This window comes from Pedobacter ginsenosidimutans (assembly GCF_001442625.1).
Taxonomy (GTDB): Bacteria; Bacteroidota; Bacteroidia; order Sphingobacteriales; family Sphingobacteriaceae; genus Pedobacter; species Pedobacter ginsenosidimutans.
Window position 1 is genome coordinate 115,343 of the sequence record NZ_LMZQ01000010.1, and the last position, 47,279, is coordinate 162,621.

General features: G+C 38.7%; 24 protein-coding genes. 11 read left to right on the plus strand and 13 right to left on the minus strand.

What is annotated here, in order from left to right; genetic code table 11:
- Positions 1-64: 64 nt before the first annotated feature.
- The 4 genes from ASU31_RS15065 to ASU31_RS15080 all read right to left on the minus strand — a co-directional run bounded on the left by ASU31_RS15065 (position 65) and on the right by ASU31_RS15080 (position 7,780).
- Positions 65-1,774 carry a DUF885 family protein gene (locus ASU31_RS15065; RefSeq protein WP_083505375.1) on the minus strand — a complete coding sequence of 570 codons (1,710 nt, stop codon included), beginning with the start codon at positions 1,772-1,774 and terminating at the stop codon, positions 65-67.
- 118 nt (positions 1,775-1,892) lie between these two features.
- Complete coding sequence (locus ASU31_RS15070) at positions 1,893-4,229, minus strand: GAF domain-containing protein (RefSeq protein WP_057933116.1); 2,337 nt, start codon at positions 4,227-4,229, stop codon at positions 1,893-1,895.
- 82 nt (positions 4,230-4,311) lie between these two features.
- Positions 4,312-6,033 carry a gamma-glutamyltransferase gene (ggt, locus tag ASU31_RS15075; RefSeq protein WP_057933117.1) on the minus strand — a complete coding sequence of 574 codons (1,722 nt, stop codon included), beginning with the start codon at positions 6,031-6,033 and terminating at the stop codon, positions 4,312-4,314.
- Positions 6,005-7,780, minus strand: a complete 1,776-nt coding sequence (locus tag ASU31_RS15080) for an AMP-dependent synthetase/ligase (protein WP_057933118.1) — start codon at positions 7,778-7,780, stop codon at positions 6,005-6,007. The genes ggt and ASU31_RS15080 overlap by 29 nt, the downstream gene beginning before the upstream one ends.
- Before the next feature lie 253 nt (positions 7,781-8,033).
- Between ASU31_RS15080 and ASU31_RS15085 the strand changes: the two genes are divergently transcribed.
- The gene (locus ASU31_RS15085; protein ID WP_057933119.1) at positions 8,034-8,498 is read left to right on the plus strand and encodes a hypothetical protein; all 465 of its coding nucleotides are present in this window, start codon (positions 8,034-8,036) and stop codon (positions 8,496-8,498) included.
- A 115-nt stretch (positions 8,499-8,613) separates the two neighbouring features.
- On the opposite strand, the gene ASU31_RS15090 is transcribed toward ASU31_RS15085, so the two are convergent.
- Both ASU31_RS15090 and ASU31_RS15095 read right to left on the minus strand, forming a co-directional pair.
- Positions 8,614-9,051: an energy transducer TonB gene (locus ASU31_RS15090; protein WP_057933120.1), complete on the minus strand. Its 438-nt coding sequence runs from the start codon at positions 9,049-9,051 to the stop codon at positions 8,614-8,616.
- 120 nt (positions 9,052-9,171) lie between these two features.
- The gene (locus ASU31_RS15095) at positions 9,172-11,106 is read right to left on the minus strand and encodes a M61 family metallopeptidase (protein ID WP_342438158.1); all 1,935 of its coding nucleotides are present in this window, start codon (positions 11,104-11,106) and stop codon (positions 9,172-9,174) included.
- 270 nt (positions 11,107-11,376) lie between these two features.
- On the opposite strand from ASU31_RS15095, the gene ASU31_RS15100 reads away from it, so the two are divergent.
- The 7 genes from ASU31_RS15100 to htpG all read left to right on the plus strand — a co-directional run bounded on the left by ASU31_RS15100 (position 11,377) and on the right by htpG (position 21,217).
- Positions 11,377-12,474 carry an efflux RND transporter periplasmic adaptor subunit gene (locus tag ASU31_RS15100; RefSeq protein WP_057933121.1) on the plus strand — a complete coding sequence of 366 codons (1,098 nt, stop codon included), beginning with the start codon at positions 11,377-11,379 and terminating at the stop codon, positions 12,472-12,474.
- A gap of 2 nt (positions 12,475-12,476) precedes the next feature.
- The gene (locus ASU31_RS15105; protein ID WP_057933122.1) at positions 12,477-15,587 is read left to right on the plus strand and encodes an efflux RND transporter permease subunit; all 3,111 of its coding nucleotides are present in this window, start codon (positions 12,477-12,479) and stop codon (positions 15,585-15,587) included.
- A 1-nt stretch (position 15,588) separates the two neighbouring features.
- Positions 15,589-16,899 carry a TolC family protein gene (locus ASU31_RS15110; RefSeq protein ID WP_057933123.1) on the plus strand — a complete coding sequence of 437 codons (1,311 nt, stop codon included), beginning with the start codon at positions 15,589-15,591 and terminating at the stop codon, positions 16,897-16,899.
- A 17-nt stretch (positions 16,900-16,916) separates the two neighbouring features.
- Complete coding sequence (locus tag ASU31_RS15115; RefSeq protein WP_057933124.1) at positions 16,917-17,780, plus strand: hypothetical protein; 864 nt, start codon at positions 16,917-16,919, stop codon at positions 17,778-17,780.
- 116 nt (positions 17,781-17,896) lie between these two features.
- Complete coding sequence (locus tag ASU31_RS15120) at positions 17,897-18,289, plus strand: response regulator (RefSeq protein WP_051691826.1); 393 nt, start codon at positions 17,897-17,899, stop codon at positions 18,287-18,289.
- Between the two features lie 105 nt (positions 18,290-18,394).
- Positions 18,395-19,132, plus strand: a complete 738-nt coding sequence (locus tag ASU31_RS15125; RefSeq protein WP_057933125.1) for a DUF4241 domain-containing protein — start codon at positions 18,395-18,397, stop codon at positions 19,130-19,132.
- Between the two features lie 198 nt (positions 19,133-19,330).
- Positions 19,331-21,217: a molecular chaperone HtpG gene (gene htpG / locus ASU31_RS15130; protein ID WP_209434997.1), complete on the plus strand. Its 1,887-nt coding sequence runs from the start codon at positions 19,331-19,333 to the stop codon at positions 21,215-21,217.
- 148 nt (positions 21,218-21,365) lie between these two features.
- Here the strand turns inward: htpG and ASU31_RS15135 are convergent, their stop codons facing one another.
- Positions 21,366-21,860, minus strand: a complete 495-nt coding sequence (locus tag ASU31_RS15135) for a type I restriction enzyme HsdR N-terminal domain-containing protein (protein ID WP_057933126.1) — start codon at positions 21,858-21,860, stop codon at positions 21,366-21,368.
- A gap of 22 nt (positions 21,861-21,882) precedes the next feature.
- Positions 21,883-22,257 (minus strand): hypothetical protein, encoded by a 375-nt coding sequence (locus ASU31_RS15140; protein ID WP_057933127.1) that lies wholly within the window; start codon positions 22,255-22,257, stop codon positions 21,883-21,885.
- Between the two features lie 379 nt (positions 22,258-22,636).
- Between ASU31_RS15140 and ASU31_RS15145 the strand changes: the two genes are divergently transcribed.
- The gene (locus ASU31_RS15145; RefSeq protein ID WP_057933128.1) at positions 22,637-23,380 is read left to right on the plus strand and encodes a LytR/AlgR family response regulator transcription factor; all 744 of its coding nucleotides are present in this window, start codon (positions 22,637-22,639) and stop codon (positions 23,378-23,380) included.
- Positions 23,381-23,395: 15 nt separating this feature from the next.
- Here the strand turns inward: ASU31_RS15145 and ASU31_RS27525 are convergent, their stop codons facing one another.
- Entirely contained in the window at positions 23,396-23,542 is a 147-nt protein-coding gene (locus tag ASU31_RS27525; protein ID WP_157258030.1) for a hypothetical protein, read from the minus strand.
- 144 nt (positions 23,543-23,686) lie between these two features.
- On the opposite strand from ASU31_RS27525, the gene ASU31_RS15150 reads away from it, so the two are divergent.
- Entirely contained in the window at positions 23,687-24,802 is a 1,116-nt protein-coding gene (locus ASU31_RS15150; protein WP_057933129.1) for a sensor histidine kinase, read from the plus strand.
- Here the strand turns inward: ASU31_RS15150 and ASU31_RS15155 are convergent.
- The 4 genes from ASU31_RS15155 to ASU31_RS15170 form a co-directional block, all read right to left on the minus strand.
- Complete coding sequence (locus ASU31_RS15155; RefSeq protein WP_057933130.1) at positions 24,799-27,597, minus strand: lantibiotic dehydratase; 2,799 nt, start codon at positions 27,595-27,597, stop codon at positions 24,799-24,801. The genes ASU31_RS15150 and ASU31_RS15155 overlap by 4 nt on opposite strands.
- A 214-nt stretch (positions 27,598-27,811) precedes the next feature.
- Positions 27,812-29,812, minus strand: coding sequence for an OmpA family protein (locus tag ASU31_RS15160; protein ID WP_057933131.1), 2,001 nt, complete (start codon positions 29,810-29,812; stop codon positions 27,812-27,814).
- A gap of 8 nt (positions 29,813-29,820) precedes the next feature.
- Positions 29,821-30,822, minus strand: coding sequence for a PorP/SprF family type IX secretion system membrane protein (locus ASU31_RS15165; protein ID WP_057933132.1), 1,002 nt, complete (start codon positions 30,820-30,822; stop codon positions 29,821-29,823).
- Positions 30,823-30,859: 37 nt separating this feature from the next.
- Positions 30,860-44,326, minus strand: coding sequence for an Ig-like domain-containing protein (locus tag ASU31_RS15170; protein WP_083505376.1), 13,467 nt, complete (start codon positions 44,324-44,326; stop codon positions 30,860-30,862).
- Between the two features lie 241 nt (positions 44,327-44,567).
- On the opposite strand from ASU31_RS15170, the gene ASU31_RS15175 reads away from it, so the two are divergent.
- The gene (locus tag ASU31_RS15175) at positions 44,568-47,159 is read left to right on the plus strand and encodes a hypothetical protein (protein WP_057933134.1); all 2,592 of its coding nucleotides are present in this window, start codon (positions 44,568-44,570) and stop codon (positions 47,157-47,159) included.
- The last annotated feature ends 120 nt before the right edge of the window (positions 47,160-47,279 follow it).

The window sequence follows — 47,279 nt, forward strand, 5'->3', positions numbered from 1 at the left end:
TTCACCCCTTTTTTCAATCATCTATTGCCACATGTTGCAAGCACATCCGCCAAAATATTGTACACTATTTGATATCGCCAGCAAATTTCCATCGGGTACTGAAATTTTCGGGCAGTTGCTGGTTGGTTAACAAGGCCCTTACCATTTCTACAGGCATATTATTTTCGCGGAGAATGCGATTATGAAACTCGATATTGGTCATTTTACCACTTTGCACCAGCTCTTTGTGTAATGCCCTGAACTGTAATCCACCTAACATGTACCCAATTTGATATAAGGGGCCATAGCCTCCGGTAAACGATCTACGTACTTCTGCTGCTGCATTGGCACGTTCAAAACCCACCCGATCTACCAAAAAGTCGATACACTGCTGAGGTGTCCATTTGCCTAAATGGTAGTTCATCGAAAAAATAATACGCGCACAACGGTGCATGCGCCAAAAAAGCATCCCAATTTTATCCTCTGGAGACTTTGCAAAGTTCTGGTCCCACAATAACATCTCCCAATACAGCGACCAACCTTCCGTCCAGAAAGGTGTACCAAATACCTTGCGGTAAGGTTTGTAGCGGCTTTGCATAAAATACTGAAGGTTGTGCCCGGGAATAAGCTCATGAAAAACTACAGCTCTAGAAAAATGCCTGTTATTGCCACGCAAAGTCATCATTTTGGCATCCTCGGTCATGTCTTCTGTTGGATAGGCAATTAATACCGATTCGCCACCCAGAAAAAACGGGGCAAACAATTGTTCCTTCGGACTTAGCATGCGCATGCGCCAGCCTTCTTTGGCCAAAGCTGGAATGGCAATGAGTTTATTTTTCTCTACAAAGTCTATGGCTTCGTTAGCCAGTTCATAAACCAGTTCGGGCTGTTTCCCTAATTCAGGATAATCGGTTTTTACTTTTTCCAGTGCTTTTTTCCAGTCATTACCAAAGCCCATTTGTTGCGAGGCTTTAAGCATTTCGGCATCACACCAGGCAAATTCCCTCATGGCAATGGCCTCAATCTGCTCAGGGGTATAGGCAATCATCTCATCTTTTAAACTGCTTAATAAAGCTGTTCTTCCTATCGGATTGCCAATAATGCCACTTCCATCGTCTTTGGCATCTGAAGGTTTTGCTATTTTACCCAATACAGCTGCATAATCCTTTAATGCATCTACTACATCAGGATAAACTGCTTTGGTGGCTTTGGTAAATTGCGGATCGTAACCATCATAAAATTTATAGGCTTCGGTAAATACAGCCAGGTATTGATTAACAGTTTCCTGTGCCCAGGAAGCCTGTAGTGGCGTAACCGCCAAGTCCTTGTTTTCTACAGCTCTTGTGGTTTTCTGAATAGCCTCTTTCAGTTGTTCGAATTGTTCTTTGGTAATTTTACCATCTTGTTGCTGACCAATCCTTCGCTTTGCTTCAAAATCCAATAATATTTTGGCAAAAGGCAAAGTGAAAATGCTGCTTCTAAATTCGGCGTTGTTCTGTTGCAAACTTGCAGAATCTGATCGGATATCGCGTTTAAGCAAAATATAATCTACCCTTTCATTTACAGTTAGCTTGTTAAAAGGCAATGCCTTTAATTGTTTTTGCCATTCAATATAAAAGCGCTCCATCCGCTTAAAGTATTCCTCCGATCGCTTGAGCGTATATTTACGGTTAAGCATGGTCTCGTCTGATTGATATTGATTAATCAGCGGACTCACCAGGCTGGCTTCATTAGTTTGAGCGTGTAATTGTAGGGTAACTGTTAGAAACAAAAACAACGGAAATAGTTTATGCATAGCGATTGGGGGCATGTTTGATTAGCTGACGCAATATAGCTAAACCGCTAAGTATTTGCGGCAGGGTGCCCGTGTAACTTATTGAAGATATTAGACTAAGGAAGTCCAAATTAAATGTTTAAAAGATGGTTAAGCGCAATGCCTTTAATCCACTTAGTCCTTGTAAATCTTCCAAATCAAGATCTTCAGTCTCGGGTTTCAATACACCAGTTTCCTGCAGATATTTCACAAATGGCAGGTAATCATCAATATCTCTTTTATTGAAATAGATCAATGCCAGTTTATCGGGCTGGGTAAGGCGCTCCTGCGAATTGCGAACAAGTATTTTATCAATCCTTTTTTTGATCATCTGATACCTGATATTATATGCGCCTTCTACATCGAACTTCCGCTCGTCGATCCTAAAGCTAATGTCTATTGGATGGTTATGGATAAAGATAAGTTGTGTGGTGGCCAGCTTAACGGCCAACTCGGGCTGGAGCTGCTGAACCATTTTGGCAATCTCAGCCATTGATGATAGTTGCCATAACCGTATATTTTTAAGATGGAAGTGATTAAAAATCCGATCAGGTGCGATAGACTGCCCGATATAGATATCGTATTCAACACCATCTGTTCTGAATTTTTCGAAATAACAGGGATAAGAATCTTGCAGTTTTTCGCGTTCACTTTCAAAATAATTGTTAATGGCTGTATTAATCAGCTGCATAGATGTTTCCAGAGCATGCCGATGTTTATACACCTCGCCATGAGGTGCCGAAATGCGATCAAGATATTTACCGATTACTTGTTGGGTATTAGGATGCGATTGGGAAATGAGCTTTAGGTAATCGCTGGTTTCTTCTTTAAGAAAAATATTGAGACTGTTTTCATCAGTTGTATTCAGCTCATCGCCCTGCAAAATATCACTCCATTTATTGCAGTTAAAGATAATTTCTACCAGCAAAGCATCACTATAAGTTTTGCTCAGCTCTTCCAGCGTTTCACGAAACAGGCTCAGGTGCAGGCTCAGATCGGCCTTACTGGCTGTATTACGTTCAGTAGTAGAATTTCTAATATCTATTGCACCATAAAAAGGGTAAACGTCTGCAAAACTAATATCCTCGTTATGCTGTGGCAGATTCCTTTTCTTATTGTAAAGGTGATGCCATGCTGCTTCGTTAAACTTCCACTGTACAGCAGGCTGGATAGAGGTGTATTTTTCTTTGATGATGTTTTCAATCTCGAGGTTAAATTCGTCGATATAGACCTGTAAGAGTTGAGCAATAGGTGCTAATACGGGCTCCAATAAAGTAATTTTCTTTTCATCGAAAGTTTCGCCAACCCAGGTATGCATCCCCAGTACACCTACCAAAATCTGGTTATGAAATACGGGTATTAGCGCCATCGATTTTACATTCAATTCCCTAAACCTGTCTAACCAGGGAAACATCTCTTTGCTTTCGGCCCAGATATCGGGTGAGTAAAACGAATTCGGATTTGCAGCATAACCTTCGGCAATCTGCCGAAAAGCTTCAGGACTTAAAGTTTCTTCGCCCCACACCGAAAACAACAGGCCACTCCCTCCTTTTACATACCCATAAACCATTTTGTTGTTTACCCTTACGAAAGGGAAAAGATCGAATTGGATATTGGCATTTTGCACCAACACTTTAAGCGATTGTATCACTTCTCCATAAGCAACCCCCTCGCTGCCCGGCACGCGGCTCAACCTCACACTTTTAATATTTTCTACAGCCTGTTTGGCGGTAACATCAGTAATGGTAAGCACCGAAACACCTCTAAGCTCAAAAAGAGTTAGTGGCAATACCTGTTGTAGTTTATCCAATCCAGATTCTTCGCTCAAATATTGCTGTAACTCACGGTAACTAAGCTCGGGCAATGGCTGCTTAGCCTTAACTTCGATAAAACTGGCATTTATACCGATATGGAAGTAACCTGGCAAGCCAGTATCAGCATTGATGCCTGAATGGTATTTTTCTTTTAAAGGCACATGAAATGCATATAATTCGTTAAGAATGAAGGAGTAGATAAAATGCAGGTGATCATGCTGATGTTGTTCAAGCGTTTTTGAGCCGACAAAACTATTTTGATCTTTCTCTTCATGTTCGAGTAATTCGTACATCAGCTCGGTTCCATAAAAAGTAATGGGCTGCATTGGTGCACAGAGCCCCCAAGCCTGATGATCTTCTGTTAAAAGTGCTGGGGAAAGACAGGCATACATATGTTCCAGCAGTAATTCGTGCTGATAAATATCTTCAATAGCGATAACCTGTTCATCAATTCCCTGTTTTTTAAATTCTTTTAAGGCATTGCTATAAAGAATAGATTTTACGGTCCGTTCTTCTTTAATTTTTCGTTGCAGGTATTTGATAAAAGCACCAAAAGAGATAGCCGAATCTACTTGAGGTAAATCTGGGTAATTTCGGGCATGATTAAATAAACGCTTCTTCATCTCTTTAAACTTTAAACCATACAATTAATTGAACTGCAAAAGATTGGCTAGTACTAAGATAAAAAATAGATGTGAGAAATTGCTACCAGCCAATGGCCTTATCATCTCCCCTCGGGTCGGCACCGCCCTGATAATTTCCCCATTTAGTTTTTAAGATGGCATCAACCCTGCCGATTGGGCCTCTAGGCAAAATTTTATAGCCTTTTGCTTTTAATTTTTCTATTGATAAGCTATCGATAGCATCTTTTTCTATATACACCTCATCTGGTAACCATTGGTGATGAAATTTTTTAGCAGCTACCGCCGATTGCATCGACATGTCAAAATCGATTACATTTATAATGGTTTGAAATACGGATGTTATAATGGTTGAACCACCTGGAGTACCCACCACCATAAATAATTTCCCATCTTTCTCTACAATACTCGGTGTCATAGAACTTAACATTCGTTTATTGGGTGCAATTGCATTGGCTTCGCCACCAACTAAACCGTACATATTCGGTGCGCCAGGTTTAACGGAGAAGTCATCCATTTCGTTATTTAGCAGAAATCCTGCTCCTTTTACAGCAACTAACGATCCGTAAGAACCATTTAAGGTAGTGGTAATCGAAACGGCGTTTCCATCGCGGTCTACAATAGAGAAATGTGTGGTCTCTTCGTGTTCTGCTCCTTTTATTTCGCCGGCCAAAACAGCGCTGCTTGGTGTTGCTGCTGCCCAGTTAAAGTTTGACATGCGTTTTTTATTATAATCGGCGCTCAACATTTGCTGTTGTGGAACAGCGTAAAAATCAGGATCGCCTAAATGTGTTGCCCGATCGGCATACACTCTTCTTTCGGCTTCTACAATTACCTGAACTGTAGAATCTGCATTATGCCCCCACCTTTTTAATGGAAAATTTTCTACACTTTGCAGCAATTGAATCAAGGCAATGCCTCCACTCGAAGTTGGCGGCATGGTGATAACCTTATAGCCTCTATAGTTACCCGTTATGGGTTTACGCCAGGTAGCGTGATAATTTTGTAAATCTTCTTTTGTAATAAGTCCTTGGCCTCGTTGCATTTCTGCCACAAGTGAATCGGCTACAGCGCCTTCATAAAAACCTGCTCTACCTTTTTCCTGGATCAGTTTTAGCGTATTACCGAGTTCTTTTTGAACCAAAAGGTCATTTTCTTGCCAGGTACCCTCTAAATTTACGAAGGCCGTTCCATCTGGATTAAAATCCATAAACTTTCTATGCAAACCATTCAATTCACTTGCTTGCCGCTTAGTAATTTTGAAGCCATCTTGCGCCAAATTTATTGCCGGTTGCAATACCTGTGCCCAAGAAAGTTTCCCATATTTTTTGTGTGCCTCTACCATACCATCTACTGATCCTGGTACGCCCGCAGCTAAGTGCCCGTATAAACTTTTATCTACAATTGGATTGCCAGCAGAATCGAGATACATATCTCTACTGGCTGCCGCAGCTGCTTTTTCTCTAAAATCTAAAGCATTTATTTCGCCATTTGCACCGCGGTATACCATAAAACCGCCCCCGCCAATGTTCCCTGCATTTGGATAAACCACAGCAAGAGCAAACTGAACAGCAACAGCTGCATCAACCGCATTCCCACCCTTTTTTAAAATATCTATTCCTACTTGCGATGCTTCTGGATGGGCAGAAACCACCATCCCATTTTTATATTCACCGCTGTTGTTTTTACCCAATTGCCCGGTTACGCAACCAGCCAATAACAGCACAACACTTAGGTATATTAACGATTTTTTAATACTATTGAGGGGCCTTATAGTTTTCTGCATCTTTATATATTTTTTCGATTACTTCGTTGTTTTTTTCGGTAATCACTTTTCTTTTCAAACTTAATTTTGGGGTAAGCTCGCCGCCATCTATGCTCCACTCTTTAGGTAACAAGGCAAACCTTTTTACCTGCTCCCATTTACCAAAACCTACATTTGCCGCTTCGATAACCTCGTTATATTTAGTGAGTACCTGTTCGTTTTTAATAATCTCTTCGTTCGAGGTAAAAGTAATACCTTTTCTTCCTGCCCAGGTTTTTAAGGTTTCGAAATTTGGAACAATCAGTGCAGAAGGGAATTTTCTATTTTCGCCCAAAACCATAATCTGTTCTATAAAAATCGATTCTTTATATTTATTCTCCAGCATTTGTGGGGCAACATATTTACCGCCTGCTGTTTTAAACATTTCTTTTTTACGGTCGGTAATTTTTAAAAAGCGACCATCAACCAGTTCTCCAATATCTCCAGTATGGAACCATCCCTCTTTATCCACTGCCTCATCGGTTAAATCAGGTCGGTTGTAATAACCTTTCATTACCTGGTGCCCTCTGGTTAAAACTTCGCCATCCTGCGCTATTTTAACTTCCACACCTTTAATTACCTCACCAACGGTGCCAAACATGGTTCCGCCGAAATGATTAACCGTAATTACAGGTGAAGTTTCGGTTAGTCCGTATCCTTCAAAAACAGGCATACCAGCGGCCCAGAAAATTCTGGCCAAACGCGGATTTAGCGCCGCTCCACCCGATACAATCACTACAATTTCGCCACCTAAAGCTTCCTGCCATTTTTTAAAAACCAGTTTACGGGCAATTCCAAGTTTAAAGTTATACCAGGCCCCTGCATCAATTGTATATTTTTCAGCCAAAGCTACCGACCAGAAGAAAATCCCTTTTTTAATCCCTGTTAATGCTTTTCCTTTCTCCATTATCTTATCGTACACTTTTTCGAGAAGCCTTGGAACGGTAGAGAACACATTGGGTTTTACATGCTGAATATCGGCTACAATGGTTTCCATACTTTCGGCATAATAAATTCCTGTATAATTAAACAGATATAAATAAATGATCATCCGCTCAAAAATGTGCGAAAGTGGCAAAAAGCTTAACCCTTTTTTAACGCCTTCGGGTATCACCACAGCCGAGTTAACAAAATTTGCAACCAGGTTATGATGCGTTAGCATTACACCTTTTGGTGTACCCGTGGTGCCAGATGTATAAATTAGGGTCAATACATCTTCAGGGGCAACTTTAGCGCGATATTCTTCTAAATCAATATCTGTACTTGCTTTGCCCAATTCAATTAATGTATTCCAGTTTTCGGTTTCTGTAATTTCATTAAAACTATAAATCTTAATTGCTGGGTTAATTGCATCAGCACAAGGCTTAATTTTCTTATACAAATCTTCATCGGCTACAAAAATAATGGCAATATCTGCATCCTTTAAGATAAACTGGATATCATGCTCGGCCAGGGTTGGATATAATGGAATCTGATAGGCACCGATCTGGTTGGCTGCGAAATCGGCAATATTCCACTCCGGTCTATTGTGCGACATTACAGCAACCCTACCTCCTTTTCCTATACCTTGTTTAATTAATCCGCGGCTTAGGTTATCTACGGCAGTACAAAAATCGGCTGTACTATAATTTATCCATTTTCCGTTAATTTTTCCGCTGATGAATTCTTGCTTTGGATTTTCGAGGCTATATTTCAAAAGATCAAAAACCCGTTTAATTTCTGCCGCCATATGAATTGTATATTATTTGGTTAAGTTAAAAAATCAAACATAAAGATTAACATCTATATGCCTTTTTAATGAAAATAATACCTCGTAGTTAATAAAACGCTGTATTTACTTTTCGTAAAAAAAATTTAAATAAACTTAGCGATTACAAAATTACTATGCAAGCATTGTTTTTTATCCTTATGGATTTTTACCAAAAAAACAGAAACGGCATTAAAGTTGTTAGGCTGATAATTATTTACAAAACATTTAAATTATGAAAAAGTTATTTACAATTTTAGGATGCATTGCATTGTTTGCCCTTACTACAACAAACGTTAAAGCTCAAAACTATAAAACCGGACTAGGTTTAGGTATTGACTTTGGTGATGGTGCTACATTGGTTGGTCCTTCAGTTAGGCATCACTTTAGCCCTAAAGCTGCACTTCAAGGTGAAGTTTTATTTGGTGGAAACTCTACTATTATCCAGGGATTTCTTCAATACAATTCATCTATCCCAGGTGCAAAAGGTTTAGACTGGTATTTAGGTGGTGGTCCATCAATTCAATTGTATGATGGTGGTTCTAGCTTTTACCTAGTTCCGATGGTTGGTTTAGATTATAAATTCTCTGGCGCACCATTGGCATTAGCATTAGACTGGAGACCAAGACTTTACATTGGCGACAACGATAGCGATTTTAACGCTGGAAGATTCGGTTTAGGCTTTAGATATACTTTCTAGGCGAGCGCATGGCGCTGAGCGCTAAGCGTAAATTAAACGACATAAAAAATCCCGTAAGAAATTAATCTTACGGGATTTTTTTTTTATAAACAGGTTCTAATTATGATTTAATATTTTAATTAGTATAACACAAGGTAACCCGTGTTCGATAGCTCATTGCTACTTTTTTATTGTTACACTGTGCGGGTTTCCATTTCGGACAGGCCTGTAATAATTTTATCATGTTACGATCCAATTGCGTATAATCTTTAGCCTCTTTCTGATAAATGCCTACGTTTTTAACATGGCCAGAAGCATCAATTACAAAAGTTGGAAAAACAACTGATTGCAAGGACTCTTTATCTGCTCCTTTTAGTGGTACGTTAGAGATAAACCTATAAAATTTAGCAATTCCTCCAGGAAATTCGGGCATTTCATCAACATCTGTATACACGAATAGGTGCAATTCTTTATCGTAATAGCCCTTACAAGAAGTTTGCTGTACAAAACCCTGCTTATCCTTTAAAAAAGAAAAGCTTAAAAGACACAATATAAATCCTAAATGTTTTATCATATACTGGTTTGTAACTGAACAAATATCTGAAATGAAAAATCCCTTAAGAAATTAATCTTACGGGATTTTTTATGGAGTTTAAAATTAACCGAAAATTGAAAACTTTCAACTGCGAACTGCCTATACGCCTGTCCATTTTTTTAACACTGCTTTTTGAGCTGGTGTTGCATTTTCGTTTACGGTTGCTTTTAAGCGTACACTTGGATTTTCTTTCAAGCTTAAAGAAATTTCTTTTTCAAGTCCATCGCGGATTACTTTAACCGTTAGCTGATCGCCGATTTTTTTATCCGTAATGGCAGGTAAAATATCCAATGAAAATTTCGGTTCTTTTAGTTTCACATTTTTCAGCACATCACTCAATGATGAGCCATCAATCAGAACAATTACATCGTTAACATTTAAACCACTTATCCAAGCTGCTGAGTTTCTGGTAACCGAAGTCACTTCTAAACCTCTAGTACCCAATTGAACTGCTGCACCAGTAACTGGTTTACCGGGCGTTGCATTTTCTGTAGATACATCAACACCAGCATATGCAAAATATTTTACATAGTCTACATCATCTACACCGTTCACATACTTGGTCCAAAAGTTAGTAAAGCTAATTCCTGATATCTTTTCAACCATTGCTTTAAATTCTGCATCGGTATAACCACGTTTTAAGGTTTTGCACTGCAAATACATGGCTTTCATTACATCATCTAAACTTTTAGCGCCTTTGGTGGCGTTGATGATTTCGAGATCCATTAAAATACCGATCACTTCTCCTTTATTATAGTAAGAGATGGAATTGTTTTTTGAATTTTCATTCGGGCGGTAGCCAATAATCCATGCATCATAACTAGATGAAGCAGCTGACTGATATTTAGCTCCAGGGGTATTTAAAACCGTACCTACACCACCAGCAAGATCTTTCAAAAATTCATTTACATCAGTAAAGCCTGCTCTGTGCAAGTATTTATTTTCGTAATACGATGTAAATCCTTCAGCTACCCAAAGGTTGGTCGTGTAATTTTCGTTGTCATAATCAAAAGGGCCTAATGCTACCGGACGTAGACGCTTAACATTCCAAAGGTGGTGATACTCGTGTGCAACTAAGCCTAAAAAGCCTTTATAACCTTCTGCAGTATTGTAAGCATTTCTTGTAGCGCCTAAAGTTGTAGAATTTAAGTGCTCTAAACCTCCTCCACCTTTTAAGAAATTATGAACAATGAAGAGGTAATATTTATTAGGATTTTCGCCATAAACTGCAGTTTCTTTTTCTACAATTTTAGCCATATCTACCTTTAGTTTCTCTTTATCGTAATTACCACCGCCGTACATGGCTACTTCATGGCGAACACCAGAAGCTGTGAATTCGAAAATATCCTGATTACCCACTTCAATAGGGCTATCGTAAAGAATATCAAAATCGGTAGCTTTATAGGTGAATTGCTCACCAGCAACAGGCGTTAAACCGGTAGAAACTTTACTCCAGGTATTAAAAGGAATAATTTTTACAGTGCTTGGCGATTTGATCATGCCATCAGGATGCATAAAAATCCCTGTTGGAGACAAGAATGCATGAGATTCGTCGATAAAAGGTGTACGCACCGAGATTTCGAATGCATAAACACGGTAATTGATCTGGATATTGGCAGCCTTGGCTGAAAAAACTCTCCAGGTATTTTTCCTCACTTTTTCAACTTTTACGGCTTTACCTGCTGCAGTAGCCTTAAACTCTTCTACACTTTTTTCAAACTCACGAACCAAATAAGAACCTGGTGTCCAAACAGGCATTTTTACGTCGACATAATCTTTTGCCAAGCCAGAAATATTCATCTGAACTTCTGCATAGTGTGCCTGCGGCTCTTTAAAAGAAACCTCAAAGCCTATTTTTACCTGCGCCTTCGCTGCCATAATACACGTTAGTAGTAAAACTAAACTTAAAATTGATTTTTTGTTAAACATATTGATATTGACTGTGTTTTGCTGCAAATTTAGATTTATTGGCGGGGTTTTGAAAGAAAAAGCCAGTTGCGGTGTAAAATAGTTGTTTCCGTCAGATTGGTTCATGATTGATGGTTGATGTTTTTTAGCCAGCCTAAGCCTAAAAATCAATTGACTTTCTCATCTCTAACTTAGTTATGGGGGATATAAAGGCTAATTATATTATATTCTCGGGCTGATTCATTCCAAACTGAAAACTGCCAACTCCAAACTGAAAAGCTGTAACATCCTTAATACAACAAATTTAGGACTAAACTATTTGAATATTTTTACGCTCTAATTCTAGAATATTAATCTTATTTTAATGTTCGGAATACGCACGACACAAAAAGAAACATGAAGAAAAGGTATATTATCTATGCTGTTTTAGCTATAGGCTTGGCTTATTTGGTCTATTACAGAATTAACGCAAATAAAAAACTCGAAGGGAAAGGCGGAGCATCTGCCGGGGCAGGAAAAGGTAAAACTGGTGGTAAAGGAGGCGCTTCTGCACCATTGGTAGTTGACGGAATCATCGTAAAACCGGTATCATTTGATAATGATCTGGAGGTAACTGGTGCTATTGATGCAAACGAATCTGTTGTATTAAAAAGTGAAGTATCTGGATTGGTTACCGGTATCTATTTTAAAGAAGGCACAACGGTATCAAAAGGAAGTGTACTGGTTAAAGTAAACGACAGAGATATACAGGCGCAATTGCAGGATGCACTAACCAAGCAAAAACTCTCGGGAACAAACGAAAACCGGGCAAAACAGCTTTTGGCCAAAGGTGCAATCAGTCAGGAAGAATATGATACAGCGCTAGCCGATTTAAAATCGCTACAGGCACAGGCACAATTAATCAGGGCACAACTGGCTAAAACGACTATCCGTGCACCTTTTACCGGCAGAGTGGGTTTACGTAGTATTTCTGCAGGAACATATTTAACACCAGCCACCGTAATTGCCAATTTGGTGAGCACCAACCCGGTTAAAATTACATTTTCTGTTCCTGAAAAATATGCCGGGCAGATTAAACTGAATTCGGAAATTACCTTTACCACTGATGGTTCTTCCAAAGAGAATAAAGGAAAGGTTTATGCCATTGAACCTGGAATTAACGCTGCAACCAGAACATTACAGATCAGAGCGCTGGCTCCAAATGCCGATAATCTTTTATTACCTGGCTCGTTCGCCAAAATTAAACTGGCTTTAAATACCCTTCAAAATGCTATTCTTATTCCTAACGAAGCAGTTATTCCTGTTTTAAAAGGTAAGATTGTTTATATCCAAAAAGGTGGAAAAGCACAGGAGGTTAAAGTAGAAGCCGGTACACGTACCGATGAAAATATTGTAATTACGTCAGGATTAAAAGTTGGCGATACGGTGTTAACTACCGGATCGATGGCCTTAAAAAAAGATGCTCCAGTAAAAGTTCATTTGGTTAAACAATAATTATGAGTATCTCCACCACGAGTATAAAAAGGCCGGTTTTGGCCATTGTGATGAACTTATTGATTGTCCTTTTCGGGATAATCGGCTATACCTTTTTAGGTGTGCGCGAGTACCCATCTATCGACCCAACGGTGGTTTCGGTAAGGACTTCCTATCCTGGTGCCAACTCAGATATTATCGAATCACAAATTACCGAACCTTTAGAAAAATCGATCAATTCAATTGATGGTATCCGAAATATTTCTTCATCAAGCAACCAGGGAACAAGCAATATCACCATAGAGTTTAACCTCGATAAAAATATAGAAGAGGCCGCGAATGATGTACGTGACAAAGTATCGCAGGCAGCCCGTACCTTACCAAAAGATATTGACGGTTTACCGGTAGTAAGTAAGGCCGATGCAAACTCTGACCCGATTTTATCGATGACGATCCAGAGCGATAAACGCAATACACTGGAATTAAGTGATTTCGCTGAAAACGTAATTGCCGACCGTATCCAAACCATTCCTGGTGTAAGCAGCGTTCAAATCCAGGGGCAACGAAAATATGCCATGCGTATCTGGATGGACCCGAATAAACTAAGTGCTTATGGCTTAACTTCGCAGGATATTGTTACCGCTTTAGATAATGAAAACGTAGAGCTTCCATCAGGAAAAATCACCGGAGCTACTACCGAACTAACGGTTAAAACTTTAGGAAAACTGACCAACGAAAGCGAGTTTAACAACCTGATCCTGAAAACAGATAGCAACCAGGTAATCAAATTAAAAGATGTAGGTTATGCGGTTTTAGGACCAGAAAATGAGGAAACCATTTTACGCGAATCAGGCAGACCGATGGTGGCCATCGCCATTATCCCTCAGCCTGGAGCCAATTACCTCGATATCAGTAAAGAGTTTTACAAGCGTTTTGATAAGCTAAAAGCCGATATCCCCCAAGACATTAAACTGAAAGTTGCATTAGATAATACACTATTTATCAAACGCTCGGTAACCGAAGTTGCCGAGACCATTGGTTTATCATTGGTACTGGTAATTTTGATCATTTACCTTTTCTTTAGAGATTGGGCTATTGCCTTCAGGCCATTGATCGATATTCCGGTATCGTTGATTTTCACTTTCTTTATTATGTACGCCTTTGGGTTCTCAATTAATGTTTTGAGTCTGTTAGCCATCGTACTGGCAACAGGTCTGGTGGTAGATGATGGTATTGTGGTTACCGAAAATATCTTTAAAAAGGTAGAAGAAGGGATGTCGCCTTTCGAAGCAGCCATAAAAGGATCGAACGAAATCTTTTTTGCTGTAATTTCGATCTCCATTACCCTTGCAGCCGTATTCTTACCGGTAATTTTCTTGCAAGGATTTGTTGGCCGCTTATTTAGAGAGTTCGGGGTAGTAATCGGTGCAGCAGTACTGGTCTCGGCCTTTGTATCGCTTACTTTAACACCAATGTTAAATGCCTACCTGATGAAAAAAGGTGGACATAAACCATCCAGGTTTTACAATTGGACCGAACCCTATTTTGTAAAGTTAAACGATGCCTACGAATCGAACCTGAATAAATTTTTGAATAAAAGATGGCTATCCATTCCGATCATTTTGGTTTGTATGGGCCTAATTTTCTTATTCTGGAAGATTTTACCAAAAGAAACCGCTCCTTATGATGATAGAAGTGCGATAAACATTAATGCAACTACTCCTGAGGGTGCATCTTTTACCTATACCGATCAGTTTATTATGAAATTGAACCAATTGGTTCTGGATTCTGTTCCCGAAAAAAATGTGAACATTACCATTACCTCGCCAGGTTTTGGTGGCTCAGGCTCGGTAAACTCTGGTTTTGTAAGGATGGGTTTAACTGATCCTGAAGACCGTGAGCGTTCGCAAAAAGACATTGCCGATATGCTTACCCGCATTACAAAGAAATATACCGAGGGGAAAACCATTGTAAATCAACAACCAACCATCTCAGTTGGCCGTCGTGGAGGTTTACCGATCAGTTATATCATTCAGGCACAAAATTTTGAAAAATTAAGGGAGAAAATTCCTTTGTTTATGGATGCAGTATCGAAAGATCCAACATTCACCGTTTCGGATGTGAACCTGAAATTTAACAAGCCTGAAATTAATTTAACCATCGACAGGGATAAAGCCAAAAATTTAGGCGTTTCCATATCTGCTATTGCCCAAACCTTAAATTTAGGTTTAAGTGGTCAAAGGTTTTCGTATTTCTTCATGAATGGAAAACAATACCAGGTAATTGGCCAGTTCGATCGTGGAGACCGGAAAGATCCATTAGATTTGAGCTCGGTTTACGTACGTAATGATAAGGGCGAATTGGTTCAGCTCGACAATGTGGTTACTGCTAAAGAAGAGAGTAGTCCACCACAACTGTACAGGAACAACCGTTTTATTGCAGCAACTGTTTCGGCAGGGTTAGCACCAGGAAAAAGTATTGGTGAAGGTATAGATGCCATGGACGCCATTTCTAAAAAAGTATTGGATGAAACTTTCTCTACTGATTTAAGCGGAGAATCTCGGGATTTTAAAGAAAGTTCTTCAAATACCTTCTTTGCATTTGGTTTGGCCCTCCTACTTGTTTATTTAATTCTTTCGGCACAGTTTGAGAGCTTCAAAGATCCGATTATCATTATTTTAACCGTACCCATGGCTGTTGCCGGTGCATTTTTATCGCTATGGTTATGTGGCCAAAGCTGGAATATCTTCAGCCAGATCGGTACCATTATGCTTATTGGTCTGGTAACTAAAAATGGTATTTTAATTGTTGAGTTTGCCAACCAGTTAAAAGAAAAAGGCATTCCAATCCCTGAAGCCATACGTGAAGCTGCTGTTTCGCGTTTGCGTCCAATTTTAATGACCAGTTTGGCCATTGCCATTGGTGCACTACCTATTGCATTGGCTTTAGGAGCGGCTGCAAAAAGTAGAATGAGTATGGGAACCGTAATTGTTGGTGGCACCTTATTCTCTTTGGTTTTAACCTTATTTGTAATCCCTGCTATTTACTCTTACTGGGCTAAACCATACAAACCGAATAAAGAATTGAAAGAAGCCCATCGTTTTGAACAAGAAGCTTTACACACAGAAGAATAAGATGAGCAAGAAATTAAAAATATTTATCCTACTGCTAAGCTTATCCCTTTCGGGCTTTGCACAAGAACAGCTGAGCTTGCAGGAGGCCATTACCATTGCTTTACAGAATAATTACGACATTAAAATCAGTAAAAACCAGATCGATATGGCAAAGAATAATGCCAATATTGGCAATGCTGGTATGTTGCCTAATTTAACAGGAAGTTATACCAATGGTGGAAGTATCCAAAACACCCGGCAAACCCCTGCAACTGGTCCTGATCGGGTTATTACAGGAGCAAAAAGTACCAATAACAGTTATGGAGCCGATTTAAACTGGACCATTTTTGATGGTTTTAGCATGTTCGCCAATTACGACCGCTTAAAAGAACTGCAAAAACAGGGCGAATTAAATGCACGTTTGACCATTTTAACCACTGTAGCCGATGTAATTACGGCCTATTATGATATTGTAAGACAGCAGCAATTGGTTATAGCAGCTGATAGTGCTATGGATGTTTCGGTACTGCGTACCAGTATTGCCAAAACAAAACTGCAGCTTGGCCGCGGTTCTAAACTGGATGTATTAACCGCGCAGGTTGATTATAATACCGATACTTCAAATTACCTGCAGACCAAAAATGCCTTACAGGTAGCCAAAATTCGTTTGAATCAATTAATGGTGAGAGATATTGGCACTTCCTTCTCTGTTGTTAATAACATTGACGTAGATAAAGGTATCCTCTTTAGCAAAATGGCCGAAATGGCCGAGCAACAGAACCCTAATGTACAGAATGCCTTCATCAATCAGCGGATAGCTTCCCTGACCTTAAAATCTGTACGCGGTGCAAGATATCCATCTATCAGTTTAAACTCTGGATACAGCAGGGCAAACAGTACCAGCCCCACGGGCTTTAACCAAAAATTTGCAGCAAATGGATTTACCTACGGCGTTACCGCAAGTATAAATTTATTTAATGGTTTTTTACAGCGCCAGCAAGAGCGCAATGCAAAGATAGAGATCGACAACTCTACCCTTACTTTAAACAAAACCAAACTTGATGTAAACTCACAGTTGCTTACTGCTTATCAAAATTATAGCACCTACCTGGATCTGATTAAATTAGAACAACGGAATGTAGATATTGCAAAAGAAAACCTAGATATAACCTTAGCAAAATACCGTTTGGGTAGTATTGCCCCTTTAGAGTTAAGAGAAGCCCAGCGAAATGCAATAGACGCACAGAACCGTTTCATCGAAATGCAATATCAGGCCAAAATTGCCGAAACAACACTGAAAGAAATCAGTGGAAATATAAATTTATCTAATTAATTTTTATATTTAGTCCCATGATACTTGTTGCAGATAGTGGCTCATCAAAAACCGATTGGATGGGCTATCACAATGGCGAAACCATTAAATTTAGCACTCCTGGAATAAACCCTTATTTCTTAAGTGAGCAGGAAATTACCAAGCTGATTTCTAAAAATGAACCCTTATTACAATATGCTGATGAGGTAAAAGAAATCTACTTTTTTGGAGCCGGTTGTTCTTCACCAGACAAACATGAAGTAGTCTCAAATGGCCTGTCGGCCGTTTTTGGTAATGCTTTTATTTCAGTAGATCACGATCTTCTGGGCTCGGTATATGCTACCTGCGGAAATGCTGAAGGCTTAAACTGTATTTTAGGCACCGGATCGAATATCTGTTATTTCGATGGAAAAAAAATCCACGATGGCCACCATGGCTTAGGTTATGTACTTGGCGATGAAGGCTCTGGCACTTTCTTTGGGAAAAAAGTTCTTTTAAGCTATATGTACAATAAAATGCCATCAAACTTAGCGGCAGAGTTTAAAAAATCTTTCCCTGCAGAAAAGGAACAAATTATTACTAATGTATATCAAAAACCTTTCCCAAATATCTATTTAGCAGGTTTTAGCCGTTTCATGGCCAGCCACAAAGACCATCCATTTATTCAGGATATTTTAAGAACTGGCTTTCAGGAATTTGTAGATACGAATGTTAAAGATTATCCTAAACATAAAAACGTTCCATGCCATTTTGTAGGCTCTATAGCTTATTATTATCAGGAAACATTAATTTCGGTGTTATTAGAAAATGGCATTGAGCCTGGGAAAATACTACAGAAACCTATCGAAGAGTTATTTAATTTTATCTTAAATAAAGAAGGCATCGTACAACAAGCGAGTTAAAATCGAAGTCTAATTTTTATCTACTATAAATTTATTGTTAAAATATCCTTAAGATTGTAAACATAACAACATAAACTTTTGTTATATTTTTTAACGGCATATAAATGCTAACACATATGAAGAGAATACTGGTAGTAGACGATGATATTGAGGTTTTAGAAACCATACAATTAATACTGGAAATCGGAGGATTTAAAGTTTCGGCACTAAATGATGGTGAAGAAATTTTTAACAGAATTGAAAAATTTAGTCCTGATTTAATCTTACTGGATATTTCTCTTGGGCATATCGACGGGCGTGTGCTGTGCGAACAGTTAAAATCAATTGAAAGTACTTCTAAAATTCCAATATTATTGATTTCTGGTTTATACGATCCAAAAGATTTTACAACCTTAAACTACGGTCAGGACGATTTCTTATCAAAACCATTCCAAATGGATGTATTGCTTAAAAAGATCACTAAAATTCTTTCACTTGAAGAAGATAAACCAAGTTTTCTTTTAAATTAAGTTCATCCAACATTAAAATATTTAGCCAGGCGGATTTTTAAATCTTCTTGGCTTTTTTATTTAAAAAAATAAAATTTATCTTCCTATCGAACAAATTTAATTACCATGATACCAAGCAACGAATGGTTAAAAATCTGGAACGAGAAACGTAATTTATTAGCCTGCCCCAATAATTTGAATGATTATTTTGAGGAAACTTCAGTAGCTGGTAAAAAAATAGATCACCTAGAACTGGGAAGTGTTTCTATTCCAACAGGAGAAATTCTGGTCAGGGACCCACTTGTATATGTCCAAAAAGATGCTGAACCGTATTTAATTAAAGTCCCTAGAGGCGAATTTCCGGTAACTGCAGCCGTAGTTGTTCCCGACGGTGAAGATTGTGCCAGATATGCTGCCGTTAAAGTGCAATTTACAGCTTATGATGCAATACACTTTGAAGAAGCACTAATAGGCACAGAAGACCTTGTTGATTTTAATGAAGGAGAATTTTTTGGTTTTAATGTAGATGCAGGCCTGGCTTGTGTACTGGATAAAGAAACGTTAAAGCATTTCTGTTCATTTCAAGACAAGTTTAATAAAGAGAATCCCGGCAAAAACCTGTACGATGATTACTTCGCGGCACTTTTTGCAAGTAATTATGCTGAAAACCCAGATTACCAACGCGAAGGTGGCGATTGGATCAACTGGAAAATCCCCGGAACCGATTACCATATTCCATTTTTTCAAAGTGGCTTTGGTGATGGTACCTACCCTGTTTATTATGGTTTTGACATTGATGGCAATATTTGTGCGCTGGTTATTCAGTTTATTGATATTGAACTGGCTTACGGAGAAGAGGAGTAACTTTTCAATAAATAATACTGAGGCTTTGCTTTCCAAATCATGATTTAAGCTGTATAATAATAAAAGCAACTAGTGGTCTGTGAGACACAGACCATGGAACCAGCAATAACGGATTTATGGATGCTGTCATTTTGGCAAACAAATTCTTTTGGAACAACCCTTGTTATGCAGGATGTAGATTAAACAATTTATTTACATATGAGCATACAGGAAAAAGGAAATATCTCCATACATACCGAGAATATTTTCCCGATAATTAAGAAGTTTTTATACTCTGATAACGAAATTTTTCTTCGTGAGTTGGTTTCTAACGCAGTAGATGCAGTCCAGAAAATTAAAAGACTAGGTTCATTAGGTCAGTTTAATGGCGAAGTTGGTCAACCATTGGTACAAGTTGCGGTTGATAAGGATGCAAAAACCATTACCATTAGCGATAATGGTTTGGGGATGACAGCCGAAGAGATTAAAAAATACATTAACCAGGTTGCATTTTCTGGCGCAAGTGAGTTTGTAGAGAAATTTAAAGATGCTAAAGATGCCAATGAAATCATTGGTAAATTCGGTCTAGGTTTCTACTCGGCATTTATGGTTGCAGATTTAGTTGAGATTCAAACTTTATCATACCAGGATGGCGCTGAACCTGCACGTTGGGTTTGCGATGGCAGTACAGAATTTGAAATTACTGAAGGCACTAAAACTACACGTGGTACTGATATTATCCTCCATGTAAACAAAGATTCGGAAGAGTTTTTAGAAGAAAGTAAACTGCAGGAAATTCTTGATAAATACGCTAAGTTTTTACCGGTTCCAATTAAGTTTGGTACTAAAACAGAATCTGTTGAAGATGGCGTAGATGAAGAAGGTAAAGCGAAGTATAACGATGTTGAGGTTGATAACATTATCAACACCACCAACCCGATCTGGACAAAAGCTCCTGCAGATTTGTCAGACGAGGATTATTTAAACTTTTACCGCGAATTATATCCATTTAGTGAAGAACCATTATTCTGGATCCACTTAAATGTTGATTATCCTTTTAATTTAACAGGCGTACTGTATTTCCCTAAATTGAAAAACGATTTCGAAATGCAGCGCAACAAAATTAAATTGTACTCTCGCCAGGTATTTATTACCGATGAGGTTAAAGATATTGTTCCTGAGTTTTTGATGTTATTGCACGGTGTAATCGACTCTCCGGATATTCCTTTAAATGTATCTCGTAGTTTCTTACAGGCCGACAGCAACGTTAAAAAGATCAACAACTACATTACTAAAAAGGTTGCTGATAAATTAGGTGAGTTATTTGCTAAAGACCGTAAAGCTTACGAAGATAAATGGAAAGATATTGGCCTTTTTGTAAAATACGGGATGATCAGTGAAGAGAAGTTTTATGATAAAGCCAAAGATTTCGCTTTAGTTGGAAACACTAAAAATGAGCTTTTCACGCTTCCTGAGTATAAAGAGAAGGTAACAGCATTACAAACCGATAAGAACGGCACGGTTGTTTATTTATATACCAATGATGCCGCTAAGCAAGATGCGTTTATCCAATCGGCCAATAAAAAAGATTACGATGTTTTAGTATTGGATTCGCCAATCGACAATCACTTTATTAATCAATTGGAGCAAAAACTAGAGAAAACATCAATCAAACGTGTTGACTCAAGTGTTGCAGATAAATTAATTGAGAAAGATGAGCAGAACGAGCACGTTTTAACTGAAGATCAGGTAAAAGAAGTAACTGCAATTTTTGAAAAAGCCATTACCAAACCAGGTATGCATGTAGAAATTGTGGCTTTACACCCTGAAGAATTACCCGTTACCATTACCATGGATGAATTTATGCGCCGGATGAAAGATATGGCTGCAATGGGTGGCGGAATGGGCTTTTATGGCCAGATGCCAGACAACTACAAGGTTGCCATTAATGGAAACCATAAATTGGTTAGTAAAATTTTAAAAACTGAAGGAGAAGAGCAGCGCAACCTGGCTAAACAAGCGGTAGATTTAGCACTTTTAGCGCAGGGTATGTTAACTGGCGCAGAATTAACAGCTTTTGTAAGCAGAAGTGTAGAGCTGATTTAATCTGCAATACTTAAATTATATATTAAAGGGCGGAATCTGATCGATTTCGCCCTTTTGTTTTTAGGCTAAACTCACAAAAAAAGTCCCGATTAGGTCGGAACTTTTAGGTAAGAATTTTCGGGAACTCTTAGATTAAAATTAATATTGTTTAGCTTGCTATTGGCGCCTGCTTTTGATCTACATTGAAGTAGTCTTTATGGTCTTCGATCATTTTGGCAATCGTAGCCGCTTTAGTATCGGTTATTTTAAATTCGAACAATGGCTCTTGATTTTTCTTCGATCTCACCATTTTCTCTGTATAAAAGCGGTATACCAAACCATTGGTTAATAAACCATATTTGGCTTTTGTTTTACGGAAATACTTAGATAAGCGTGAATCATGGATATCTAAATTTTCAGCATGGTGTTTACATTCCACCAAAATTGTTGGTTCGCCATCTTTCATAATGGTGTAATCAACTTTTTTACTTTTTTTAACCCCGAAGTCTAGAACAGCTTCAGATTGAACCTCAGAAGGATCAAATCCTAAGATTTGGATAAAAGGCATAACTAACGCATTCCTTGTTAAATCTTCAGATTGAACTTGTGGAAGCATTTTCTTAATTCTTACGGCAAACTGCCCGATTTCGTCTTTCAATTCCATGATGTTATCTATTATTAGGTAGTTAATTTTTTAAATTGTATTGGTTAAATACCGAATTTGCAGTGATAATAATTTGATCTAAACTTTGTTTATCAAAAAAATTTCTGTTCAACATATCAATCATATAAGTCAATTTATTGATATCAGTTGCTCGCATGGTAAACTGAAAACTTTTCATACCATCTTTTATCGCCTGCTGAACGTAGTTACGAACAACCAGGAAAGATTTTCTGAATGCGTATTCGCCATCTAATTGGCCCTTAGCAAGGTTTTGTCCATCAAGATTGCTATATTCATTTTGCATTCTCTGGTACATATCTGCGTTGATTCCTTGATTTTTTAGAATCCCCTTGTAGTAGATTTTATTAAGTAAATACTCGTATTCGTTGTGTTTCATGTGGAGGCTTGGTAGATGTAGGGGAATGTTTCTTTGCTTTTCGGTATTTTTTGTTTTTTGGTTTTAATAAATCTTTAACCCAGTATTGTATGGCCTGTTTTTAATTTTATTATCTACAGGCTACACAAGATTGGGCAGGTAGATGTTTTTCACAATTAGTAGTTTTCACTGCTAATTATTTTGTTTTTGGCAAACAGTATAAAGATTATAAAAAGAAGGGGGCTGGATAATTTTTTTACATCAACTACCCAGAATATTACACGAAACCTGTGTTTTTTTTAGACGAAACCTGGGATAAGTTTTTTTGGCGCATTTGTTAATTCAATTCATTTTTATTTAACTTGCATTCAAATCAAATAAAACAAACATATTTATACTCATGAATCTAAAATGCGTTGTTATAGACGACGAGCAACATGCAATTGAAGTGTTAACTGACCACATTGCAGAAATGCCTGGTTTAACCGTTTTTAAAACTTTTACCAGCCCTGTCCAAGCACTTACTGAAATCAGTATTGAGGACGAAATTGATTTATTGTTTATGGATATTGATATGCCAGGAATCAATGGATTGGAACTGGCTAAAAATATCAGAGAAAAAGCAAAATATTTGATTTTTACTACTGCGCATCCGGATTATGCCTTGCAAGCATTTGATGTACAATCAGACCAGTACTTATTAAAACCTATTTCCTTTGCAAAATTTGCACTAGGTATTGACAGGATTTTAAAAAAGGAAGCAAATAATACCAAAGTGAGCACGAAAGAAGCTGATCAGGTAGCGGCACTTTATATTAAAGGCGACCATAAATATGCTTTTTCTAACATCGCTATTGATGAAATACTTTACATCAAAGCGCTACAGAATTATATACAGATTATTACTAAATCTGAAACCCACACTACCTACCTTACACTTAAGGAAATTGAAAAGGCCTTAGAAAACCACGCATTTATCCGTGTTAATAAATCGAACATTGTTGCTAAAGCGGCAATTAAAAAAGTAGATGGAAATATAATCCGTTTGGTAAATAACGAGATGATCCAAATTGGCGAAGGTTATAAAGAAGCTTTCTTCGCCTATGTACAGAGCAGTTTGTTAAAATCCAACAGAAACCAGTAGGATAGTAATATTAAATTAAAGTCCGAATATCCAGGTAGCATTTGTTACTACAGTTTGGCTTTGATCACCAGTTGGATGTGTTGAAAAATTGTTTTCAGCTTTGATATTTTTATAAACGAAAACAGTTTTTTTAGCAAGTTTAGTTGTGTGTTGAGCTTTCATGATATAATATTTAATGTGTGATTATTTATTGTTGTTATTAATTTCTGTAAAGGTGCAACTCAAAACACAACACAACTAGTTTTTTACACAAAACCCCATTTTTAGAAGATAAAAACCCGATTTTAATAGATAAAAAGCAATAAAATGATCTTTTTCAACCTCAAAAAATTCCTCCATAATTACAAACTTCATCTTTTTATTTGGGGTATTTACATCATTTATGAGGTATTTATACTTGGTTTAGTATCGAGGTCTTTCAGGCCAACTGGTGTTTACATTCTTATTTATCTTAGCAACATTACTGTATTTTATGTCCATGCTTTTTTTCTCAACAAACTCTTAAGTAATAAAAATTTAAAGTTAAAACCGGTAAAAATTTCGTTACTTATCATTCTCAATATTTGTGCGTATACTTTATTTAACTACTATTCTGGATTAGTATTTATAAAACTAGGTTTTATCAGGGTAAGCGGGCCAGTTCCATTCGACCGTGAATTTATTCTTCCCTGTACTTATCGCTCTCTATACTATATCGGCTTTGCAACGGGTTATGTTTATCTAATCAAATCATTTCAGGATCAGAAGAAAGTAGAAGCATTAGAGCGTCAGAACCTCGTTACGCAAATAGAGAAACAGGCTTTAGAGAACGACCTGGTACAATCGCAGAATAATTATCTGCGGAGTCAGATCAATCCACACTTTCTATTTAATACTTTAAACTTTATTTATAACGACGCCCGCAAAAAGGCACCTATGGCAGCAGATGCAATTATGAATCTGGCCGAAATGATGCGTTATGCCCTAAAACGTCCTGAAGCATCAGAAATGGTTCCACTAAGTGAAGAAATTGAGCAAATTGAGCACCTGATTAATCTGCATAAACTCCGAACGGCGAACACAATTAATCTGGAACTTGAGGTAACGGGCGATATGTTCGGATTAAGATTTCCACCGCTTATCTTATTAACTTTGGTTGAAAACATATTTAAGCATGGAAATGTTTCGCACTCAACTCAACAGGCCCTTATTAAAATTGCTTACCAAAAGGATAATCTTAGTATCACTACCATAAACATGATTAATGATAATAAGGGCAAACAGACAGAAAGCCATCATGTAGGGATTGACAATATTGGCAAGCGCCTTAGTAATTTTTACGGCAATGATTATTCATTCAAGTATTACAAAGACCCGCTTAACCGGTATATTACTGAAATAAATGTAACTGTTGTTAATCCTTTGGCCAGGTTAAACCGTTAAGCTTTCATTGCATTTTGACGCTGGATATCTTTTAGCAGAAAATAATACATAACCATTTCGTGGGTCCGCTGATCTTTGCTGAAAAGTCTATTTACGTGCATATGCATTAAATCGGTTAATAGCTTTAGTGCGTTTTCGGGAGCACATTGTTTAAGAATTTTGGTAAACGAATCCGAAAACTCATTGAACTCCCGCTCCTGATCTGTTGTTAACGCCGTCCATTCTGTTTTACGGAACTCCTGATAGTGGTTGTTTAATTGTTTAAAATCAGCAGCATCCAATCGATGTTCTTCATTAAAGGTATCAGACATTAACTTCACTATTTTATGGATAGCCAGCTTATCCAGAATGTTGGATTCGATAATCTTTGAGACCAAAAGGCTACACCCTTTATATTTGTTAAAATCATCAGCCTGGGTTGCTAAAAGTGATAATACAAATTCGCTGTCCAGCTCAAAATGCTGCTCAACATCTTCGATCATGTTACTTCCATAACGCTCTAACTCTCGCTTATAGGTTTTAATCTGTACATCAGACACCAAACCTGAATTTAAAAATAATTCCAGATCATCCATGAGTTTTGATGTTAACAGCTGCCCATCCCTTGGATTGTTTAGCTGAATCCTAAACCTGATGTGGTTTCCATTTTCATTGTAGCGGATAAAAAACCACGATTTGACCTGATCAGCATGCGTGGATATGAAGGGTGCGATTACTTCTGTCAGAATCTGATCGCTGCGTTGCTGATGGCAATAAATTTCGAAATACAGCCATTCTTTACCCGGCAGGAAAAATCGTGTTACCTCAGCATTTGCAGATGTTTTAGCCAAACCACGATAAATCTGTTCGCCATGACTTATACTTAAAACAAACTGAGCTAAATAGGGTTTAGTGGCTTCATCAACCACAATACTGTTTTGAGGCAGTAACACTTCTTCGATGTATGTACTTCCATGTTTTTGCAGGTATTGCAGAAAAGCATTTATATCATCGTCGTTTTGTAGGGCAAAGCATAATGTCTGATCGGATATACCTGCTTTAAAATATTCGCTAACGCCTAAATTGCTCAGATATGACCTACAGTTGGCGACAGAAAGCGACTTTTGACCGGCACCTAAAAGGGCTTCTTTTTTAACTCTCCATTTATTACTACTTAAAACTATATTTTGATACTGTAACCTTGGATAATAATCCAAATCAGGGAAAATAGTATCAAGTGGAAAGGAAAGATTTGTTTGTAAGCCTTGATGTTGCAAATCGCACAGTAACCTAAATACAGAAAGATCTGAACGGATGTAGTTGTACGCAGAAGCCATTCTTGGTACGAGCCGTTTATTTAAATGTTTAGAGCGAAGAATAATCTCTGTGCCCCGAATTGAAATCTGTATATCATTTAAGGCAAGTGGCGATGCTGAGGTATCAAAATTTAAGATTGATAATTGATGCCCATAAATCAGTTTTCGCCTGTTTACATTATCTACATTGGCCTCTACCATATAGGCCACATCAAAAAACAAAACCTCGGGGTTTGCTTGTTGTTCTGCGCCCGCTATGTCTTTAGCATATTGTGCTACATCATCGGCTGCCATTGTAAATCTTCCGCTTAATGCATTTGATGTTGCTCCACCTATCTGTTCGACAAAAATCAAATCGTCATGAACAGACATTACCATGCTAAATGAATTGGGTAAGGCTGCTAATTTCTGATTCGGCGTCAAGGTAAGTTTGTTCAGATAAACAGTTTTACCTTTTTCGAAGTTTTGTTCCGTCAGGAATGTTTTTAATGCTGTTTTAATATTTTCTGACCCCGCTTTTTTCAGCGGCTTAGTATTAAAGCGTGTGATAAACTCGCTGTTTTGACCAGCTTGCTCCAGCTCATCGTAGCCTACACCCATTTCTGGATCTAGTGCCAATAATAGTGGCACTTCCTGATCTTCGAATTTCTTTTTAAACCTGATCTGAAACTGGCTAAGGGCATCACGATCTTTTGCGGGCATTACACCATGGAGCATATTGATCAAACCTGGAATAGCCTGAAGCAAACGTTCATTAATACCACCAGATAATGCTGTGCGTTGCGCAATAAGATATTTTGGCAACTCAGCGGTAGCAGTGAGCCCTAAACGTTCAAAATAATCATCTCCTATAATATTAGGATCGTAATTAGTAAAAACAAGCTGTAAATCGTGCATATCCTGCAGCAAAGCAAACAGGTTTTCGGTTTCAGCATCATTTAAATTTAATTGTTTTACCAGATCGTTAAGCCTAATCGGCGTTAAGCAAGCAGACAATATTTGCTTTACAAAGTCGTCTTGATCTAACTCAGCAAGTTCAAAAACACCTTCGGTACAGGCTATATACCGGATACTGTTGGGCGTTAAATAATAACTAGTGTTACTAAATATTAGGCAGTTCTTTCGCAGCACTTCTGCCAATGGCAATTGAATATTATTCTTATAAGGCCAATCAACCAGTTCGCGTACCTTTTGGGCTTCTTCAACTATTATTCTGCTTTCTGATGATTTAATGGCATCGCTTAACAAACTAAAACCAGCAAAAGTGCCATAAGGGGTTGACCGGAATTTCGCACGGTTAAAATATTTCCAGATGGTAAAATAAATTTTAGGTGGAAGATCTTTAAGTTCGTTTGCCTTTACTTCTTTTATGGTTTCGTAAAATGTTGCAGAAGATATTGCTATTGCCGCTTTTAATTCCTCCCAGCAATCTACCAGTTCAGATTGATATGAAAATTTAGGTGTTCTAAAAATTACGGTTGGTTGAATATTAAGCTTCATTGAATTTAAATAGTGTGCGAAAATTACAAAGATTAATTTAGAAAGTTATCAATTGACAGCTTTCAGTTTGCAGTTCCATACGCACAATCCTTTAATAGTGCATTAAAAATTCAGGGGCGCATAGGTCCAGATTACAAATCCCCAACCAATTTAATATAAACTAAAAAGCCATCTTCCTTTTAGGAAGATGGCTTACCGGGATGTTAATTGAATTTTATTTTTTGGTTACTTTAAATTCTGTTCTTCTGTTTTTTGCTCTTCCTACGGGATTATCTTTTTTCTTGCGTTTCACTACGATTTCGTTTGGTGCAATCGGCATTGATTCTCCATAACCTTTAGAAGTCATTCTGGCAGCGGCAATTCCTTTACTTTCTAAATAGTCTGTACAAGATTTTGCTCTTCTGTTCGATAGATCTAAGTTGTACTCATCAGTTCCAATATTATCGGTATGAGAACCCAACTCGATTTCCATTTCAGGATTATCTTCCATAATCGGGATCAGGAAGTCTAATACTTTTTTAGAAGGCTCGGTAAGCTCGGCACTGTTAAATTCGTAATAAACGTTATCCAAAGCCATTGGGATACCTAATTTGAAAGGACTTAAGCAATAATCTTTATAAATCAAGGTATCTGCTTTTGCCAATTCTTCATAAGGATAGTTTTTAGTAATTGCGAAATAATTATCTTTCGCAAAAAGCAATTTGATTGGTCTTTTCGAATCTACCTTAAACCTATAAATACCGTCGGTACCAGTTGTAATTTTCTGAGCACCTTCTGCATTGGTAAGGGTTACATTTGCACCTGCTAAAGGCAATTTAGTTTTACAGTCAGTTAAAATACCTGCAATTGAGAAGTATTCTTTTTTCACTTCAAATACCTCTAGGCAGCATGATGATTCGCGATCAGAACTAATATATCCTTTTGTTCCCTTATCATCTGTTGCAGTGAAGTAAAGATCATCTTTTGATGAGTTAAATGGATAACCAGCATTCTTTGGCTTGGTCCAATCTACAAGATCACCTTCTGACTCAAAGAAATCGAGACCACCAAAACCTATTCTACCATCGGTACTGAACAATAACTTTTTGGTTAACGGATTATAGTATGGTGCACGTTCATCATCTTCAGTATTAATGGTTGGGCCAAAATTTACTGCCTGACCTAAAGATCCATCTTCGCGAACGGTACAATACCAAAGATCGTACTTACCATAACCACCGCTTCTATCAGACGAGAAAAGCAGGAATTTACCATCGCTGGTTACAAATGGTTGAGTTGAATTAAAATCTTTACTATTTACCTGTAAACCAACTGGTAGTGGATCGCCCCATTTATCACCTGTTTTTTTAGAAGAATAAATGGCATATTTTTCTTTATCCTTCCAAGCGGTAAAGTATACTGTATTTCCATCAGGAGTAAAAGTAGCAGCAGCAACTTCCATGTTTTTAGGGAGACTGATATCGATTTTTCTCACTGCAATATCAGCTGAAGTTAATTCGCCTTTGGCTGCATAAATATTATTAAGGAATGGATTGGTTTTAGTTGATACCTGAACTTCTCCAGCATCTGTTTTAACCATGTCTTTTTTACTACCTACAGCAACCGGACGGGATGAAGTAAAATACAACTCGTTGTTGATTTTAACAGGAGCATAATTAGAGCCCAAACCATTTACATTACCCGGCACTTTTTTAACCTGGACCATGCGTGGAAAACGCATTTCTTCGATTGCAAACTTACATGATTCGATTTCCTTTTGGGCATCTTTTACCAAAGCATCACCAGGATTTTTTTGGATAAACTGTTGAAAAGCATCGATAGCCAGGTTAAATTTTTTATTTGCCCTTAAGCTTTCTGCATAATAAAATAGCGCCTTTCTAAAACGCGTATTGGTAAAGGTGATCGCTATGGCATAATATTTTTCAGCCTCGTTAAATTCCCTATACAGCCTACTAGATTCTGCAAGGTTATAAATCGATCCTTCATAATCGTCTATCACTTTATCATCAGTCGCTGATTTCCTTTCCATACCGTAAGGTAAAATGGCCTGGGTACTATCTCCAGTAATTTTTAAGGCTTTTTTATAAAAAGTAGATGCTGCATAATAATCCTTATTTTCGAAATAAGTATCTGCAACCTTTTTATAATTCACCACATACTGTGCGTTTGCAAAACCGCCAAATGCCACTAACAAAAAGAGTAATATTTTTTTCATTTGATTAATTATAAACGTGGACAAAAGAAGTTTGGACCAATAAGACCGTTACGGCCAATTAAGGAAATCGAAAGCTCTAAACCACCGTTACTGTTAGAAGCGCGGTTGAAAGTAGAGGTATTAATATCGTAACTTAACCCGAAAACCATATTCTTTAACTGTAGGCCAACAAAGGCAATTGCAGCATCTTTATTACGGTAGTTACCACCAAACAAAATGTTTGCTGATGGATTAACGTTAAGCTGTGCATAAGCACCTAACGATACCTCGTTTGTGTTACCCTGGTACATAAACAATGCATTGGGCACAATATCCAATAACTCTGAAGCCTTAATCCGCGCACCACCATGTGCAGTAAATCGAACAGGAATACGTGAATTTGAACCAGAGAAACGATCCATGGGACGGGTTAAATGTGCTGCACTTGCGCCTAAGAAAACGTTTACACTTTTGTTGGGGTTACCATCAAAATACATGATACCTGCATTTACATCAGGAACCAAAGAGGATTGAGATGAAAGTGTTTCGCCGCTCATCATACCACCATCATAACCTGAAATTGGATTAAACTGGTTACCAAACCTGGCCTGAGAGAAATCGAAACTGCGGTTAATTACACCGGCTTGTAATCCAAAACTCACCATCTGTAAACCTTCGGCACCAAACCTTAAACGGTACGAACCGGATACCAGGGCAGACAGGTAGTTAAAATCTAACTCCCCTGCCCTTTGGTTTAAAATGGTTGCACCAAATGCAAAGTTCTTTTTCGGGGCCATATCGAACGATGCTCCACCTGTTAAGAAAGAACTGTTTAGTGCACTCCATTGTTGTTTAAAGTTTACAGTTGCACGATAATCGCCGTCTATTACCCCGGTTAAGGCCGGGTTAAGATATAACGGATTTGCATAATATTGTGAAAAATGCGGATCAGTTTGTGCAAAGGACTTAGCTGTACACAGCAGCAATCCTAGCACTGCAACATATATTTTTAAAGCCGATAGTATTTTCATGGTCTTTGATTTTATCTGTTTATTATTAATCCTCTTCTTATCTAATCAGCGTTACTGTACCTTTTCTTAATGATGTTGTTCCATTGGTGAACGTAATGTCAACCATGTACACATAAACTCCAATCGGTTGATTTACCCCTTTGAAAGTTCCATCCCATCCATTTGCAACATTATCTGATTGGAATATCAATTGACCCCATTGTGTGAAAATGCTCATTCTGGCGCTTGATATGGTGTTACCGTAAATTAAGAATGTATCGTTTTTACCGTCGTTATTTGGTGTAAATGCATTTGGTATGTAAACCTGATCGCCAAAAGGATTAGCTGCTTTACCAGTTACCGGAGTAGAATTTGCACTGGTTTGGCACTCAATCTGACCTCTGGCACGTACAATAATGGTAACACTTTGATCTGGTTTCAAGCCTGCTACTAAATAAGTTGTTCCGGTTGATCCGCCTGTTGGGTTTACCCATGTTAAGCCATTATCTTGAGAAACTTCGTAAGCGGTAGCACCTGCAACAGCAGCCCATGCAAAGGTTACACTGTTTGGTGTTGTACTTTGTACCACTACTACTGGTTTTCCTAATACTGGCAGTACATTAACCGTAACACCTGTTCTTGTTGGACTAGCACAACCACCTACTGCTATTGCCTCTACATAATAGATTGTGGTAGCAGTTAAGTTTGGTGTAGTAAAGGTTATACCTTCTGCCAATACAGCCCCACCAGAGCTTGCAGCATACCATCTGTAAACTAATCCTGTTACCGGATTATTAACCGTTAATATGGTTGAGCTACCTGCGCAAAGTGTTCCATTTGCTGCTGTTACCGATGCTGGTGCAACTGGTACTGGTAGTGCAATTACATTTACCGGTGTTCTAGATGAAGAGATACAGGTTCCATTTGCTCCTTCAACATAGTAAGTGATGTTTGCATTAATTGCTGGAGTAGTAAAGTTTACTCCTGTTCCAGCCAATGTTCCGCCCACAGCTGCAGTGTACCAATTGTACGTTACACCTGTTTGAGGACTTGTTACCGTTAATACAGCTGGGCTTCCGGTACAAACACTAACCGATGTTGAAGCTACCGTTGGTACTGTTGGTTTTGCGTTAACAGTAACCGTTACTTTAACACGGCCACCATTGTTGTTACAACCTCCTGTTCCGATTGCTAAAATATAGTAATCTGTCGTTGCAGCTAAGGCTGTTACATTGAATGTTGTGCCAGTGAATAATAAATTACCGCCAACCGCAGCAGTGTACCATTCGTAAGTAACACCTGCCTGTGCATTGGTTACTGTTAGGGTGGCTCCGTCACCTGCGCATATACCTCCATTTGGAACAGATACCACTGGGTTGTTTGGTGATGCATTTACTGTAATGGCTACTGCCCTTGCTGTTGCTGCAGTATTTTCGCATTTATTATCGCCTTTAACCGTTACATAATAAGTTGTACTTGCTGTTAATACTGGTGTAGTAAACACTGGACCAGTAAATACTACTGTATTTAAAGCAGCATCACTATACCAGGTAAATATTGGGTTGGTAACCGTTGTGCTTGTTGCTGCTAATGTTGCCGCTGTACTTGCACACACTGAAGTTGATCCATTTACTGTGATATCTGTTGCTACTGCGTTCGGACTAACTGTAACAGTTACTGTTTTCGCATTTGCTGCTGTATTTTCACATCTATTGGCACCCTTAACGGTTACATAATAAGTTTTAGTGGCAGTTAATACCGGAGTGGTAAAGATTGGTCCGGTAAAGGCCACACTTGTTAATGAAGCATCGTTGTACCAGGTAAATACCGGGCTGGTAACCGTTGCAGAACTTGCATTGATAACTGCTGTTCCAGAACCACATATTCTAGCTGGGGTTGATAATGTGATATCGGCAGCTGTTGCACCTGCATTTACATTAACGGTAACTACTTTCGCATTTGCAGCAGAACTTTCACATCTGTTATCACCTTTTACAGTTAGGTAATATTTAGTTGTTGCAGTTAATGCTGGTGTGCTAAAGGTTGCTCCTGTAAATACTGGTGTTGTTAAAGCAGCATCGCTGTACCAGGTAAATATCGGATTGGTTACTGTTGTGGTACTGGCAACTAAGCTGGCTGACGATCCTGCACAAATGGTGGCATCTGTTGCAGTAACATCAGTTGCCGAAGCTACTGAGTTAACAACAATGTTAACAGATTTAGCTGTGGCAGCACTGCTTTCGCACTTGTTATCACCTTTTACAGTTACGTAATATGTAGTGTTCGTAGTTAATGTTGGTGTGGTAAATACTGCACCAACAAAAGCTACATCAGTTAACGTTGCATTGGTATACCAGGTAAATACCGGGTTAGTAACTGTTGTGCTACTTGCCGTTAACACTGCTTTAGATCCTCCGCAAATATTTGTTGATCCATTTACAACGATATCACTTGCAACTGCTATCGGGTTAACCTTAATAGTTACAGCTGCTGCATTTGCTGCAGTGTTTTCACATCTGTTAGCACCTTTTACGGTTACATAATAAGTAGTAGTGGTTGTTAATACCGGTGTGGTAAATATTGGTCCGGTAAAGGCAACACTTGTTAATGAAGCATCATTGTACCAGGTAAATATTGGACTGGTTACTGTTGTTGAGCTCGCATTGATTACTGCTGTGCCCGATCCACATACCAATGTAGGTGTTGATAAGGTAATATCTGCAGCTGTTGCACCCTGATTAACATTTACAGTTACCACTTTTGCAGTGATACCTGAGTTTTCACATTTGTTATCACCTTTAACCGTAACATAGTATTTAGTTGTTGCCGTTAATACCGGGGTAACGAATGATGTACCTACATAAGCTACTGAAGTTAAAGCAGCGTCGTTGTACCATGTAAATGTTGGGTTGGTAACGGTTGTCGTACTTGCCACCAAGGTAGTACCAGATCCTGAGCAGATTGTTGCATCAGTAGCAGTTATATCGGCAGCGGTAGAAACCGGACTAACTGTTATTGTAATTACCCTTGCTGTACCAGGTGCATTCTCACATTTATTATCACCTTTTACAGTTACATAATAAGTAGTGGTGCTGGTTAAGGCCGGTGTGGTATATGTTGCGCCAATGAAACTTACATTGGTTAATGCCGCATCACTGTACCAGGTAAATACTGGGTTGGTTACTGTTGGAGATGTTGCAGTTAATACTGCCGATGATCCTGCGCAAGCCACTGTGCTTCCGCTGAGAATAATATCGGTGGTAGTTGCCAAAGGATTAACAGTTATTGTTACCGCTTTGGCATCTGCGGCACTGTTTTCACATTTATTGGCACCTTTAACACTTACATAATAAGTAGTGGTTGCAGTTAAACCAGTTACTGTGAAAGTTGGCCCTGTAAATACTACACTTGTTAATGATGCATCACTATACCAGGTAAATACCGGTTGAGTAACCGTAGTACTAGAAGCCATTAACATTACGGTAGAACCTGAACAGATTTGAGCATTGCTTACCGCAATATCCGCAGATGTTGCAAACTCTTTAACTGTCACGGTAACAACCTTAGCATTTGCAGCTAAATTCTCACATTTATTATCACCTTTTACGGTTACATAATAAGTGGTGGTTGCAGTAAGTGCAGGTGTAGTAAAGCTAGCGCCTACATGAGCCACTGTAGTTAAAGTAGCATCGCTATACCAGGTAAATACAGGATTGATTACTGTTGTTGTTGAAGCAGACAGTGCAGCTGTAGATCCTTTACAGATTGATGCAATTCCGTTAATGGCGAGGTCTGAATCAGTAGCTGCAGGATTAACCGTAATGGTAATCGATTTTGCAGTAGCTGCTGTATTCTCACATTTATTATCGCCTTTAACCGTTACATAATAAGTAGTGGTTGCAGTAAGTACCGGAGTAACGAAGTTAGCACCAGTAAATGCTACTGTAGTTAAAGCCGCATCACTGTACCAGGTAAATACCGGGTTGGTTACGGTTGTACTTGTTGCATTTAAAGTAACTGAAGAGCCACCGCAAACGGTACTTGTTCCAGCTAGGTTAATATCAGCTGGGGTAGCAACAGGATTTACCGTTACAGTAACTTCTTTTGCATTACCTGCTGTGTTTGCACATTTATTTGTTCCGCTAACGGTAACATAGTATTTGGTAGTTGTGGTAATGGCTGGCGTATTAAATACTGCACCAACAAAAGCAACCTGTGTTAAAGCAGCATCAGTGTACCAGGTAAATACCGGACTGGTTACAGTTGTACTGGCTGCTGTAAGCACCGCTGTACCAGAAGCACATAATGATGTTGTTCCGGTTACAGTTAAATCGGCAGCAACTGCTGATGGATTAACAGTGATAGAAACCTTAGTCCGTGTTGAGTTTGAACAACCTGTTCCACTTACCGCTTCAACATAATAATCGTATGTTCCTGCTGCAAGTGATGCAGATGTAGTAAAGCTACTGTTATTGGTTACCAACATGTTTCCGGCTGTAGCCGCATCGTACCAGTTATAGGTTACTCCTGCAACGGCCTGTACACTTAAAGTAGCAGGTGAGCCGATACAAGTTGTAGCCGGATTGGTAGTTGATGGAATTGGTGCTACTGGTGGAGCTAAAATAGTTACCGTTACTTTGGTTCCTACAGTCTCACAACCGTTAGCCGTAGCTGTTACCGAATAAGTATAAGTTCCAGCAGTTAAAGTTGGATCTGTTGTGAAAGTTGCTCCATCTTTTCCTGCTTGATAAGTTGTGCCTAAGTACCATTTGTACACTACACCAGCTTGTGGGTTCTGAACACTTAAGGTTGCAGATGATCCTTGACAAGCGCTTGCTGTAGCTGCTGTAACTGTTGGTGTAGTGATTACCCTTTGTGCATAATCTAAATTAACAGATGTTAATGCCCCAAGGAGACCTGAGCTTAATCTCAATTCTGCTCCATCAAATTTACTGGTTGGTACGAAAGTTAATATAGCAGATGTATTGCCTGTTAATAGTTTTAAGCTAATTAATGGGTTAGAAATAGAAACCGCATCGTTATTGCTGGTTGTACCTTGGAAAGTTGTTACCGTTAAGTTATTTAATACTCCTACCGAAAGCAATGTACCTGGAGTGGTAATTTTCACTCTTAAGGTATCGCCTACATTTGATAAGCCTGTAAAACCAACATGGTGATAAACAGATGCGCCAAGTAATCCCACTGGAATAACCAAGCTAGATCCTGTGTTGATGTCGTTATCAACCGCAAAAGTTGGATTGTAAACTCCAGCCAATACAGCTACACCTGTTACACCGCTAGCAACTGTTGTTGTAGCCGCTCCACAAGGAGTAGTTACCGGGTTACCGTTAGGAATAACAGTAACAGTTACAGTTGCTCTGCTTGTTGCAGTACAGCCGCCTAGAATAGTAGCTTCTACATAATATGTAGCGGTTGCACTTAATTGCGGTGTTACATAAGTTTCGCCAGTAAATACTGGAACTACACCATTTGCAGTAGTATACCAGTTAATGGTTGCTCCCGCTGTACTCGACGTTGCTTTTAATACCGCAACAGAACCTTCGCTAATAGTAATTGATGGTGGTGTAATTACCGGAACATCGATAGTTCCCAATATAATTTTAGCCTCAGTTCTTGTTGATGAGCTACCACAGCCATTTACTGCTGCTACAAAGTAACTTCTATCAGCATTGATTAATGGTGTTGTAAAGTTATCACCGGTAAATAATACCGTTGTAGATGTTGCTGTATCGTACCAGTTATAGGTTGTGCCTACAATTGGGTTTTTAACCTGGAAAGTAACTGACGTATTAGGGCAGGTATTTACAGATGCTGAAAGTAGCTCTGGTGTTACCGGAGCTGGGTTTGTAGTTACATTTACTACTGTTTTATAACTCACACAACCAGTTGCAGAAACTGCTGCAACGTAGAATTTAGTGTCGCCTGTTAAAACTGGTGTAGTAAATATGATACCGTCTTTACCGGTTAGGTAAGTACCTGTAGCATCGTACCATCTGTAGGTTAAGCTTGCCGATGGGTTGCTTACTTCAAGCTGTGCAGTTTGGCCAACACAAGCCGTAACATTTGCTGATGCTACGGTAGGTGCAACCAAAATGCGCTGTGCGTAATTTAAATTAATTGATGTTAAAGCACCTAGTAAACCTGAGTTTAACCTAACTTCTACTCCGTCGAAAACATTCGTTGGAACAAAAGTGATTAACGCCTGGGTATTACCGCTTAACAATTGAATATTGATTAAGTTATCATTTAACAACCTCGAATCACCATTACTGTTGGTTCCAACATAAGTAGTAATTGCAGCGTTTCCTAATAACGAAAGTGATAATAGTTTTCCTGGAGATGATACTAAAACACGTACCGTATCACCTACTTTAGATAATGATCCAAAACCAACTCTTTGATAAACTGATGCACCAAGCGCTCCTACTGGCATTACCAATGAAGATGCGGTTTGGGTATCATTATCAATCGCTAATGCTGGGTTAAATACACCCGATAATAAAGCTACACCGTTAACACCGTTAACCTGTGTGGTTGCCGCCTCGCAAGGAACCGGATTTGGAGATCCATTACCATCAACTGTAATGGTAACCTGAACGCGGCTTGCTGATGTACAACCATTGGTAGAAACCGATTCTACGTAATAGGTTGTAGTAGCTAATAACGGTGGTGTAACATAAGTTGCACCTACATAAACTGGTGTAGTTGAAGTGTTAGAAGTGTACCAGTTGAAAGTATTGGTTGCATCTGCAGAACTAGCAGTTAAAATTGCCGTTTGACCTGCGCTTACTGTTGATGAACTTGCCGTTACTACTGGTAAAGCCGGACGAGGATTTACTGATACTGCTGCTGCTGCACGTGTAGTGCTTGTACAGTTGCCTTGAGATGCTTCTACATAATAGGTAGTTGCCGCTGTTAATGCCGGTGTTGGGAATACCGCGCCAGTGAATACTAAGTTTCCACCTACCGCAGCATCGTACCATTTGTAAGTTATAGCAGCATCTGGATTGGCAACCGATAAAGTTGCTGATGATCCTTCACACACATTAGCTATTGTTGCCAATACTGGTGCTGGTAATGCTGGTGTAACCGTTACAGTTACCGGAACTCTTGTTGTGTTCGGACAACCGCCTTTGCTTACCTGAATATAATAAGTAGTTGTAGCAGATAAAGCTGGTGTAGTGAATGTTTCACCAGTAGCCAATTGTGTACCACCAGTTGCAGCATCGTACCAGGCTAATGTTGTTCCATCGTTTGCAGTTGCAGTTAATGTTGCTGTACTTCCTGCACAAATGGTTTGTGCACCAGCAGTTATTGTTGGGCTAGGATAAATTACGGTTGCACCATAAACATCTAAGCTGGTGAGTACCGATGCTAATGCACCAAAGCTTACTTGTACCCTATCATAAGCACCTCCTGCCAATATAGTTGCAGCAAAACGGTTACCTGATAAAAGTCTAAGATTTAATAGCCCACCATTTAATTGTACTGTTTTTACAACCGTGGCACCATTTAATATGGTAACGGTTACGTTGTTTAATAAACCAACATCGGCTAAACCGGTCGGCAAAGCTAAATCTAAACGAAGACTATCAGTAGCTGTTCCAACTGTTGGGAAAATTAATTGTTGATAACCTGATGCACCAACACCTACAGAAAGTGATATTCTGGTAAAGTTAGAAGGATCAGCATCAGTAGAATTTCCAGCGCCGTTTATTCCACATAATAAACAAATTCCGGTTATACCTGTGTTTTGCGAATTGGCAGCATTACAAGCAGTACCTCCACCATTGTTTAATACGGTAACAGTTACCGGAACGCGGGTTGCACTTTTACAACCACTGGCATTTGTTGTTTCTACATAATAAGTTGTAGTTGCCGATAATACCGGAGTAACAAATGAAGTACCTGTTCCTACCTGTGTTCCAGCTGTTGCAGCATCGTACCATTGAATGGTATTACCAGCATCAGCCGTTGCTAACAATGTAGTAGACTGACCAGCATTAATTACCTGGTTGTTCGTGGTTACTGTTGCAGCAGTTGCTGGTGGGTTAACTGAAACATTAACAGCAGTTCTCGAACTTACTGCAGTTCCAGATACCGCTTCTACATAAAATACTGTTGGAGCGGTTACTGTTGGTGTTACAAAAACACCTGTGTTATTGGTAACCAATGGTGTACTTCCAGTAGAAGCATACCAGTTATAAGTTACGCCAGCTTGCAAATTGCTAACGCTTAATGTCGCTGGGCTTCCAGAACAAACAGTTGCTGCAGCAACTACCGGAGCATTAACCGTTACGGTTAAGCTATAAGCTGTTGTTGCTTTGTTTCCGTTTGCATCTGTTGCAGTTAAAGAAATTGTGAAGGTTCCACCTAAAGTTGGTGTTCCTGTAATTTCTCTTGTTGCAGTATTAAAACTTAATCCCGGAGGAAGGTTTGTTGCTAAATAAGTATATGGGGCTGTTCCGCCTGTTACCGCTGGTAAAGTTTGTGTTGGGTAAGGTGTACCTACAATACCGTTTGGTAAAGTTGCACCTGGTAATGATAAAACACCAATTACTTTAAGTGCATAAGTATTACTTGCGGTTCTGCCTTCACTATCTGTAGCGGTAACACTAATCGAATAATTTCCGGCCTGTGTAGGTGTTCCTGAAACTTCTCTTGTTGCTGGATTAAAAGTTAATCCGGCTGGAAGGTTGCTTGCTACATAAGTATAAGGACCAACACCACCAGTTGCCGATGGTAAGGTTTGTGTAGCGTAAACTGTTCCTTCTGTTCCATCAGGCAAGGTTGCTGCTGGTAACAATAAAGGATCAACCACTACGATTGTATAGTTATTGGTTGCTGTTTTTCCATCAGCATCGGTAACCGTTACCGGTACTGTGAAAGTTCCAGATTGTGTAGGTGTTCCTGTAATTTCTCTTGTTGCCGGATCAAAGGTTAATCCCGGAGGAAGACCAGTTGCCGCATAAGTATAAGGTGTTGATCCGCCTGTTGCAGATGGAATAGTTTGTGTTGGATAAACTGTTCCTGTTGTTCCGTTAGCTAAAGTTGCTGCCGGTAAAACCAGTGGATCAGTTACTTTAAGTGTATAGTTAGCAGTAATGGTATTGCCATTAGCATCTGTTACTGTAACCGGAATGGTAAAGGTTCCAATTTGAGTTGGTGTACCTGTAATTTCTCTTGTTGCCGGATTAAAGGTTAATCCCGGAGGAACGCCAGTTGCTGAATAAGTATATGGTCCGGTTCCGCCTGTTGCAACTGGAATTCCATTTGTAGTATAGGCTGTACCTGTTACACCGTTAGGCAATGCTCCAGGAGCCAGAGCCAATGCTGGTGTTACTGTTAAAGTAAAGGTCGAAGTTGTGCTACAACCTTTTGTATCGGTTGCTACAACGTCGAAGGTTGGGTTACCTGCTGCTGTTGGTGTTCCACTTACCAAACCACTTGGCGATAAAGTTAAACCAGCTGGCAAAGTACTACCTGCAGCTAAAGTATAAGTATAACCAGGTGTACCACCAGTAGCAACCGGAAGTTGTTTACTGTAAGGAGATGCAATGGTTGCATTGGTTAAAGTTGCACCAGCAAATACAATTGCAGGATTAACAGTAATGGTTACCGGAACTCTTGTTGTGTTTGAACAAGTTCCTTTGCTTACCTGAACGTAATAAGTAGTCGTTGCTGTTAAAGCAGGAGTTGTAAAGTTTGCACCCGTACCTACTTGGTTTCCGCCTGTTGGTGCATCGAACCAGGCTAAAGTTGTGCCACCATTTGCAGTTGCACTTAATGTTGCAGTACTACCTGAACAGATAGATTGTGCACCTGCTATAAATGTTGGGTTAGGGTAAACAACTGTTGCACCATAAATATCTAAACTTGTTAATGCCGAAACTAAGGCACCAAAGCTTACCTGTACTCTATCGTAAGCACCGCCAGCCAAAACTGTCGCTGCAAAACGGTTACCAGATAAAAGTTGAAGATTTAGCAATGCAGCATTTACCTGTACTGTTCTTACAACTGTAGTACCATTTAATACGGTAATGGTTATATTATTTAAGAGACCAACATCAGCTAAACCACCTGGTAAAGCTAAATCTAAGCGGATACTATCTGTAGCTACCCCTGTTGATGGGAAAATTAATTGTTGGTAACCAGTTGCAGCAACTCCAACTGCTAATGATATTCTGGTAAAGTTGGTCGCATCAGCATCTGTAGAGTTTCCAGCCCCACTTATACCGCACAATAAACAAATTCCGTTTATTCCTGTGTTTTGGCTGTTTGCAGCATTACAAGCTGTTGCTCCACCACCGTTAATTACGGTTACAGTTACTGGCACACGGCTTGCGCTTTTACAGCCATTGCTGCTTGTGGTTTCAATGTAATAAATTTTGGTTGCTGTTAAAGCTGGTGTAGTAAATGATGTTCCTGTTCCAACTTGTGTTCCTGCTGTTGCGGCATCAAACCAGGCGATGGTATTTCCAGCATCAGCGGTTGCAGTTAATGTTGTAGTTTGTCCGGAGTTGATTACCTGGTTATTGGTTGTAACCGTAGCTAAAGTCGCAGGTGGGTTAACTGAAACCGTAACCGATGTTCTCGAACTGATTGCTGTTCCAGAAACGGCTTCTACATAAAATACAGTTGCTGAGCTTATTGCAGGTGTTACAAAAGTTCCGTTATTGCCAGTTACCAATGGAGTGCTTCCTGTTGATGCGTACCAGTTATAAGTTACACCAGCCTGAAGGTTGCTTACTGTTAAAGTAGCAGTGCTTCCGGTACATACTGTAGCAGAAGCCACAACCGGAGCATTAACTGTTACAGTTATTGTGTAAGTGGTAGTTGCTTTATTATTGTTAGCATCTGTAGCGGTTAAAGAAACATTATAGGTACCACCTTGTGTTGGTGTTCCGGTAATTTCTCTTGTGGTTGGGTTGAACGATAATCCCGGAGGAAGGTTCGTAGCTACATAAGTATATGGCGAAGTACCACCTGTTACTGCAGGTAATGTTTGTGGCAAATATGAAGTACCTACAATTCCGTTAGGTAAAGTTTTTGTTGGCAAGGTTAACGTACCAATTACTTTAATTGGATAAGTGTTGCTTGCTGTTTTACCTTGACTATCGGTAACCGTAACATTTATTGCATAATTACCTGCCTGAGTTGGTGTACCAGTAACTTCTCTTGTTGTTGGATTAAATGTTAATCCTGCAGGAAGATCAGTGGCTACATAAGTATATGGTCCAACACCACCTGTTGCAGCTGGCAGAACTTGTGTAGCATAAACCACACCCTCTGTTCCATCTGGCAAGGTTGCCGCTGGCAATGCCAATGGACTATTTACAGTAATGCTATAATTTGTAGTTGCCGTTTTTCCATCAGCATCGGTTACTGTAACTGGTACGGTATAAGTTCCCGGTGTTGTTGGTATACCAGTTATGGCCCTGGTTGACGGATTAAAAGTTAAACCTGGGGGAAGGCCTGTTGCCGAATAAGTGTAAGGCGTTGTTCCACCAGTTGCACTTGGAATAATCTGCGTAGGATAAGCTGTTCCTGTAGTACCATCAGCTAAAGTTGCTGTAGGTAACAATAAAGGATCAGTAATTTTTACAGTATAATTCGAAGTAATGGTATTACCGTTCGCATCAACAACTGTAACTGGTATCGTATATATTCCAGGTTGAGTTGGTGTTCCGGTAATTTCTCTTGTTGTAGGATTAAAAGTTAAGCCTGGAGGAACACCGGTTGCAGTATAGGTATATGGCCCTGTTCCACCAGTTGCAGCTGGAATAGTCTGCGTTGGATAAACCGTTCCTGTTAAGCCATCAGGCAATGCACCTGGAGTAAGTACCAATGCTGCCGTAACAGTTAAATTATAAGTTGCAGTTGCGGTACAACCTTTGGCATCAGTTGCGACAACTGAAAAAGTATAAGCATTGGCTACGGTTGGTGTTCCGGTAATTGCACCAGTTGATGATAAAGTTAAACCAGCTGGCAATGTACTTCCTGCGGCTAAAGCATAAGTATAACCTGCTGTTCCGCCTGTAGCTACATCCAATTGTTTAGAATAAGCAAAACCTGGTGTGGCATTGGCTAATGTTGCGCCGTTAAAAATAATTTGTGGGTTAACTGTAATTACAACAGGAACCCTTGCCGATTCTGCTGTACAGCCTAATCTTCTCGCAGAAACATAATAAGTTTTAGATGCGGTTAATGCAGGCGTAGTATAAGTACCGTTGTAGGCAACCGTTTGTAATGCTGTTCCACCTTCTACTGCATCGTACCAAATTAGTTCGTTGGTATTTGGGGTGGTAGCATTTAAAGCTACAGTACTATTATAACAAGCGGCAATTGCATTGCTTGCTGGTGAAGTAAAAGTTGGCCTGCCGGCTGAGCGGGTTACACCATAAACATTAATGGTTTGTGTGAGGTTTAGGGTAAGTAACGAACCGAGGGTAACCTTAACACGATCGAAAGGTACACCCGGAGAAAATGGTATCGATGCGGCTTGTCCACTATTTAATAAGCCGAGTAAATCTACATTTAATAAGTTTGATACAGATGAGGTGTAAACCTGGGTACCGCCGTTATAAGCTGTTACCGAAATATTTTGTAAAACACCTGCAGTTAAAAGCGCTGGAGTAGAGCTCAATCTTAGGTTAAAATCATCACCGGCATTTGATGGTGTTGTAAAATAAAAATTTTGGCTAATAGACGAAGCCACGCCAAGTACGCCTAAGCTTAGTTGAGAATAATTATTTGGATCTGCATCAATAGCCCTTTCACTATTGGTTACACCAGAACTACCCAATTGTAAGGCATCAAGTGTAATACCTGTTCCTTCATATCCTGTAGTAAATGCTTGTGCACAAGGATCAGTCCCTGAAGTATAAAATGAATAATAAACCTTTGTACTATTAGCAACAGAAAGCAAAAGCGCATTGGTTACATCCTTAATAAATACCCTATCGTAAGCCTGTGTAGGGGTTATTGCAATATAAAAGAAACCATTTGCATCTTTTACCAGTCGTAAATTATCTGCAGAAAACCCGTCTACACTATTCCCTCCTGTTGGGGGTACTGCTGTAGTACCATTTCTGGCACCTACCTGAAATGAATGGTTTCCAAGAACTACTGTGCCACCTACATTAGCCAATAAAGTACCTAAACTACCGCCTAGTAACCTGTTCAGGATATCACCATCAAAATCTATTCTGATATAGGATGTAACTCCCGCAGCAACCGAAGCCGGATATTTTAATTCCAGCTCGCCACTAAAAGACCCTATACCAACAGCAATGCCACCGTATGAATTAACTGTAGCAAAGTTGTTGTTGTTTAATGTTGCATTTGTTGCATTATCAACATGATCCGATTTAGTAACGGCATTTGCAAAAATTTTAGTTTGCGCATACGATTTAGCGGAGAAGAGCGTTAATAGAATGATGATTGCAATACAAGTATTGCGAAATATCCCTGTTTGGGAAGAGAAAGTATGAGTTTTCATCATGTCAGGCGTTATTTAGGAGACTTACTATGTGCTATGCGACTGTTTGGTAAAATATTCTGCAGGGCATTATATAATTATGACAAATCTAAATCTAGAATAGCATCCTATCCTATCCATTGCTATTCATTTTTATGCAATCCATTTCATTCATTTTATTCATACAAGGCATTCTTAGTGAATAGATTTCCTCAATTGTGAAATTATGATGACATTAGCGGTAGTCATCCCCATCTGTTAATTAATGAATGCTAACGATCTCCTTATCGAACTCAGGAAGTTTGTCCTTATAAAATCTGGTTTGAGAAATATCGACCCAGCTCATTGTAAGATTATTTCTGAGTATGTATTTCAAGAAACCAAAAACTACGTAAGTGAAACAACTATTAAGCGATTCTTTGGCTTTGCGAACACCTTACATAAATTCTCTTTATTTACTTTAAATAGCTTATCACAATATATAGGTTATAACGATTGGGACTCATTTTGCAAAGACAAGGAAAATCAAACTACCTCTGTTCAAAGTATCTGGCAGGATTTAAAGCTAAAAGCACATGCCATTACAGAAATATCGTTAATTGCCAATAAAAATAATTCGGGCGTTCCATTTAATGCTACCGCCAACAGAAGTTTTTTTTACCCTGATTTTGATTATTTCTTAAAAAACAACTATCAGTTTACAACCATAAGTGCTCAACCCGGTCAGGGAAAATCGATATTGCTTGCGCACATGGTAGAGTATTTTTTCTTATCAGAAAATGCCCTCTATAAAAACGATATCGTATTACTGGTTAACTCTAGCAGTATTAATACCATTATCCAAAATGGGGAAACTTTAAAAGACTGGTTTTTAAAAGAATTTAAATTCGGGAGTCTTACCGAGTTAATCAGTTTTTTCAAAAAAAATCCCGAAAAGAGGGAAGGCCGTTTCATTATTATTGTTGATGGTATTGATGAACATTTAGCAAGAAGTAATTATTTTAAAGTATTTATCGACTTTTTATACAGCATTGAAGAAAACAACTTTGTTAAACTCGCATTTGGCCTGCGAACGAATAGTTGGATTAATCTTCAGCCCGCTATTTACGGTTCTGCATCTTTAACTAAAGCCTGGTATACGGGCTTATTTTATGATGAGGAGACCCTAAGTAATGTACCATCGTTAAATGTTGATGAGGTACTCTACACCCTAAGCAATATAGAAAACAAAATTATCAACCGGGCAGATGTAAGTTTTCCGCTCTTAAATCAGTTTAAAACACCATTCTGGTTACAGGTTTATTTCAAGCTTAAAGATGAGAACCACCATCTTGAGCTGAATAATCCTTTATTACGTTACGAATTAATTAACTATTTCCTAGAGAAACGCGTATTTCTGGCAAAAAAAAGCACCGAAAAAGTATTTCTCCTTAAAAAAATAAGCGATAGCATTTCAGAAGGAAATAAGAAATTAAGAGTGTCTAAAGAAAAAATCCTGAGTTATATCAACTGTTATCCCGATGCATATGAAGAACTTTTACATGCTGGGATCATCATCGAAGAAAAAAGGTTAAGTACAGCCATACCTACAGAAATTGTCCGCTTTTTAAACGACGACATTTATACCTATTTCCTATTTATACAGCTCACTGATAAGTTTGAATACAGGCCTTGTAAATCATTTTTCGAGCATATATTAAACAGTTTCCCTGGCCGAACCTCCCTGAGAGACTATATACTTAACTGGGCTATTAGGTTCTGTATCACCAGAAATGAGATTGCGGCCTTAAAAAACATTTTCAGGCTGCCATTTACCAACAGTGAAAAAAACAGTGCTTTCGATTTTATCTGTTATGTGTCTAAATACGAACTTGGCAAACCCAATTCTAACTTCAATAAGTTAAGCATTGGTGTCGATTTTATCGACATTATGGCTACTGGGCGAACCATGAGCAACCTGTACAAGGAAACCATCAAAACCATATCAGAGAATGTACTCAATGAAGATATTCAGATTATGCTGCATGTAATAGAATGCAATGTTAATCTGATTGATGTGGATAAAGTAGCTTTAGCCAATACCATGCAACTGCTAAAGCGAAACTACAAAAGGCTAAATGAACTTTTTCCAATTAATCCTTATGATTTAATTCTTTATTTCTACAATAACCTGGTTAATAAACCTAACGAGAGTAAAACCCTAGAAGATAAAATAATAAAACTTTGCCAGGAGATAGATCAGAGTAAACCACAGAAAAATGAAGAAATCACTTCTGCCGAAATACTCTCTTACCGATTGGTATTGATTACCTTATTTTCTCAAAAAAGCTATGCAGAATGCCACCGCTTTATCATGGCTATTTTGAGTAAGTATCCCAATATTTTCTATGTAAGATATTCCGTTTTCTCTCCTTTTTTATTGCTTCATTTAGGTCAAACCTATATCAAGCTCAACTATTTTAAAAAAGCGCAGCGCATTATACAGTTCGTTGATAAAATCATCAGCAGTGATTACACCTATTATACCAATTTTATACTGGCCAGCTTTAGTGTGTTCAAAGCCAACTTTTACAATGCTACACATAATTACGAACAAGCACTTGTAGAAACTAATATCGGTTTGGGTATTACAGGAAAGAATGATTTTAAAATGTTCGAAATTGCCCTGTTATTAAGTAAGATCGACACCTTAAAACATACTGAAGAATCAGAAGAAGTATCGAACGTAATTAAAGAACTGCTAAACTTTTTAACGGTACATAAACTCTCTATGCCCGATTATTCTAACCTAAGTAGTCATGAGTTCGAGCATACCTTTAAGATTTTAAAATCTTACCGCCGGCACCAAAACCTATAAAAAAGCCCTGTAACTATTGCAAGGCTTTTTCCAACTGCAGGCCATTCATTCCCTAAGTCTAAAATACTTTTGTATGGAGCGTAAGGCCAGTGCAAAACATTAAGCTTCTTCCCGTTTTAC

Bases quoted from the DNA above. Each gene is read 5' to 3' on its own strand.
- ASU31_RS27525 (WP_157258030.1), bottom strand. From the start codon at position 23,542: ATGAAAGCTCAACACACAACTAAACTTGCTAAAAAAACTGTTTTCGTT.
- ASU31_RS15065 (WP_083505375.1), bottom strand. From the start codon at position 1,774: ATGCATAAACTATTTCCGTTGTTTTTGTTTCTAACAGTTACCCTACAA.
- ASU31_RS15135 (WP_057933126.1), bottom strand. From the start codon at position 21,860: ATGGAATTGAAAGACGAAATCGGGCAGTTTGCCGTAAGAATTAAGAAA.
- htpG (WP_209434997.1), top strand. From the start codon at position 19,331: ATGAGCATACAGGAAAAAGGAAATATCTCCATACATACCGAGAATATT.
- ggt (WP_057933117.1), bottom strand. From the start codon at position 6,033: ATGCAGAAAACTATAAGGCCCCTCAATAGTATTAAAAAATCGTTAATA.
- ASU31_RS15155 (WP_057933130.1), bottom strand. From the start codon at position 27,597: ATGAAGCTTAATATTCAACCAACCGTAATTTTTAGAACACCTAAATTT.
- ASU31_RS15115 (WP_057933124.1), top strand. From the start codon at position 16,917: ATGATACTTGTTGCAGATAGTGGCTCATCAAAAACCGATTGGATGGGC.
- ASU31_RS15100 (WP_057933121.1), top strand. From the start codon at position 11,377: ATGAAGAAAAGGTATATTATCTATGCTGTTTTAGCTATAGGCTTGGCT.
- ASU31_RS15170 (WP_083505376.1), bottom strand. From the start codon at position 44,326: ATGATGAAAACTCATACTTTCTCTTCCCAAACAGGGATATTTCGCAAT.
- ASU31_RS15090 (WP_057933120.1), bottom strand. From the start codon at position 9,051: ATGATAAAACATTTAGGATTTATATTGTGTCTTTTAAGCTTTTCTTTT.
- ASU31_RS15165 (WP_057933132.1), bottom strand. From the start codon at position 30,822: ATGAAAATACTATCGGCTTTAAAAATATATGTTGCAGTGCTAGGATTG.
- ASU31_RS15110 (WP_057933123.1), top strand. From the start codon at position 15,589: ATGAGCAAGAAATTAAAAATATTTATCCTACTGCTAAGCTTATCCCTT.
- ASU31_RS15105 (WP_057933122.1), top strand. From the start codon at position 12,477: ATGAGTATCTCCACCACGAGTATAAAAAGGCCGGTTTTGGCCATTGTG.
- ASU31_RS15070 (WP_057933116.1), bottom strand. From the start codon at position 4,229: ATGAAGAAGCGTTTATTTAATCATGCCCGAAATTACCCAGATTTACCT.
- ASU31_RS15120 (WP_051691826.1), top strand. From the start codon at position 17,897: ATGAAGAGAATACTGGTAGTAGACGATGATATTGAGGTTTTAGAAACC.
- ASU31_RS15160 (WP_057933131.1), bottom strand. From the start codon at position 29,812: ATGAAAAAAATATTACTCTTTTTGTTAGTGGCATTTGGCGGTTTTGCA.
- ASU31_RS15140 (WP_057933127.1), bottom strand. From the start codon at position 22,257: ATGAAACACAACGAATACGAGTATTTACTTAATAAAATCTACTACAAG.
- ASU31_RS15095 (WP_342438158.1), bottom strand. From the start codon at position 11,106: ATGAACCAATCTGACGGAAACAACTATTTTACACCGCAACTGGCTTTT.
- ASU31_RS15080 (WP_057933118.1), bottom strand. From the start codon at position 7,780: ATGGCGGCAGAAATTAAACGGGTTTTTGATCTTTTGAAATATAGCCTC.
- ASU31_RS15150 (WP_057933129.1), top strand. From the start codon at position 23,687: ATGATCTTTTTCAACCTCAAAAAATTCCTCCATAATTACAAACTTCAT.
- ASU31_RS15145 (WP_057933128.1), top strand. From the start codon at position 22,637: ATGAATCTAAAATGCGTTGTTATAGACGACGAGCAACATGCAATTGAA.
- ASU31_RS15175 (WP_057933134.1), top strand. From the start codon at position 44,568: ATGAATGCTAACGATCTCCTTATCGAACTCAGGAAGTTTGTCCTTATA.
- ASU31_RS15085 (WP_057933119.1), top strand. From the start codon at position 8,034: ATGAAAAAGTTATTTACAATTTTAGGATGCATTGCATTGTTTGCCCTT.
- ASU31_RS15125 (WP_057933125.1), top strand. From the start codon at position 18,395: ATGATACCAAGCAACGAATGGTTAAAAATCTGGAACGAGAAACGTAAT.